The sequence below is a fragment of the Streptomyces sp. NPDC038200 genome, assembly GCF_055600785.1.
Map to the genome: position 1 here is coordinate 952,411 of NZ_JBVJYH010000001.1, position 56,414 is coordinate 1,008,824.

Sequence of the window (56,414 nt, forward strand, 5' to 3'; positions counted from 1 at the left end):
TCCGGCCCTTCGAGGAAGCCGTCGGCCGCGCGCCCGTGTCCGTGCCCGCGGCGTCCGTCCGGCTGCCGTGCCCGAGCCAGAACCCCGCGCCGACGCCTCCGGCGACGAGGAGGGCCGCCGCCGCCAGCATCGCCAGCGGCCTTCTCCGGCCGTCCCTGCCCGCGAGAGGCGCCGGCGCGGCGGGAGGCACGTGCGCCGTGGCGGGGGGCACCGCGGGCGGCACGAGCACCGGGGCGGGCGGCGGGGTGGGGTGTGGCCGGAAGCCGGGCAGCGCGGGCGGCCTCACCCCCTCCAGGGCGGCGTTGCGGACCAGGGCCAGCCCGCTGACGGTGTCCCCGCCCGTCTTGCGGGGGTTCTGCTCCAGGTGCCGCATGGACGCCAGGACCTGGCGGTACACCGCGTCCAGATCGAGGAGCTCGGGCGCCCCCGGGACCCCGGCGCGCAGCACCCTGATCAGATGACCGGTGAAGGCGGTGAAGCCCTGCCCGTCGGAGTCGAGGGAGACCTGGTTGGCCCGGCAGGAGGTGAGGACACAGGTGCCCTCGATCTCGGCCTCCTCGTCGGTCGCGACGGCCGGCGCCTCCGGTCGTTCGAGGAGTGCCGCGCCCGACATCGGGTTGGCCGCGCCGCTGTGGCAGCAGTCGAGGACCAGGATGCGGTTCTGCGCCGGGGAGTTCTTGACGCACTCCTCCAGCACCTTGTACCTGAGCCCGCTGAAGGCGATCTCGGTGGCGCCGGAACGGGACGCGTACGTCGTCAGGTACAGCTCGCCCTTGTCGTCGCGCTCGGCGTGGCCGGCGTAGTAGATCAGCAGCGTGTCCGTGGCCTCGGCGACGGCCCGCAGGATGGCTTCGTAGACCTGGTCCCCGGAGGCCGGGTTGGGGAGCACCTCGCAGTGCTCGCGCTGGAAGCCGCCCAGCACGGGGTCGCACAGGGCCTCGGCGAGGTGCACCAGGTTGTGCGGGACGTTCTTCAGCGGGGTGAAGCCGGAGGCCGGCCGGTAACTGCTGGTGCCGATGAGCAGCACCCGGGACTCGGCGGGCCTGGGCAGACGCCTCATCGGTCGGTCCGTGTCCCCTCGTGCTCTCCGCCGAGGGCACGCACCGCGTCCCTGAGCGACGCCTCGTCCGTGCCCGTGAGGGTGATCTTCGTGCCGTCCCGTTCGATGACGACCGTGCCGGGACGGCTGCGCGTCCGGCGCCAGGCGACGTACTGGCCGATCACCTGGCTCAGGGTGAGGCCCGTCTGGACCGCGAAGTAGAGGAAGTCGGCGTCGGCGCCCATCTGACCCGGGCGCGGCGGGGCGGACCTGAGCTGTGGCCGGGCCTCGCGCCGGATGTCGGGGTCTTCGAGCAACCAGGCGTGGAGAGAGCGCAGTTCGTCACCGGCACGTTCGCCGTCCATGCTCATCCGGAAGTCCATGCCGCCCCCGAGGCGTGATCAGGTGAGTAGGCGAGGCGGACATCATAGGGCCGGGCGCGGCGGTGCGTGGCCCCTATTCCGGCACCGTGAAGTACCGGGCGAACGCCGGGACGATCTCCGCCTCGGCGACCAGGCCGTCGCCGTCGGGGTCGAGGGCGGTCGCGGCGGCCAGGGCGATGTCCTCCGGCACGTGGAACACCCGCAGCACGCGCGCGGTGTCGGTGACGTCGAGCCTGCCGTCGGCGTCCGTGTCGGCCACCGCGAGGGCCGCGTGCAGGAAGGGGCGGGCGATCTCGGCGAAGCGCTCGGGGTTGTCGCGCAGCCGCTTCACCGCGCCGGAGACGAACTCCTCGCGGGTGATGCGCTGGTCGCCGTCCCGGTCCGCGATGCCGGCCATGCCCTGCCAGAACGCCTCCGCACCGGCGTACAGCGCCTGCCCCTTGTCGGAGCGTGCGGTCACGGCGAACTCGGTGAGCAGTGCCTTGGCCGCCGCGAGGAAGTCCTCGCGGTCGATCCAGCCGTTGCCGTCCTGGTCGAAGAGGGCGAACCGGGCGGCGATCCTGCGTTCGTACTCGGTGCTGACCATGTCTGTTCGGGCCGCCTTACGTGAGGGTGTCGCGTGAGGGTCGTCGTGAGGTCCTGCCCGTCCGGGGGCCGACCTGGCTGGGAGCGTACGACGCGGGTGGCCGCCGGGCGGCGAAAACCGACGATTGTGCCAAGACCGGGGGAATTCTGCGACAACAGTGTGGCTGTGCCGCACGGTCGGGACGGCCGCTCAGGCGGAGAGCGGTCCCGCCTCGTCCGTGGTCGCGGAGTCGAGGTCCGGACGGACGTCGAAGAGCCGGCGGACGCCGAGCGCGCCGAGGACGCGGTTGACGTGCGAGCCGTCGTCGGCGCCCTGGTCCGGCAGGATCAGCCGCAGCCGGCCCTGACAGGAACGGATCAGCCGGCGGGCGGCGATGAGGACGCCGACCCCGCTGGAGTCGCAGAAGAACACGTCGGAGAGGTCGACGACCAGGCTGTGGTGCCCCTCGGCGACGACGTCGTGCACCCGCTGGCGCAGCACCGGCGAGGTCATCAGGTCCAGTTCCCCGGACACCCGGAGCACGGCCCATTCGCCCTGCTCGACGCCGGTCACGTTGAATGCCACGGCCCTGCCCCTCCGCTCGCCGGATCTCCCGGAACCGCCCGGAAACGGAAGCAGTTCCTACGTTTCTCTTCGCGCGGCTGCCCAGCGGCCGTTCCCTGAAACGTGACGCGGCAAACGACAACTGATCGACAAGGGGCTTGTTTCGGTCACTATCGATCCGGTTCGATCAGGGACGCACGTGATTTGTGTGAAGTTTATGTGAAGAGGGCACTATCACCTGCGGCCCTTCCAGGGGCGCACATTGACACAAAGGGGCGTGCACTGTCGGACGTGCCGACTACATTCGAGGAGGCATGACCGACAGGCTGGACGCGCCGGACCGGGTGAGGGGAGGGGACCGCATGGCCAGGAAGGGCGCACCGCCCCGCTGGGACCGCAAGATGCAGCAGCGGCTCGCCCGCGGTGAGGCGGCCGCCCTCGGCGAGCTGTACGACCGGTTCGCCTCCCTCGTGCACAGCCTCGCCCACCGCGTCCTCGGCGACGAGGAGGCCGCCGACGCCGTCACCCGCGAGGTCTTCGCCCACGTCTGGGAACACCCCGAGTCCTACGACCCCAGGCAGGGCCCGCTGCGCTCCTGGGTCGCCGCGGTCACCCACCGGGTCGCCGTGCGACGGCTGCGCGACCGGGAGGAGCGGGAGCAGCCGCGGCGCGAGGAACTGGAGAGCACGGTCCGCCGCGCCTCGGTCGCCGCGCGCGCCGACTACATCGTCCATTCCATGCCCGCCCCGCTGCGCGCGGCCCTGGACCTGGCCTACTTCCAGCGCCGTGACTACCGCCAGACCGCTGCCGACCTCGGCGTCACCGAGGACGAGGCCCGCCGCCGGCTCCGCCTCGGCCTCCAGCTGCTGGCCACCGCCCACGACACCGGCACCGGCACCGGCACCGGCACCTCGCCGGGATACCGGGGTGCGGTGTGAGCGGGGCGGGCCGGTTCGAGGCACCCGACGAGCGGAACGACCGCGCCGGCCACGGCGGAGAAGCGAGCCGGGGCCACGAGGGCAGGGCGTCCGGGGAACGGCCGCACGCGGGCACCGGCTCCGGCGAGCGGGGCGGGCGAAGGCCCGGGGACGACGGCACGGCTGGAGGATCCGGCGGTGCCGGGGGAACCGGCGACGGTGCGTGGGGAGCCGCGCGCGGTGGGCCGGATCCGGTGCCGCGCATACCCACGCCCCGCGCCTCCGTGGAGGACAGCGGGCTTCCGCTGCCCGACCTCGCCGACCTGGGGGACCTCGCACCCGTGCCGCTCGACCTGTCGCACGACGTCCTGAAGTCGCTGCTCGGCGCCTGGGCGCTGGCCGCCTGCTCGGCCGCGGAGACGGCCGCCGTGGAGGAGCACCTGGGCGACTGCGGTGCCTGCGCCGACGAGGCCCGCCGACTGCGCGAGGCGGTCGGTCTGCTGCACCAGCCGGAGAGCCTGGACCTGGATCCGAGGCTGCGCACCCGGGTGCTGGAGGGCTGCCTGAACCGTCGGCCGCCGCGCATCCCGGTGCCCGGCTGGGCGGCGCCGTACGACGCCGAGACCGCGCGGCTGGACGCGCTGCTCCAGGACTTCGAGGACGCGGAGTGGCATGCGCCGGTGCGGCTGCGGTGGTTCGAGTCCGACACCCCGACGAGCCGCCGTACGACCGTCGCCGGGGTGATCGCGCACCTGCTGTCGGTGGACGGCATGATCGCCGCGGCGCTCGGTCTGGAGGACCCGCTCGCCGAGGCCGCGCGAGGGGGTGCCGCGGGCCCGGCCGGCCGCACGGAGGCGTTCTGGCGGGCCTCGCACTTCCCGCCCACCCGCTCGGTGCGCGGGCCCTGGCGGGAGCAGAGCCACAGCCTGGTGCGGACGGTGTCCTTCACCGGCGGCCACGCGGGCGGACTCCCCGTGTCCTACGGCGAGTTCACGCTGCCGCTGCACGACGCCATGCTGGACCGCGCCTTCGAGTGCTGGGTGCACGCCGAGGACATCGCGGACGCGGTGGACTACCCCTACGGCCCGCCCGCGCCACGGCACTTGCACAAGATGATCGACCTCGCGGTGCGCCTGCTCCCGACGGCACTCGCCGAACGCCGCCGCGCGGGCCTGTCCGGACCGGCCCGCCGGACCCCGCACCTGGTGCCGGCCGGTGCGCCCGGCCGCAGCCTGCGCCTGGAGATCGAGGGCGCGGCGGGCGGCGAGTGGCTGATTCCGCTGGACTCGCCGGCGGCCGTGGGCTCCGCGGACTTCGAGGTGGCCCATGTCGCCCTGGACGGCGTGGAGTTCTGCCGACTGGCCGCGGGGCATGTGCCGCCGGAGGAGGCCGCCGCGGGACAGGTCGGCGACCGTGACGCGATCAGGGACGTGCTGTTCGCCGTGGCGGGGCTCAGCAGGATGTGAGCGCACGGCGCCGCGCCGGAGCGGGGCTCCGCGCGGGGCGGCGGGCCAGGAAGCCCGGAGGGCCGGGGGTCAGGCGAACACGACCGTGCGGCGCCCGTTCAGCAGGATCCTGCGCTCCGCGTGCCACTTCACCGCCCGGGCCAGCGCCTGGCACTCCACGTCACGGCCGATGGCCACCAGCTGGTCCGGCGTGACGTCGTGTCCGACCCGCTCGACCTCCTGCTCGATGATCGGGCCCTCGTCCAGGTCCGCGGTGACGTAGTGCGCCGTCGCCCCGATCAGCTTCACGCCCCGCGCATGCGCCTGGTGGTACGGCTTCGCACCCTTGAAGCTCGGCAGGAACGAGTGGTGGATGTTGATGATCCGGCCGCTGAGCTGCTTGCACAGCTCGTCCGAGAGGACCTGCATGTAACGGGCGAGGACGACCAGTTCGACCTTCTCCTCGCGGACGATCTCCAGCACCTTCGCCTCGGCCTCGGACTTGGTGTCCTTCGTGACCGGGATGTGATGGAAGGGGATGTTGTAGGAGCCCACCAGCTCCTCGAAGTCGGTGTGGTTCGACACAACGCCCACGATCTCCACCGGCAGCGCGCCGATCCGTGCCCGGAACAGCAGGTCGTTCAGGCAGTGCCCGAACTTGCTGACCATCAGCAGGATGCGCGTCTTCTGGTCGGCCCGGTTGATCTGCCAGTCCATGTGGAAGGAGTCGCCGATCGCGGCGAAGCTCGCCCGGAGCTTGTCCACCGTCACCGGCGCCTCGGCCGAGAAGTGGACGCGCATGAAGAACAGGCCCGTGTCGTGGTCGCCGAACTGCTGGCTGTCCTCGATGTTGCAACCGGTCATGAACAGATAGCTGGACACCGCGTGCACGATGCCCTTCTTGTCCGGGCAGGAGAGCGTGAGGACGTACTGGTCGGCCGGTGCTGCGGCGGAAGAGGCGGACTGCTCAGTCATGCACTACAGGGTCCCACACCGGCCTCCTCCCGGGGACCGGCGTCCGCTACGCGGACCGCGTCAGGATCCGCAGCACTTCCAGGCTCTTCGGCGGGGTGTCCGGCTCCTCCCCGTCGCTCGCGGACATCCGCACGTGCGCGTCCCGCGCCGCCCGGACCGCGTCCGGCCAGCCCGCGTGGTCCAGGTAGGCGGCGACCGGCGCGTCCGGTCCGACCTGGTGCATGATCCGCAGCACCCGCAGCACGGCGGTGTCGACGAGCGCCGCCTCCTGCGAGTCCCGGAATATGGTGCCGACGTACTTCTCGGCCGACCAGTTGTCCAGCCAGGTGTCCTCGACCAGCCGGTACACGGCGTCCGTCACATCGCCGTAGCCGTCCACGCCGGCCAGCCAGACGTCCCGCTGGAACACGGGGTCGGAGAGCATGTGGAGCGCCGAGCGCACATGCGTGCGCCAGCGCCACCACGGCATGTCGTTGAGAGGCATGCCGCCCATGGTGGAGGAGCGACGGCCGCGACGGGAAGTGTTCTCCGAACCTTGCACGGTCATCGATCGTACGTTCCCCGCCTCGCGGGCCTCACCGGCCCCCGTAATTCACCTGGACGTCACCCTTCGTTGACCGAGGGTCACTCCCAGGTTAGCGGTGTGAGGGAATCGTGCGTGTGCATGACCGGCAGGCGACGCACGCGCACCACCTCCCTTCCCGCACCCTCCCGCCCCGTCGGAGCCACTGCCCTCGCGGCATGCGCGGTGGCTCTCTGCGCGTCGCTCACCGCCGCATGCGGGGTCATCCCCGGTGCCACGGGGGGCTCCGGGGATGACCCGGTCAAGGTGATGACCTGGGCGCCGCAGGACACCGACGCGACCAACAAGCCCGGCATGCCGGCGATGGCCCTCGCCTACGCGAAGTGGATCAACTCCCAGGGCGGCATCAACGGCCGCAAGCTTCAAGTGCTGACCTGCAACGACCACAACGACGGGGTCGGCGCCGCGAAGTGCGCCCGGCGCGCGGCGGCCGAGAACGTGGTCGCGGTGGTGGGCTCCTACAGCCAGTTCGGCGATTCCTACCTCGCCCCGCTGGAAGGCGCCGGCATCCCCTACATAGGCGGCTACGGCGTCACCAACGACGAGTTCACCGGCGCCATGTCCTACCCGGTCAACGGCGGCCAGCCCGCCCTCCTGGCCGGCCTCGGCAAGGCCCTGGCCGCCGGCTGCGGCAACGTCTCCCTGGTCCGCCCCGACAGCATCGCCGGCGACCAGCTGCCCGCGCTGCTCGACTCGGGCCTGAAGGCGGGCGGGCACGCGGACGCCGACGACCGGCTCGCCGCCGAGGACGCCACCGAGTACGGCACCCAGGCCGCGCAGGCGCTGCGCGAGGCGACCGAGGACGTGACCCGGAAGGGCTGTGTGGTGCCCGCGCTCGGGGACCGCACGGACACCTTCATGGACTCCTTCCGGCGGGCCCGCCAGGACTTCCCGGCCGTGCGCACGGCGACCGTGCTCGGCAGCGTCGACCAGACCGTGATCAACGCCACGGGCGGGGCGAGCAGCCCGTACGAGGGGGCGTTCATCACCAGCTGGTACCCGGTCTCCTCCGACCACCGCTGGGACGCGATGAAGAACGTGATCAACAAGGAGGCCTTCGGCGACAACCGCATCGATCCCGCGGACGCCGGAGTCCAGACCACGTGGATCGCCTACACCGTGCTCAAGGCCGTCCTGGACAGGATCGGCGACGGCGAGGTGAGCGCCGACAGCGTGCGGCGCACCCTCAACGACGGCCTGCGGGTCTCCACCGGCGGACTCACCCCGACCCTGCACTGGCCCTACGAGGGCAAGCTCGCCGCGGTCGGCTTCCCCCGGCTGGTCAACGCCGCCGTCACGCTCCAGGTGGTCGAGGGCGGCAGGCTGGTCGCGGCCCGCAAGGGCATCGGCGGCGCGGACAGGACCGCCGACATGACCTCCGTCCTGGTCCACGCCGACGTGCCGTGACGGGACCCGGGTCCGTGACGGGCCCCGGTGGCGGGGCCCGCGGGGGCCGGGCCCGCCGTCACAGCGGGGTGGGGCGGCCCGGTGCCGGGGCCGGCCGTCACAGCTGGGTGGGCTGGCGCTGGGTCAGGCCGTACTTCTTCGCGATCGCGTTCCACAGCGCCGCCGCCTTCGCCTTCTGCACGCTGGCGGTGCCGCTCTCCCGGTTGCCGGCCTGACTCTCGCCCGTGGTGCGGGCGTGCCCCTTGCGGCAGACCTTGTGGTCCTTGGCCTGGCCGGCCCAGGCCGCGTAGTGGTTGTCGGCCGCGGCGGACGCCTGCCAGGCCTTGGTCAGCGCGGCCGTCAGCTCGCCGTTGCCCGGCAGCTTGTCCACGGTCAGCTTGCCGAGCCGGGTGACCAGCCCGCTGCGCTGCCCGGCCGCGTCCCGCAGGTCGGCCGCGGCCTGGTCGAGGTTGTCGCACTGCCTGACGTTGCCCACCGCCTGGATCACCGAGGCCCGGCTGCTGCCGCTGTCCGCGAGCAGCTTGTCCAGCTCGACCGCCTGCTGCCGGGCGGGGTCGACGGTGGGCGAGGCGGACTCCTGGGTGGTGGGGGACGCGGCGGCGACCGTCTGGCCGTCACTGCCCTTGTCCTCGCCGCCCCCGCTGCTGAGCAGCGCGCCGGCGCCGACGCCGACCACGATGAGGCCGATGCCGACGGCGGCGATCAGCGGCACCCGCGACCGGCCGCCGCGCCGCCCGCCGTGGTCGTCCGGCCCGTCGTCGTACGACGGCTGCGCCGGGCTGTACGAGGACTGCGCGGGGCTGTACGAGGACTGCGCCGGGCCGGGGTAGGAGTCCGGCTGCTGGACGCGCGGAAGCTGCTGGGTGGACCCGGCCGGGGCGTCCTCGGCCGGCGTACCGCCGCGGAAGAGGTTGTCGAACTCGGCGGGCGGCTGCCGGTCCCCGCCCTGCCCCTGGCCCTGGCCCTGGCCGGTGTAGGGCGGGATGTACTGCGTGGCCTCCGCGTCGGAGTGCGCGGGCGCCGCCTGCCGGGGCACCTGGCCGAGGTACCGGGTCTCCTCGCCGCCCGACTCCGGCGGCAGCGCACCGGACGCCACCGGCGGGATGTACTGGGTGGCCGCCTCGTGCCCCGGGGCCGCGGGGACCGGCGGGAGGTACTGGGTGGCGCCGTCGGCGGGCGCGGCCTGCACGGGCGGCAGGTACTGGGTGGCGCCCTCGTCCGCAGGGGCGGCGGGCACCGGGGGTATGTACTGGGTCGCGCCGTCCGCCGCCGGGGGCAGCGGGGCGCCCGCGGCCGGGTACGCGTCCGGCAGCGGGGCGGCGGGACCGGCGGGACCGGCGGGCTGCGCCGGGTACTGCTGCTGCGGCTGGGGCTGCTGCTGGTACGGGTCCGGCGCGCCGTACGCGGGCTGCTGCACCGCGTCGTAGCCACCGGGGCCGCCGTACTGCGCGCTCCGGCCGTCGTGGCCCGCCGGCGTGCCGCCGCCGTAGCCGGGTGCCTGGCCGCCGTACGACGGGGCCTGGGCGCCCTCCGGGGGCAGCGGGCCGGGGCCCGCCGGGGCCTGCCGGCCGGGGGCGTCGGGCGTGCCCCACTGCGGGGCCGCCGCCGGGGGCCACCCCTGGTCCTGCTGGGGCGCCTGCTGCCCGGGGCCCCAGGAACCGTCCCAGGCCTGTCCGCCCGCCGGGGTGGCGGGCGCGGGCGCCGCGGTCATGCCCGGCAGCAGGGGCTCGCCTCCGTCGGAGGGCAGCACGATGCCTTCGCGCGCGGGCCGCGCCGAGGGCTCATCGCCCTGTCCACTCTGCGTCACCGGGACTCCTACCAATGGGGGACCTTGTGAATCGTCGGCTCACGCTACCGGGTCCCCCGAGCCACGTGCTACGCAGCTCAGGACGCAACCTCCCTCCCTGTGACGGCGGTAACAGCACCTCCCGTCGCTCCGCTGATCACGGCACCCGGCGCACACCCGGGTGCCGTTCGCCGCTCGTTCACGCGTTCACGAGGGCGGTGTTCACGCGGCCGGATGGAGATCGAGGCGCGCCCCGAACTCCCTCACCACCGCCTCGTCCCGGAACGGCTCCAGGCGCTGCTGGAGATCTTCGAGGTACTCGGCGCCCCGGTTGGAGCGGAGCGTCTCCAGCAGCTCCACCGCCTTCATGCCGGTGTGGCAGGCCAGTTCGATCTCGCGCTGCTGCACCTGGGCCGTGGCGAGCAGCACATAGCCGATGGCGCGGCGGCGGGCCCGGGACTCGGGGTGACCGGCCAGCGACTGCTCGGCGTACCGCGCCGCCTGCTCGGGCTGCCCGAGGTCGCGGTGGCAGTGGGCCAACTCGTCGGCCAGGTAGGCCTCGTCGAAGTGCGCGATCCACACCGGGTCGTCCCCGCCGGCACCGTCCGCCCGTTCCATCGCCTCCACCGACCGCCCGCCGGCCGCCTGCGCCGCGCGTACGTCCCCGAGCAGGGCGTGCCCGCGCGCTTCCGCGGCGTGGAACATCGCCTCCACCCGGGGGGTCACCTGCCCGCGCGCGCCCTCCTGCGCGGCCCGCGCCAACTGGGCGATCTCGCGCGGGTTCCCGAGCTGCGCGGCGAGATGGCTCATGGAGGCGGCGAGGACGTAACCGCCGTACCCGCGGTCCCCGGCGGCCTGCGCGAGCCGCAGCGACTGGATGTAGTACCGCTGGGCGAGGCCCGGTTGGCCGGTGTCGACGGCCATGTACCCGGCCAGCTCGGTCAACCGGGCGACGGCGGAGAAGAGTTCCCGGCCGACCGCCTCCCGGTAGGAGCCGGCGAGCAGCCCGGAGACGACGCTGTTGAGGTAGTGCACGACGACCGGGCGCACATGCCCGCTGCCGTACTGGTGGTCGAGGTCCGTCAGCGCCTGGGTCATGGACCGTACGGCGGCCACGTCGGCCTGGCCCACCCGCGGGCCCGCCTGCCGGGCCACCTGGGCGTCCGGCGCCGAGATCAGCCAGTCGCGGCTGGGCTCGACCAGCGCGGAGGCGGCGACGGAGGAGCCGGACAGGAAGTCCCGGCGCCCCACGTCGCTGCGCCACAGCTCGCAGACCTGCTCGATGGCCCCCAGTACCGTCGGCGAGAACTGGAGACCGACCCCCGAGGCGAGGTTCTTGCCGTTGGCCATGCCGATCTCGTCGATCGTGACCGTACGACCGAGCTTGCGCCCGAGCGCCTCCGCGATGATCGCGGGTGCCCGGCCCCGCGGCTGCTGACCGCGCAGCCAGCGGGCCACGGACGTCTTGTCGTAGCGCAGATCGAGCCCGTGCTCGGCGCCGCACATGTTCACCCGCCGGGCCAGCCCGGCGTTGGAGCACCCCGCTTCCTGGATGAGTGCCTGCAGCCGTTCGTTCGGCTGCCTCGCCACGAGAGGCCTTGCGGCCATGTGCTACCCCCTGCGTTGCGATCCCCTGGAGCGTGAAGTTCCGGCCGGGAAGATCACTGCCCAGCTGACATACCGTCAATGCACGACATGTGCGGTTTGCCGGGGTACAGACGCATGCCACCCCCACTCCTGGCTACCCATCCCCCGCCCCGGTTCCTCCCGCGCGCCCCTCGCTGTGCCCCCATGCGCCCCGACTGCGGAATCGATGCTCCTCCCCCGCGCGCGCTACAGCCGTAACTCCAGGTGAGTGCGGGAGTTGAGAGGAGCGTGGAAGAGACGATCGCGGGCGCCCGAGACACGAAGATTGCCGGTCACATTCCGCAGCAGCGCGGGGAATCGCTGCTGGAGACGGCCGTACGGTATGCCGAGGAACGGCACTGGGACGTGTTCCCGGGCACCTGGCTGGAAGCCGTCGCCGGGATGCAGCGCTGCTCGTGCGGGGACGCCTCCTGCCCTGCGCCGGGTGCGCACCCCGCGCGCCCCGACTGGGTGAGCCTGGCGACGGGCAGCGCGACCGTCGCGCGCCGCATGTGGCAGAAGCAGCCGACGTCGTCGATCCTGCTGCCGACGGGCCGGACGTTCGACGCGCTGTCCGTCCCGGAGAGCGCGGGGTTCCTCGCTCTGGCCCGTATGGAGCGGATGGAGCTGACGCTCGGTCCGGTCACGCTGACCCCCGACCGGCGGATGCAGTTCTTCGTGCTGCCGGGGGCGTCCGCGAAGGTGCCGGAGCTGGTGCGCAAGCTCGGGTGGTCGCTGTCGTCGCTGAATCTGGTGGCGCTGGGCGAGGGCGCGTACGTGGCGGCGCCCCCCACGCGCTTCGGGTCGCGTGGAGCCGTGCAGTGGGCCTGCCGGCCCACGCCGGCGAACCGGTGGCTGCCGGACGCGGAGGAGCTGATCTCGCCGCTCGCCTATGCGTGCGGACGGGATCGGTAGCCGGTCCGCCCGGGACCGGCGCTCAGTCCCCGCGCAGCGAGTCGAGGAACGGCGAGACGGCGGCCCGCCAGGCCACCGGCACGGCGTAGTGCGCGAGATGGCCCGCCTCGGGGACTTCCGCGTAGACGCCGTGGGGCAGCACCCGCACCATCTCCTGTGCCTCGGCGCGCCCCAGCTCACCGTCCACGCCACGCACCACCAGCGTCGGGCACCGCACCTGGGCCAGTTCCTCCCAGTGGGCGTCGTAGACCCAGGTCTCGCGGGAGCTGAGCATCTGCTCGGGGTCGAAGACGGGCCGCCAGCCGTCCGCCGCCTCGTGCATCACCTCGGCGTAGAACGCCCCGCGTGCCGGATCGGGCCGCTCCACCCAGGGGTCGTCCTCGCCGAACCACTTGCGGACGTCGTCCAGGCCGGCGAAGGGCACGGGCCAGGCGCGGAACCACTCGGCCCACGCGCGCTGCGAGGCCGCGCCGAGCGCCGAGGCCCGCATGTCGCAGATGATCAGGCCGCGCACCAGGTCGGGACGCTTGGCGGCGAGCTGCCAGGCGGTCAGCGCCCCCATGGCGTGACCGATGAGGAGAGCGGGAGCGAGGCCGAGCTGTTCCAGGGCCGCCTCGGCGTCGTCGACATAGGCCTCGCGGGTGTACGCGGCCTTCGGGGGCTTGTCGCTCCGGCCGTGGCCGCGCTGGTCGAGCGCCACGGCACGGTGGCGCCCGGCGAGCCAGCGGGCGGTGGCCGCCCAGTGCGAGGCGCGGCCCATCAGGCCATGCAGTAACAGCACCCCCGGAGCGCCGGGTTCCCCTTCCGCTTCGACATCGGGCCGGACTTCCGGAAGACCCGACTCCGCCTCCGTTTCCGGAGGGTCGGTGAACTCCCAGGCGGCCAGGCGCACCCCGCCCGCCCCCATCACATCGACACGCCGCGCCATCGGCCTGGCACCCCCCAGTTCCGCCTGCCTCGTCGTCCAGCCGCTTCAGGTTATCGAATACCTATTCGAAAATTCCGGTTCCGCGGACAACACCCCTCATTCGAGTGACACCTCTCAAGGAATGATCGCCGCAGCCAAGGGGATCTTTCTGGCGGGAGGCGGACCGCTCGGGGAAAAACGGTCCGAAGGGGACGACCCTGAGAGCTCGGGGCTCCGGGTCAGCACAGGGGAGGACAGGCCCCGGCGCCACACGGCGCCGGGGCCCTCTCCGTCTCAGCGCTTGGCGACGAACACATGGGAGGCGACGTCCGCCTCCAGCTCGGCCGCCTCACCGCCGCTGCCCACCAGCACTCCGCCCGGCGACTCCGTCACGCTCACCACCGAACCGGGCTGCACACCCGCCCGCCGCAGCGTGTACATCAGCTGCGCGTCCGTCTGGATGGGCTCGCCGATCCGGCGGACGACGACCGTCTTGCCGTCCGTCCCCGGGTCCAGGTCGGCCAGCGAGACCATGCCCTCGTCCAGGAACGGGTCCGCCCCGTCCTTCTCGCCCAGCTCCTCCAGGCCCGGGATGGGGTTGCCGTACGGCGACTCGGTGGGATGCCGCAGCAGCTCCAGCACGCGCCGCTCCACGGCCTCGCTCATCACGTGCTCCCAGCGGCACGCCTCCGCGTGCACCTGCTCCCACTCCAGGCCGATCACGTCCACGAGCAGGCATTCGGCCAGACGGTGCTTGCGCATCACGCGCGTCGCCAGCCGGCGCCCCTCGTCCGTCAGCTCCAGATGCCGGTCGCTGGCCACGGACACCAGACCGTCGCGCTCCATCCGCGCCACCGTCTGGCTGACCGTCGGCCCGCTCTGGTCCAGCCGCTCCGCGATGCGGGCGCGCATGGGGACGACGCCTTCCTCTTCCAGTTCGAGGATGGTGCGGAGATACATCTCCGTGGTGTCGATCAGTCCGGACATACGTGCCCCTCGATTACCTCTGCCGGCAGCCCGGCGGCGTGCGCTGGCCCTGACTCAATTCTGCCGGATCCCACTGACAAGCGGGGGCCTCCGGGCAAACGGGCACCCCGGGCGCCCGCGACCGGTACGGCAGCAGGCGGCGGGCCGGGCACGGATCACCGGCGGCCGACGCCCCCCACGCGGCCGAGCCGCAGGCCGGCCCGGCTCCGCGCCCCCGAGCCCGCACCCGTGCCGCCCCGCGCCCCGCCCGCCGTATTGACACCGCACTGGTCCAGACCGCACGGTGATCCGCGACACAGACGCTGCGAAGGGGCACCGCATGAGCGACGGCACGCCTGCCGACCTGTTCTTCGACGCCGCCATCGGCCTGCTGCAACGGGTCCGCGACGAGGAGGCCGCGGCGATCACCGCGGCCGGCACCCTGCTCGCCGACACCGTCGCGGCCGGCGGCCGCCTGTTCGCCTTCGGCGCCGGGCACTCCTCGCTGGCCGCCCAGGACGTCGTCTACCGCGCGGGCGGTCTGGCCCTGATGAACCTGCTCGCCGTCCCCGGCGTCGTCGGCGTCGACGTCACCCCCGCCACCCTCGGCTCCGCCCTCGAACGCGTCGACGGTCTCGCGAGCGCCGTCCTGGACACCTCCCCGGTCCGCGCCGGCGACGCCCTCGTGATCATCTCCCTCTCCGGCCGCAACGCCCTGCCCGTCGAGATGGCCCTCGGCGCCCGCGCCCGCGGGGTGAAGGTCATCGGCGTGACCTCGGTGGCCTACGCCACCGAGACGAAGTCCCGGCACGCCTCCGGGACCTTCCTCAAGGACCACTGCGACATCGTCCTCGACTCCAAGATCGCCGTCGGTGACGCCGAACTCACCCTCGACACCATCCCGGCGCCCTTCGCCCCCGCCTCCACCGTGGTCACCACCGCCCTGCTCCAGGCCGTCATGGCGACCACCGCCGCGGACCTCGCCGACCGCGGCATCGAACCCCCGCTGCTGCGCTCCGGCAACGTCGACGGCGGACACGAGTGGAACGGCCGGGTGATGACGGAGTACGGCGACCGGATCTTCTACCGCCACTGACGGCACCCGACGACGCCTGACGGCACCTGGCGACAAGTGACGGCACCTGGCGGCACCCACCGACGCCACCGGTGACCCGCCGGCCGGCCCCCGCAGCACGGCCGGCGGCGACCGCTGGACCGCCGGCCTAGCGGACCTGTTCGTCCGCCTCGCCGCGGACCGTCCCCGCCAGGTCCAGGGACACCGCGATCCGTACCGCCACGTCCTCCGCGTAGGCCGTGTCGGACCGCTCGAAACGGCTGCGGCCGGCATCGCGCAGAAAGGTCACCACACCCAGCGTCCGCCCCCGGCTGCGCAGGACCGCGCACAGCGCGTGCACCGCGTCGCCGGGCCACTGCCGTTCCAGCGCCCACTCCCGTGCCCGCTCCGCCGGCACCGACCCGGCGTCCGCGCGCACCGTCCCGGCCCGCTCCACGCACTGCAGCGCCGGGTGCCCCTCCCCGTAGCGCAGGGGCAGCCCGGCCGCACCCGTGAGCACGCTCGGTCCCGGCGCCCCGGCGGGCGTGGCGGCCAGCCGCACCAGCCGGACCGGATCCTGCGCCCCGTCGGCGCGCGGGCCGCCCGACACCCGGTCGACGAGCGCGTGGTCGGCGAAACCGGCGAGCGCGAAGTCCAGGTGGACGACGGCCGCCTCCGCCGGGTCCTCGCACTCCGCGGCGGCCCGCGCCGCACGGTGCAGCTGGTTCGTCCGGAACCGCAGCAGGGACGCCTCCTGCTCGCCCTGCTTGGCCTCCGTGACGTCCACGAACAGCCAGCCCACGCCGAGCGGCACCGGCTCCTCCGCGAGCGGCGAGGCCAGCCGCAGGAACCCGCTGCGCCAGCAGCGCCGCTTCTCACCCTCCGCGGTGCGCAGGGCCACCCACATCTCGGCGGGGGCGGGCGGCGCACCCTCGGCCAGCACATGCGTCAGCGCGGCCTCCAGTTCCTCCACGCCCTGCGCGAGCAGCTCACCCAGCGGCCGGCCCAGTACGGAGGTGCGCCCCACACCCAGCGCCCGCGCCGCGTGCGCGTTCACGACGGCGGGCCGCAGATCGGCGTCCACGACCACGACGCCCCAGGCCGCGTCCTCGAACAGCGCCTCGCTCAACGCGATCGACCGCTCCAGATCGATCTGCGCGTGCACCTCGCTGAACGCGCAGTACACCCCCGCGGGCTTGCCGTCCGGTCCGCGCACGGCGGCGGACTGCGTCCGTACGAGCACCCGCCCGCCGTCCTTGGTGACCAGCGCGAACTCGTGCACCTGCCGGCCCGGCGCGTGCATCGCCGACATCAGCCGGGCGTGCACCTCCTCGGCGTCGGCGCGGCGCACCGCCCACCCGGCGAACCCGTGCCGGCCGACGGCCTCGGCGGCCGTCCACCCGAGGATCCGCTCGGCCTCCCGGTTCCAGTGGGTCACCACCCCGTCGGCGTCGAGGGCGCACAGCGCCGCGTCCATGCCGTCGAGCAGCGCGGCGAGCAGATCGGAACCGCCGGGATCGCCGGACTCACCGGGCTCGTCCGGCCCCAGCTCGTCCGTGGTCCCACTCCGCCGCGAAGCACTCACCTGGACCCCCTGGAGGCTGCGTCTGCGCACGTACGTACGGCGCGCGGTTCGCTCACTGGTCCTCATTCAACTGGAACGTGACGCACCCCACATACTGTTCCCGCAAGATTGCGGGGATCAATGCCCGCTGCCGTCCGGCGGGAGCCGCAGGTCCACCCATTCGTCGCGCTCCCCGTCCAGGACATACCGGTCGACCTCGGCGAATCCCCGGCGCCCGGCGAACCGCAGCCCGTCCTCGTTCGCCGCGAGCACACACGTCTCGATAACCCGCGCGCCCAGCACGCGCGCGTGGGCCAGCGCGTCGTCGTAGACCGCGGTCCCGAACCCCCGCCCCCGGAACTCGGGCAGCACGCGCGCGATGACGGTCGCCGTCCGCTCCTCCCCCACCGGCGGCCGCACGGTGGAGCACCCGACGAGCACCTCTCCCGCGTAGGCGTTCGCCAGCCGGTACCGCCCCTGCCGCACCCGGGCGTCCGTGGAGGACATGGCGGCGGGCGGCACGACCACGTTGTGCACATGCCGCCACTGTTCGAGCATGTCGTCGCCCTCGACGGCGGTGATCCGCAGTTCTGTCATGTGCCGGACGGTAGCTCAGGGTGTGCGGGGAGGCGCCGGAAAAGAGGTGCCGAAAAAAACAGTTGAGCACCTCCCGGAGGCTTCCTAGGGTGTGGGTTACACGAGAAGGGAGGTGGTTCGGCAGATGTATGGAAACCGGACGCGTGAGGTGGCTGCGGGCTAGCGGCCCGTCACCACACCGAGTGCGGTGCCGGACCAGTGCGCGATTCTGGCGTGCGGCCGGCCCCATCCCAAGCAGTCACCCGACCCGCGGGCTGCCGGTACGTCCGGCCGGCTCCTCTCCGAGGAACCCAGCCCGCGGGTCGTCTGCGTTCCCGGACGACGCCGTCACGGGCTGAGGCGTTCGACCCTCCAGGTGCCGTTCGGCCGGGCGGTGTAGCGCAGACGGTCGTGGAGGCGGTTGACGCGGCCCTGCCAGAACTCGATCGTCTCGGGGGCGACGCGGAAGCCGCCCCAGTGCGGCGGGACCGGGACCTGTTCGTCCTCGGGATAGCGGGCCTCGAGTTCCGCGTAGGCCGTGTCGAGTTCGGTACGGGAGGCGACCACCGTGGACTGGGCGCTGGCCCAGGCTCCCAGCTGGGAACCGTGCGGGCGGGTGCGGAAGTAGGCGGCGGTCTCGTCACGGCCGGTGCGCCGGGCGGTGCCGGTGACGATGACCTGGCGGGCCAGCGGGTGCCAGGGGAAGAGCAGCGAGACGTGCGGGTTCTCCCCGAGGTCGCGGGCCTTGCGGGAGCCGTAGTTGGTGTAGAAGACGAAGCCGTCGGTGTCGTACTGCTTCATCAGGACCGTGCGGGAGGTGGGGCGGCCCGTCGCGTCCGCCGTGGAGACGATCATCGCGTTGGGTTCGTAGAGCGTGCCGTGCAGTGCCGCCCGGGCGGCATCCTCGAACCAGCGGGCGAACTGGTCCATGGGATGCGTGGCGAGGTTCTTTTCGGCGAGGCCCTCGGCGCGGTACTGCTTGCGCATGGCGGCGGGATCGAGGACGGGATCCGGGAGCGGGTCGCGGTCGGTCACCCGGTCATCTTGCCGTATCGAACGGGTATGGCACTCAGTGTCGCGAGGTCTCCCCAACCGTGGCACCGGGGGTTATCGTGCTGCTCCCTCTACGGTCGGGTTCCACGGTCGGATCGACCACGGGTGACCACCGGCGGATCGGGGCATCACCGGGATGACCGCCGCCCACACATCACGAGGAGCCGCCTGATGTCCGACTTCGTACCCGGGCTCGAAGGAGTCGTCGCGTTCGAGACGGAGATCGCCGAACCGGACAAGGAGGGCGGTGCCCTGCGCTACCGGGGCGTCGACATCGAGGACCTGGTCGGTCATGTCTCGTTCGGGAACGTGTGGGGGCTGCTGGTCGACGGCGCCTTCAACCCGGGTCTGCCGCCCGCCGAACCGTTCCCCATCCCGGTGCACTCGGGTGACATCCGGGTGGACGTGCAGTCGGCGCTCGCCATGCTCGCTCCCGTGTGGGGGCTGCGTCCGCTGCTCGACATCGACGAGCGGCAGGCACGGGACGATCTGGCGCGGGCCGCCGTCATGGCGCTGTCGTACGTCGCCCAGTCCGCGCGCGGGCAGGGGCTGCCGATGGTGCCGCAACAGGAGATCGACAAGGCGAACTCCGTGGTGGAGCGGTTCATGATCCGGTGGCGCGGTGAACCGGACCCCCGGCATGTGGCGGCCGTGGACGCCTACTGGACCTCGGCCGCCGAGCACGGCATGAACGCGTCTACCTTCACGGCTCGGGTCATCGCCTCCACCGGCGCGGACGTCGCCGCCGCGCTGTCCGGGGCGGTGGGTGCGATGTCCGGGCCGCTGCACGGCGGTGCGCCGTCGCGGGTGCTCGGGATGATCGAGGAGATCGAGCGCACGGGGGACGCCGGGGCCTACGTCCGGGGGGCGCTGGACCGGGGTGAGCGGCTGATGGGCTTCGGGCACCGGGTGTACCGGGCCGAGGACCCGCGGGCGCGGGTGCTGCGGCGAACGGCGCGGGAGCTGGGGGCGCCGCGGTTCGAGGTGGCCGAGGCGCTGGAGAAGGCCGCGCTGGAGGAGCTGCACAACCGTCGGCCGGATCGGGTGCTCGCCACGAACGTGGAGTTCTGGGCGGCGATCATGCTGGACTTCGCCGAGGTGCCGGCGCACATGTTCACCTCGATGTTCACGTGCGCCAGGACCGCCGGCTGGTCGGCGCACATTCTGGAGCAGAAGCGGACGGGACGCCTCGTACGGCCGTCCGCCCGGTACGTGGGGCCCGGTGCCCGGCGGCCCGAGGACATCGAGGGGTACGCGGACATCGCCCGCTGAGCGAACGGGGTGTGCGGACATCGCCCGCCGAAGGGGCGGGTGAGGAGCGCGGGCGACCGCGGGCCGGTCGTGGCCGGGCCCGTGCTCTCCCGCGCTCCTGGGAGACGGCCCCCGCGGGACCTGTCTCTCATGCCGGCGTCAGCAACTCCGCATGGTGCCGCTCCGCCACCAGCGGGTGGGCCCTCAGCTTGCCCTTGAGCTCGTTGTAGCCGTACTCGGCGAACAGGGGGTTCGACGGGTCGGTGGTGATGCCCGGCGCGTGGGAGGCGTGCGGGAACGGCAGGGGCTCCACGCGGGCGTCCAGGCGCGGGTTGTAGAAGAACGGGACGGAGAAGCGTTCGGTGGCGCCGGGCGGGCTGACCACCCGGTGGTTCGTGGCCAGCAGGTAGCCGTTGGTCGCGACCTCCAGCAGTTCGCCGAGGTTGACGACGAAGGCGCCCTCGATGGGCGGTACGTCGTGGAAGCGGCCGTCCTCGCGCTGGACCTGGAGGCCGCCGACCGTGTCCTGCAGGAGCAGGGTCAGGAAGCCGTAGTCCTTGTGGGCGCCGACGCCCTGGTCGGTGCCGTCGGCCGCGCTGCCCGGGTAGCGGACGAGTTTGAGGTGCGGGTGGGCCCGGGCACCGAAGATCGGGTCGTAGAAGTCGGCCGGGGCTCCGATGGCGGTCAGCAGTTCGTGCAGAAGGCGCTGGGCGACCGCGCTGAGCTTGTCGATCCAGGCCAGGGCGGCCGTGCGCAGCTCGGGCAGGGCGGCCGGCCACTGGTTGGGGCCTTGGAGCCACCAGTAGGGGGGTTCGCCGGGGGCGGGGACGCGGGCGGGGCGTTCGGCGCCGATGTCGAGCTGGTCGCGCCAGTCGCGGGCGCCGCCGGTGCGCTCGTCGCCGGTGCGGGTGTAGCCGCGGAAGTGCGGGGAGCCGACGTTGTCCAGGGCGAGCCGGTCGGCCTCGGGGAGGGCGAAGAAGGCGCGCATGGCGGTGAGGAGGGCGTCGGTCTCGGCAGGGGTCACGCCGTGTCCGACGAGTTGGAAGAAGCCGACGTCGTGGGCGGCGCCGTGCAACCGGGTGTGGAACCGGGCCCGGGCCTCGGGGCCGGCGTCGGCTGCCGACAGGTCGATGATCGGGAGCTGCTCGTACGGCGTCGCTGTGTGCGTGGTCATGGTGCGTCCGCGGGGTGTACGGGGCACGGGTGGCCGCCGAGGGGTGGGAGCGGCCCCCGGGTGCCGGAAAAGGGAAGAAGCAGAGAAGGGGGCTGGGTCAGGCGGAGAGGCGCCGACAGCCCATGCTCGTGACGCGCACGTAGTCCACGTGGCGGCGTCGGACGAGCATCGGAAGCATGGGCCAAGGGTAACGCGCCCGCGCAAGGGCTCCCGTGACGGCTTCGTCACAGAACCTGCCCCCCCCGGGGGCCCGCGTCGCGACGGCTCCGCGCCGGGTTCGTCGGACCGCTTCGTCGGACCGGTTCGTCGGACCGGTTCGTCGGACCGGTTCGTCGGACCGGTTCGTCGGACCGGTTCGTCGGACCGGTTCGGGACCGGTTCTCAGACCGCTTTGTCAGACGGCTTCGTCAGACCGGTTCGTCAGACCGGTTCCTCGGGCCGGTTCCTCGGGCCGGTTCACAAGTCCGGTTCCCCGGACCGGTCTCGGCCCAGTGCGTGTTCCAGCAGGGCCGCCCACTGGGTGACGACCCGTTCGCGGCGGGCGGTGTCGTCGGTGAGGAGGTTGGCGAGGCCCAGGCCGCGGGCCATGTCCAGGAAGCCCTGGACGGTTTCGCGGACGCCGGGACGGGACTCGTCGGCGCCGAGGAGGTCGACGGCGATGCGGTGGGTCTCGCGGCCGACGCGGGCCTCCAGCTCGGTCACGCGGGGGCGGAGTTGGTCCTCGTTGGAGGCGGCGACCCACAGGTGCAGGGCGGCGCGGAAGAGGGGGCCGGTGTAGAGGTCGACGAGGGCGACGACGACGGCCCGGCGGTCGGCGGCGCCGTCCGGGAACAGGGCGCGCAGGGCGAGGGAGCGTTCCTCGGAGACGTACTCGACGGCGGCGGTGAAGAGGTCTTCCCGGGTGGGGAAGTGGTGCTGGGCGGCCCCCCGGGAGACGCCGGCGCGTTCGGCGACGGCGGCGACCGTGGAGCCCGCCCAGCCGTGCTCGGCGAGGCAGGCCACGGCGGCTTCCAGGAGCCGCTGCCGGGTGGCCCGGCTGCGGTCCTGTTTGGGGCTGCGGTCCGGCTTGGCGCCGTGGTCCCGCCGGGGCGCGGGCTCGCGCTCCGCCGTCGTGCTCATGTGGTCACACCACCCATGCCGCGTCCCGTCTTTCCAGGAAGGCCGTCATCCCCTCCCGGGCCTGCGCGGAGGAGAACAGCCGGGCCGAGAGCGCGGTCAGCTCCGCCGCGTCCCGGTCGAATGTCTCCAGCACCCTAGTCGTGAGCAGCCGTTTCGTCTCGGTCAGGGCCTGTGGGGCGGAGCGGCGCAGGCCGTCGAGGACGGGGGCGAGGGCCTCGTCCACGTCGTCCGACGTCGTCGTCAGCAGGCCCAGGCGGACGGCCTCCGCCGGGCCGAAGCGTTCGCCGGTGAGGTAGTAGCGGGCCAGGGCGCGGGGGTCGGTGCGCGGGATCACCGGGAGGGAGATCACGGCGGGGGCGACGCCGATGCGTACTTCGGTGAAGGCGAAGGTGGCGGTGGCGGACGCGGCGGCGATGTCGCAGGCGGCGAGCAGGCCGAGGCCGCCGGCGCGGACGTGTCCGGTGATGCGGGCGACGACGGGTTTCGGCAGTTCCACGAGCTGCCGGAGCAGGGCCACCAGGGCGTCCGGGTCGGGCGGGTCGCGCAGGTCGGCGCCGGCGCAGAAGGTGGTGCCGCTGTGGGTGAGGACGACGGCGCGTACGTCGGGGTCCTTGCCGCAGTCGGTCAGGGCCGCGGCGAGGGCGGACACCAGGGCCGCGGAGAGGGCGTTGCGGGTGCCGGTGGCGTCCAGGCTGAGGGTGGTGACGGCACGCTCGTGCGTGCGTCCGATCGGTTCGCTCACGTGTGCTCCCTGAGCTGTCGGCGCAGGATCTTGCCGGAGGCGGCGCGGGGGACGGTGTCGACGAAGGTGATCCGGCGTATGCGTTTGTAGGGGGCGACGCGTTCGGCGACGTGGAGCAGGACGTCGTTCTCGGCGAGGTCGCCGGCGTCCGGGTGGCGGACGACGAAGGCGTGCGGTACCTCGTTGCCGTCGTCGTAGGTGCCGATGACGGCGGCGTCGGCGATGCCGGGGTGGGTGAGCAGGAGGGCCTCCAGTTCGGCGGGGGCCACCTGGAAGCCCTTGTACTTGATGAGTTCCTTGACCCGGTCGACGACGAAGAGCCAGCCGTCGGCGTCGACGTGCCCGACGTCCCCGGTGTGCAGCCAGCCGTCGGGGTCGATCATGGCGGCGGTGGCGTCGGGGCGGCCGAGGTAGCCCTTCATGACCTGGGGGCCGCGGATCAGGATCTCGCCCGGCTCGCCGGTGCCGAGGTCCTTGCCGGGGTCGTCCAGGGAGACGATCCGCATCTCGGTTCCGGCGATGAGCCTGCCGACGGTGCCGGCGGGGGCGTCGTGGAGGTGGGCGAGGGGGACGACGTGGGTGCCGGGGGACAGTTCCGTCATGCCGTACGCCTGGCCGATCGGGGGCAGTCCGAGGCGTTCGGAGCAGGCGCGGGCGAGCTGGGCGTCCAGGGGGGCGGCGGCGCTGATGACGTGTTCCAGCGAGGAGAGGTCGTAGTGGGTGACGGCCGGGTGCTTGGCGAGGGCGAGGACGATCGGCGGGGCGACGTACAGGCCGGTGATGCGGTGGTTCTCGATGGCGGCGAGGAAGGTCTCCAGGTCGAAGCGCGGGAGGACGACGACCGTGGCGCCGTTGCGCAGGGGCGCGTTCATCAGGGCGGTGAGGCCGTAGATGTGGAAGAACGGCAGGACGGCGAGGATGCGGTCGCCGGGGCCGGCCGGGACGGCGGGCTCCAGCTGGGCGAGGTTGGTGGCGATCTGCCGGTGGGTGAGCATGACGCCCTTGGGGGTGCCGGTGGTGCCGGAGGAGTACGGCAGTGCGGCGATGTCCTCGGCCGGGTCGAAGTCGATCAGCGGTTCGGGGCCGGTGAAGGCGAGCAGTTCGATCAGCGAGCGGTGGCCGGGCGCGCTGTCGCAGACGAAGATCTCCCGGATACCGCCCGCGCGTTCGGCGGCCCGGCGGGCGGTCTCCAGCAGGGGCGAGACGGTGACGATCCAGCGGGCCGCGCTGTCGCCGAGCTGCTTGGCGAACTCCTCGGCGGTGGCGAGCGGGTGCACGGTGGTGACGGTGGCACCCGCGCGCGTGGCCGCGTAGAAGGCGGTCGGGAAGGCGATCGTGTTGGGGCTGTGCAGGGCGAGGACGTCACCCTTGCGGACGCCCGCGTCGGCGAGGGCGGCGGCGAGCCGCCGGTGGAACCGGTCCACCTGGTCGTACGTGAGAGTGGTGCCGTCCGTGCCGTCGATCAGGGCCGGCCGGTCGCCGAAGGCGGCGGCCCGGCCCAGTACGGCCTCGTGGATGGGGAGTTCTACGGGCGGAACGTCTGCGTACTCGCTGCGGAACACGGTTCCTCCAAGACGGGCGCCTAGTACGACTTGGGCAGTCCCAGGGTCTGGTGGGAGACGTAGTTGAGAATCATCTCCCGGCTCACCGGGGCAATACGAGCCACGCGCGCGGCCGTTATCAACGAGGCGAGTCCGAATTCGCGGGTGAGTCCGTTGCCGCCGAGGGTGTGCACGGCCTGGTCGACGGCCTTCACGCAGGCCTCACCGGCCGCGTACTTGGCCATGTTGGCGGCCTCTCCCGCGCCGATGTCGTCGCCGGAGTCGTAGAGACGGGCCGCCTTCTGCATCATCAGCCGGGCCAGCTCCAGTTCGATGTGCGCCTGCGCCAGGGGGTGCGCGATGGCCTGGTGGGCGCCGATGGGGGCCTTCCAGACGGTGCGGTCGCGGGCGTACTCGACGGCCTTGGCGAGCGCGTAGCGGCCCATGCCGATGGCGAAGGCCGCCGTCATGACCCGCTCGGGGTTCAGCCCGGCGAACAGTTGCAGCAGGCCGGCGTCCTCGTCGCCGACGAGCGCGTCGGCGGGCAGCCGAACGTCGTCCAGGACCAGCTCGAACTGCTTCTCCGCGGCGTTCAGCTCCATGTCGATGGGCCGCTTCTGGAGGCCCTCGGCGTCCGTCGGGACGATGAAGAGGCAGGGCTTGAGGTTGCCCGTGCGGGCGTCCTCGGTGCGGCCGACGATGAGGACGGCGTCGGCGATGTCGACACCGGAGATGAACACCTTGCGGCCGGTGAGGAGCCAGTCGGCGCCGTCCCGCCGGGCCGTGGTGGTGATGCGGTGGGAGTTGGAGCCGGCGTCGGGTTCGGTGATGCCGAAGGCCATCAGGCGGGTGCCGTCGGCGAGCCCGGGGAGCCACTGCCGCTTCTGCTCCTCGGTGCCGAACCGGGAGATCACCGTGCCGCAGATCGCGGGGGACACGACGAGCATGAGGAGAGGTGAGCCCGCCGCGCCCAGCTCTTCGAGGACGATGGAGAGCTCGGAGATGCCTCCGCCTCCGCCGCCGTACTCCTCCGGGAGATTGACGCCGAGGTAGCCGAGTTTTCCCGCCTCGCTCCAGAGTTCGGCGGGGGGCCTGCCCTCGGCGACGGTGCGGACGAGGTAGTCGCGGCCGTAGCGCTTGCCGAGGGCGGCCACTGCGGATCGGAGGGCCTTGTGTTCTTCGGATTCGATGTGCGTGGTCATCGGACTCCTTCGGGCTGCGGGTGATCCGTGGCTGGGCGCGCGGTTCCCCGCGCCCCTAGGGGGTCTGCACCACCGCCAGCAACATGCCGGGCTCGACCTGCCGGCCCGGCTCGATGTGCAGGGCGGTGAGGATTCCGGCGGCCGGCGCCGAGATCTGGTGCTGCATCTTCATCGCCTCCAGCCATATGAGGCCCTGCCCCGCCTGAACCGTTGCCCCTTCCGTCAGTCCGTCGGCGATCTTGACCACCGTGCCCGGCATCGGGGCCACCAGCGAACCCGGTGCGAGCTGGGACGTCGGGTCGGGGAAGCGGGGCAGGGCGGTGAGGCGGACGGTGCCGACGTGGACCTGGTCTCCGTACCGGGACACCGCGAACTTCCGGCGCACCCCGTCCACTTCGAGCACCACCAGACCCGCGTCGGCGTGCACGACCCGGACCCCGTCGGCGGCCAGGCCCTCCCTCGTGTGCCGGTAGCGGACCTCGTGCTCCTCCCCCGCCATCTCGTACCGCTTCACCTGCGGCTGTGAGGCAACGTTGCGCCAGCCGCCGAAGCGGGAGCGGCCGTGGGCGTCGGCGAGGGCGGCGGCCAGGGGGGCGTACGGGTCGGGGGCGGGCTCGGTCAGCCGGTCGAGGTGCCGGTCGTAGAAGCCGGTGTCCATGCGGGCGGCGGTGAACTCCTCGTGGCGCAGGGAGCGCACGAGCAGGTCCCGGTTGGTGACCGGGCCGTGCAGTACGGCGGACTCCAGCGCGCCGGCGAGTCTACGGACGGCTTCCGCGCGCGTGGGGGCGTGGGCGACGACCTTGGCGAGCATCGGGTCGTAGTGGACGCCGATGGTGTCGCCGTCGGTGTAGCCGGTGTCCAGGCGGACGCCGGCCGGTACGGCGAGGCGGTGCAGGGTGCCGGTCTGGGGGGCCCAGCCGCGGGCGGGGTCCTCGGCGTACAGGCGGGCCTCGATCGCGTGCCCGCGCGCGGGCGGGGGGTTGTTGTCGAGGGCGTGGCCCTCGGCGATCCGGATCTGTTCCGCGACCAGGTCGAGCCCGAACACCGCCTCGGTGACGGGGTGTTCGACCTGGAGCCGGGTGTTCATCTCCAGGAAGTGCGCGCGGCCGTCGGCGACCAGGAACTCGACCGTGCCGGCGCCGACGTAGGAGACGGCGCGGGCGGCGCGCACGGACAGCGTCCGCAGCTCTTCCGCGAGCCGCTCGGTGAGTCCGGGCGCCGGGGCCTCCTCGACGACCTTCTGGTGGCGGCGCTGGAGGGAGCAGTCACGGGTGCCGAGCGGCCAGACGGTGCCGTGCGTGTCGGCGAGGATCTGCACCTCCACATGGCGGCCGTGTTCGAGGTACGGCTCCACGAAGACCTCGCCGTCGCCGAAGGCGCTCGCGGCCTCGGCGCGGGCACCCTCCAGCGCGGCCGGGAGTTCGTCCAGGCGGCGCACGATCCGCATGCCACGGCCCCCGCCGCCGGCCGCCGCCTTCACCAGGACCGGCAGGTCGGCCTCGGTGACCTCGGCCGCGTCCAGGGGCGCGAGGCCCATCAGCCGTTTGGCGCGGGTCTTGGACGCCATGGCCTCGATGGCCTCCGGGGGCGGGCCGATCCAGATCAGGCCCGCGTCCGCGACGGCGCGGGCGAAGCCGGCGTTCTCGGAGAGGAAGCCGTAGCCCGGGTGCACGGCGTCGGCGCCGGCGGCCAGGGCCGCCTGCACGATCAGGTCGGCGCGCAGATACGTCTCGGCGGCTGCCGCGCCCGGCAGTCGGACCGCCGTGTCGGCCACGCGCGTGTGGAGCGCGTCCGCGTCGGCGTCCGAGTGGACGGCGACCGTACGGATCCCCCCCTCGCGGCAGGTGCGGAAGATGCGGCAGGCGATCTCGCCGCGGTTGGCGACGAGCACACTCGTGATCACGTGATCCCTCACATCCGGAAGACGCCGAAGCCGCCGCGCGCGCCCTCGTAGGGCGCGGTGTGCAGGGCGGAGAGGCACAGGCCGAGGACGGTGCGGGTGTCGCGCGGGTCGATGACACCGTCGTCGTACAGCCGCCCGGACAGGAACATGGGCAGCGACTCGGACTCGATCTGCTGCTCCACCATCGCGCGCAGGGCGGCGTCCGCGTCCTCGTCGTAGGGCTGTCCCTTCGCCGCCGCGGACTGCCGGGCGACGATCGACAGCACACCGGCGAGCTGCTGCGGTCCCATGACGGCGGACTTGGCGCTGGGCCAGGCGAACAGGAAGCGCGGGTCGTAGGCCCGGCCGCACATGCCGTAGTGCCCGGCGCCGTACGACGCTCCCATGAGGACCGACAGGTGCGGGACCCTGCTGTTGCTCACCGCGTTGATCATCATCGCGCCGTGTTTGATGATCCCGCCCTGTTCGTACTCCTTGCCGACCATGTAGCCCGTGGTGTTGTGCAGGAAGAGCAGCGGGATGTCGCGCTGGTTGGCGAGCTGGATGAACTGGGCGGCCTTCTGGGACTCGGCGCTGAAGAGCACGCCCTGGGCGTTGGCCAGCACGCCCACCGGGTAACCGTGCAGGGCCGCCCAGCCGGTGACCAGACTGGTGCCGTACAGCGGCTTGAACTCGTCGAAGTCGGAGCCGTCCACGATCCGGGCGATGACCTCGCGCGGATCGAACGGGATCTTCAGGTCGCCGGGGACGATGCCCAGCAGCTCCTCCGGGTCGTACGCGGGCGGCGCGGCCGGACCGGGGTCCGGGTACGCCTTGCGGTGGTGGAGGCGGGCGACCACCCGGCGGGCCTGGCGCAGCGCGTCCGGCTCGTCCACGGCGAAGTAGTCGGCGAGGCCGGACACGCGCGCGTGCATCTCGGCGCCGCCCAGGGACTCGTCGTCGCTCTCCTCGCCGGTCGCCATCTTCACCAGGGGCGGCCCGCCGAGGAACACCTTGGCCCGCTCCTTGACCATGATCACGTGGTCGGACATGCCGGGGATGTAGGCGCCGCCCGCGGTGGAGTTGCCGAAGACGACGGCGATCGTCGGGATGCCGGCGGCCGACAGCCTCGTCAGGTCGCGGAAGATGGCACCGCCGGGGATGAAGATCTCCTTCTGCGAGGGCAGGTCGGCGCCGCCGGACTCGACCAGGCTGATGCAGGGCAGCCGGTTGGCGAGGGCGATGTCGTTCGCGCGCAGGGCCTTCTTCAGGCTCCAGGGGTTGCTGGCGCCGCCGCGCACGGTCGGGTCGTTGGCGGTGATCAGGCACTCCACGCCCTCGACCACGCCGATGCCGGTGACGAGGGAGGCGCCGACGGGATGGTCGCTGCCCCAGGCGGCCAGCGGGGACAGCTCCAGGAACGGGGTGTCGGGGTCCAGCAGCAGCTCGATGCGTTCGCGGGCGAGCAGCTTGCCGCGCCCCCGGTGCCGGGCGACGTATTTCTCGCCGCCGCCCGCGAGTGCCTTGGCGTGTTCGGTCTCCAGGTCGGCGAGCTTGGCGAGCATGGCCTCGCGGTGGGCCTGGTAGTCGGGGCCGGTGGGGTCGAGAGCGGTCTGCAGAACCGTCACAGCAGGGTCTCCGGGATGTCCAGGTGGCGGGAGCGCAGCCATTCGCCGAGGGCCTTGGCCTGCGGGTCGAAGCGGGCTTGCGCGGCGACGCCGGCGCCGAGGACGCCCTCGACGACGAAGTTCACGGCGCGCAGGTTCGGCAGCAGGTGCCGGCTGACGGGCAGGTCCCGGGTCTCCGGCAGCAGCTCCCGGAACCTCTCGGCGGTCAGTGTGTGCGCGAGCCACCGCCAGGCCTCGTCCGTCCGCGCCCACACCCCGACGTTGGCGTTCCCGCCCTTGTCGCCGCTGCGCGCCCCGGCGACCAGGCCGAGGGGCGCCCGGCGGGTGGGGCCGGACGGCAGGGGGTCGGGGAGGGGCGGGGCCGGCACGGCCTCCAGGGGCCGCGTCTCGTGAGGCGACGGCACGGGGACACGGCGTCCGTCGTGGAGGACGGCCGTGTGGTCGACCTCCCCCTGGGGCACGTACACATCCTCGAACACCCCATATGGAGCGCCCTTTCCCGGTGGGGACAGCACATGGAAGCCCGGGTAGCTGGCCAGTGCCAGTTCCACGGCGGCACCGGTCAGCGCCCGCCCCACCCTCTGCTGGTCCGGGTCCCGTACGACGAGCCGCAGCAGCGCGCTGGCGGTCTCCTCGGTGTCGGCGTCGGCCCGGTCGGTCCGCACCAGGTCCCAGCGGACCTCCCGCGGCGGCGACTTGGCGAGCGCGCCGGTGAGCTGCTCGCGCACCAGGGCCGCCTTGGCCTCGATGTCCAGCCCGGTGAGGACGAAGACGACCTCGTTGCGGAAGCCGCCGAGCCGGTTGAGGCCGACCTTGAGGTCCGGCGGCGGCGCCTCCCCGCGCACCCCCTCGATCCGCACCCGGTCCGGGCCGTCCTGGCTCAGCCGTGCGGTGTCCAGCCGGGCGGTGACGTCGGGTCCGGCGTACCGGGCGCCGCCGGTCTCGTACAGCAGCTGCGCGGTGACCGTGCCCACGTCCACGAAGCCGCCGGTGCCGGGGTGCTTGGTGACGACGCTGCCGCCGTCGGCGTGGATCTCGGCGAGCGGGAAACCGGGCCGCCGTACGTCCCCTTCCCCGAAGAACGCGTAGTTCCCGCCGGTCGCCTGCGTCCCGCACTCCAGTACGTGCCCGGCGACGACGGCACCCGCGAGGCGGTCGTACACCCCCGCCTCCCCCGGCCGCCAGCCGAAGTGGGCGGCGGCCGGCCCGGTGACGAGGGCCGCGTCGGTCACCCGGCCGGTGATCACCACGTCGGCGCCGGCCCGCAGGCACTCGGCGATGCCGAAGCCGCCGAGGTAGGCGTGGGCCGCGAGGGTGCCCGGGTGAGCGGCGGCGAGGTCGTCGCCCTCGACGTGCGCGACCCGGACGGGGAGCCCGAGCCGGTCCGCCAGTTCCCGTACCGCCCGCGCGAGTCCGGCCGGGTGGAGACCGCCCGCGTTGGTGACGATCCTGACCCCCCGCTCGTGGGCGAGGCCGAGGCAGTCCTCCAGCTGGCGCAGGAAGGTGCGGGCGTATCCGGCGTCCGGGTCCTTCAGCCGGTCGCGGCCGAGGATGAGCATGGTGAGTTCGGCGAGGTAGTCGCCGGTGAGGACGTCGACCTCGCCGCCGGTGAGCATCTCGCGCAGGGCGTCGGAGCGATCGCCGTAGAAGCCGGAGAAGTTGCCGATGCGCAGCGGGTTCACCGGGTGGCCTCCTTCGGCGGACGGCCGGTGCCGGGCGGGCCCGCGAAGGCCTGGGCGAGGGTGAGCCAGCGGTCCGCGTCCGGACCCACGGCCGCCAGGGCGAGGTCGCCCCGGTGGGCGCGCTGGGTGACCAGAAGACAGAAGTCGAGGGCGGGGCCGGTGACGCGCTGGGCGGCGTGCTCGGGCCCGTACGTCCACGACGCGCCGGACGGCGCGGTCAGTTCCACGCGGAACTCGTCGGCGGGCGGGGTGAGTCCGTGCACTCCGAAGGCGAAGTCACGGGTCCGCACCCCGAGCCGCGCCACATGCCGGAGCCGGTCGGTGGGGGGTCGCACCACACCGAGGGCGTCAGCGACATCCAGGGCGTGGGCCCAGGTCTCCATGAGCCGGGCCGTGGCCATGGAGGCAGCCGACATGGGTGGGCCGTACCAGGGGAAACGGGCGCCGGGCGGGGCGTCGCGCAGGGCCTCGGCGAGGGCGGTACGCCCGGTGCGCCAGGTCGCCAGCAGCTCGGCGGGCGGGAGTGCGGCGCCTTCCTCCGCTCCCTCGTCCACGAACGAGTCGGGGGCGGCGAGCGCCTTCTCGACCAGCGCCCGGAAGCCGTCGCCGTCGGTGACGGCCAGCAGCGCCGAGCGGTCGGTCCAGGCGAGGTGCGCGATCTGGTGGGCGACGGTCCAGCCGGGCGCCGGGGTGGGCAGGGTCCATCGCTCCGGGCTCAACTCGGCCACGAGCAGGTCGAGTTCATCGCTCTCGGCACGCAGGTCGTCGATGACGGGCGTCGGGTCGGCCATGGGGGGAGCATGGCAGCGGGAGCAGAAACAATCAAGCGTGCTTGCATGAATTTGATCCCGCCGCCGCGCCCGGCTCGACGGGGTGCTGGGCGCCTCGGGCGGGGCAAGCAGCCGTCGGCGCGGGGGCGGGGCGCGGGCGCGGGGCGCCGGGGCGGGGCGCGACGACTGGGGTGGGGTGCGAGGGGGGGCGTTGGGGCCGGGGCGGGGGGCGACGATCTGAGGCGGGGCGGGGCCCGACGGGGGGCGTTGGGACGGGGCAGGGCGGGGTCTGGGGGCGGCGCGACGATCTGGGGCGGGGCGGGGTCCGACGGGGGGCGTTGGGCCGGGGCGGGGGGCGACGATCCGGGGCGGGGCGGGGGCTCAGGACGGGTCGATCGGTGGGTAGACCGGCTGCCAGCGGGCCGCCCGGACCGCCGCCTCGATGTCGTCCGGGACGGTTCGGGCGACGCCCTCGTCCACCGCCGCACGGGCAACGGCCACGGCCACCGCTTCCGAGGTGGCGCGCAGGTCGCGGATCGGCGGGAGGACCGGCGCGTCGGAGCGGGCGACCTCCGTGTCCCCGGTCCGGCGGGCCACCGCGTCGGCCGCCGCGCGGAGCATGCGGTCGCTGATGCGGGACGCGCGGGCGACGATGACGCCGAGACCGAGGCCGGGGAAGACCAGCGCGTTGTTGGCCTGGCCGATCTCGTACGTCGTACCGTCCCGCTCGACCGGGGCGAAGGGACTGCCGGTCGCCACCAGCGCCTTGCCGCCGGTCCAGTCGAGCAGATCGGCCGGGGTGGCCTCGGCCAGGTCGGTCGGGTTGGACATGGGCAGGATGATCGGCCGCCCGGTGTGCGCGGCCATGGCCCGCACGATCTCCTCGGTGAAGGCGCCGCCCTGCCCGGAGGTGCCGATCAGGATGGTCGGGCGGGCCCGGCGGACCACCTCGTCGAGCGGGATGCCGGACAGGCTCTCGTCCCGGCGCCAGTCCGCGACCTCGTCGGCGGGGCGGGCGTACCTCCTCTGGACGTCGCGCAGCCGGTCGCCCTGGTCGGTGGTGAGCAGGCCGTACCGGTCCACGCACCAGAAGCGGGCGGTGGCCTGCCCGGCGGACAGCCCCTCGGCGATCAGGGCGTCGCGGAGCTGGTCGGCGACGCCGATGCCGGCCGTGCCCGCGCCGAAGACGACGATCCGGTGTTCGGGCAGGGGCACGCCGGTGGCGCGGACCCCGGACAGGACCGCGGCGAGGTTGACGGCGCCGGTGCCCTGGATGTCGTCGTTGAAGGTGCACACCCGGTCGCGGTAGCGGTCGAGGATGCGGTGGGCGTTGGCGGTACCGAAGTCCTCCCAGTGCAGCAGGGCGTCCGGGAAGAGGCGGGTGGCCGTGGTGACGTAGGCGTCGATGAAGGCGTCGTAGGTGTCGCGGTCGACCCGGGGGTGCTGGTTGCCGAGGTAGAGGGGGTTGTCGAGGAGTTCCTGGCGGTTGGTGCCGACGTCGAGCATGACGGGCAGGGTGCGGCGCGGGTCGATGCCGGCGGCGGCCGTGTAGACGGCGAGCTTGCCGACGGCGATGTCGATGCCGCCGACGCCCCAGTCGCCGATGCCGAGGATGCCCTCGCCGTCGGTGGCCACGACGAGATCGACGTCCCCGGCGCCCAGGCCGCTCGCCCGCAGGGAGCGTTCGATGTCGTCGGTGGCGTCCACGGACAGGTAGACGCCGCGCGGACGGCGGAACTCCGTGCTGTAACGGCGGATCGCCGTGCCGACCGTGGGGGTGTAGACGATGGGCAGCATCTCTTCGAGGTGGTCGCCGACGAGCCGGTAGAACAGCACCTCGTTGCGGTCGTGCAGGGCGGTCAGGTAGACGCTCTTGGCCAGGTCGCCGGCCTGGTCCCGGAACTGCCCGTAGGCGCGCTCCGCCTGCTCGTCCTGGGTGAGCACACGGGGCGGGATCAGCCCGACGAGGTCGAGCGCGCGGCGCTCCGCCTCGGTGAACGCCGTGCCGCGATTGATCCGGGGATCGGCGAGCACGGCTCGCCCGCGGGCGGTGACCTTCATGGGATCCACTTTTCCACACGACCGACTCCCGCGCGCGGTCGGGCGGCTACCTCTGGTGACGAGAGGCGGGAGGAGTGCGAAGTCGTGCGGGCCGTGGGCTCACTGGCCGTCGACCGGGAGCGGCGGCACCTTTTGCCGGCCCACCTGCGTCCGCACCGCGCCGACGCTCGCCGCGACGACCAGGGCGATCGCGGCGGCCTCGGCGGCGGACAGGGCCTGGCCGAGGACGAGGAAGCCCGCCGTGGCCGCGATGGCCGGTTCCAGGCTCATGAGGACGGCGAAGGTGGAGGCCGGCAGCCGGCGCAGCGCCAGGAGTTCGAGGGTGTAGGGCAGGACCGAGGAGAGCAGCGCCACCGCCGAGCCGAGGGCGATGGTGGTGGGGTCCAGCAGCCGGGTGCCGGCGTCGGCGATGCCGATGGGGAGGAAGAGGAGAGCCGCGATCGCCATGGCCAGGGCCAGGCCGTCGGCCTGCGGGAAGCGGCGGCCCGTGCGGGCACTGAAGACGATATAGGCGGCCCACATGGCGCCGGCGCCCAAGGCGAACGCGACACCCGTGGGGTCCAGATCGCTGAAGCCTCCGCCGCCGAGCAGGAACACACCCGCGAGAGCGAGGCCCGCCCAGACCGCGTTGATCGCCCGGCGGGAGGCGAGGACGGACAGAGCCAGCGGACCGAGGACTTCGAGGGTCACCGCCGGGCCGAGGGGGATGCGGGCGACCGCTTCGTAGAACAGGCCGTTCATCGCGCCCATGGCGACGCCGAAGGCGATCACCGTGCCCCAGTCGGCGCGGGAGTGGCCGCGCAGCCTGGGGCGGCACACGAGCAGGAGCACCACGGCCGCCGCGAGCAGCCGCAGGGTCACCACGCCCAGCGCGCCCGCCCTGGGCATCAGGGTCACGGCCAGGGCGCCGCCGAACTGCACGGAGACGCAGCCGGCCAGCACCAGTCCGACGGGGCCGAGCGAATCGACGCGCCGGGGCCCTCCGGCAGGCGGGACCCGGGTCGGCTTGGCGGTGCTGGAGGTGGCGGTCACGGGCGGTCCTGGTGCTCGATCGAGTTCGTTCATCGCGGTGTACTGCGAAGTCCAGAGTAATGGACTTCGTCAGGTGCGTGAACCCTTCAAGCAACTGTCCCGCATGCTGGGATCAGATGCCAGGCCGGCCCTCCTCGTCACGGAACAGCGGACGGCCGTCGGGCAGAGCGGCCGGGACGGGCAGGACGGGCGGGACCGTCGCTGTCGGGCCGGAGGGCTCGTACACCGCTTGGGGCCAGACCGCCTGGGCGGGATGCGCGTCATAGGCGGCGCGGCCGGCCTGGGCGTACACGGCGTGACCGGCCTGGGCGGCGTACGCGGCGTGACCGGCCTGGGCGGCGTGGGGCTCGTATCCGTACGGCTGCTGCCGCTCGTACGCCGGTGCCTGCGGCTGCTCCTCCTGCCACAGCGGCATGCGCAGCTCGCCGGTGTCCAGGACCGCGTTGTTCTGCGAACGGTGCAGCCGGGCGTAGGCCCCGCCGCGGGCGAGGAGTTCGTCGTGGCGGCCGGTCTCCACGACGCGACCGCGGTCCACGACGAGGATGCGGTCGGCGTCGGGGGCGAGGTTGAGATCGTGCGTGATCATGATCGTCGTGCGGCCGGCCATCAGGCGGCGCAGGGGCTGGACGACCCGACGGGCGGCCATCGCGTCCAGGCCGGTGGTCGGCTCGTCCAGGACCAGGACGGGCGCGTCGCGCAGGATGGCGCGGGCGATGGCCAGGCGCTGGAGCTGGCCGCCGGACAGCCGGGCCGAGTGGGGGTCGACCCGGGTGTCGTAGCCGTCGGGCAGCCGGAGGATGAAGTCGTGGGCGTCGGCCGCCCGCGCGGCGTCCTCGATCGCCTGGCCGCTGGCGCCGGGCCGCCCGCAGGCGATGTTGGCGCGCACGGTGTCGTGCAGCACCAGCGTCTCCTGGGGGAGCAGGGTGACGTACTCGCGCAGCCGGGCCAGCGGGAAGTCCCGCAAGGGGACGCCGTCCAGCAGGACGTCTCCGGAATCCGGGTCGTAGAAGCGCAGCAGCAGCTTGGAGACCGTGGACTTGCCGGCGCCGCTCGGGCCGGTGATGATCACCAGCTCGCCGGGGCCGGCCGCGAAGGAGAGAGCGTCGAGCGCGGTCCCGTCGGCACCGGGGTAACGGAAGGAGACGTCCCGGACCACGACCGTGCCGTCCGGGCGGCCGGTGCCGGAGGGGCGCCGGGGGTCGGCGACCGAGGGCCGGACGTCGAGGATCTCGATGAGCCGTTCGGCACCCGCGGTGGCCGCGGTGACCGTGAGGCCGAGCTGGGCGAGCCCGCGGACGGGCGGGTAGAGATAGCCGAGGAAGGCGGCGAAGGCGAGGAGCTGACCGAGGGTCATCCGGCCGGTGGAGATCTCCCAGGCGCCGATGCCGATCACGGCGAGCACGCAGACCGTCTCGATGACCTGGACCAGTTGCTCGTAGGCCTCGTTCAACCGGGTGGAGCGGACCGAGGCGCGGAACCAGGCGTTCGCCTCCGCGTGCAGCCGGCGGCGCTCGGCGTCCCGGCGGTCGTAGGCCTGGGTGAGCACGATGTTCCCCAGCGACTCCTCCACCACCGAGGTGATCGCGCCGTCGGCGACCCGGCCCTCGCGGGAGACGTCCTTGATGGAGCCGGAGAAGCGGCGGGCGGCCAGCCAGAACAGGGGGGCGAGGACGAAGGTGGCGGCGGCCAGGTCCCAGCGCAGCCAGAACGCGGCGACGGCGTAGAAGAGGGCGGAGAAGACCGCGGAGGCGGCGCCGACCAGGCCCGAGACGACCATCGTCTCGATCGCCTCGACGTCGCTGGTCAGCCGCGAGAGCAGGTCGCCCTGGCGGTGGCGCTGGAAGAAGTGCGGGGGCAGCTGCTGGACGTGGTCGAAGACGTGCTCGCGCAGCCGCATCACGAACCGCTCGGTGATCCACGCGGCCAGCGAGTTGCCCGCGTACGCGACGAGCGCGCCGACCACCGCGATCCCCAGCCACTGCACGGCCGGACTCCAGAACGCGGCCAACGAGCCCTGCTGCAGGGCGTGGTCGGTGAGATCGCCGAACAGCAGGACCGCCTCGGTCTCGGCGAGCGCGGCGAGCACCGTGCACAGCCAGACCAGCAACAGCCAGCGGCGCAGTCCTCTGGTCAGCGGCCAGAAACGGCGGAATGCGGTGCGGGCCGGAATGGTCGGGACGTCCGCGCATTCGGATCCCTCGGTCTCATCGATATCCATGCACACACCCTTCGACATTCCCTGCGCTTCCTTTCACCGGCTCCCGCGAATTCGACAGGAAGGGAAAAGGGGGTCGACGGTGCACCGTCGACCCCCTTTTCCGCTCAGCGTCGGATCAGCGATCCTGGCCGGGCAGCGGCTTGGGCAGCGGCTTCGGCGCGTGCTTCTTGGGCTTCGGCTTCGGCGGCGGCGGGAGCTGCTTGTTCTTGGGCTTGGGGGGCAGCGGGGCAAGCTTCTTGAAGCTCATTCCGACTCCTAATGTCGCGCTGTTCTTGTGGTGCTGAATTCCGCGTCCGGAACCCGACATCCAAGAATTTACACGTCCGCCACCGCCCCGAACGGCAAAAATGGCAAAGGAGCGCTGTGAATCCCCTGGGAAAAGCTGGGTATGGGGCGAACAACCTGAGAACGCGCTCAGCGCCGGGCCGTGCGGACGCCGAGCGCCGTGTGCCGCGGCCGGTTCAGCCCTTGTGCGGCAGCCCGTCGAGGGGGGGCGCCGTGGAGATCGCGGTCCGCCTCGTCCTACGAAGCGCTCCGCCCGTCCTTCGGCCCCCACGCCTCCAGCACCTCGGTGTCCGTCGCACGGGCGTACAGGAAGTAATCGGCCCACTCGGCGATGTCCGGGTAGGCGCACTCCCGGATCAGGCGCGCCACCGCCGCCGGTATGTCGTACCGCGTGACGCGCAGGTCGGTGCCGGGGCCGAGGAGGCACCAGTGGGCGCCGGGGCGGCCGTAGGGCATGCCGACGCTGCCGGGGTTGACCACCAGGCGGCCGTGGGCCAGGCGGACGTAGGGCATATGGGTGTGGCCGCAGACGACGGTGCCGATGTCGGGCGGCAGGCCGGTGAAGACCTCCGCCCAGCGGGCCGGGCGGGAGTCGACCAGGACCAGTTCCTCGTCGTCGCGCGGGGTGGCGTGGCAGAACAGCACCTTGCCGAGGCCGCGCACGCGCAGGGTGCGGGTGCCGGGGAGGGCCGCCAGGAAGTCGATCTGGTCCGGGCGGAGCGCCTCGGCGGCGTAGGGGCCGATGGGGTCGGGGATCTCCGTGCGCTCGCCCCGGCGGTACTCCACCAGCTCCCGGTCCGCGTTCCCGCCGACCCACAGCACCCGGTCGCCCTGCGCCCGCAGCAGGTCCAGCACCTCGGCCGGCTGCGGGCCCGCCGTGATGTCGCCGGTGAGGACGATCCGTTCGGCGGCGGCCACCTCGGGCTCCGCCAGGACCGCCTCCAGGGCGGGCAGTACGCCGTGGATGTCGGAGAGGACGGCCACGCGCGCGTGTTCCTCGGTCACCTGGTGTCTCCCTCCGGCGCGTCCAGGGCCTGCGCCAGCACCTCCGCCAGATGCCGGCCGCGGACCCCGGCCAGCTGCTCCAGCTGGGTGCGGCAGGAGAAGCCGTCCGCCAACACCACCGTATCCTCGGGTGCTTGCCGCACCGACGGCAGGAGCTGCTCCTCCGCGCAGGCCCGGGAGACGTCGAAGTGGCCCTTCTCGAAGCCGAAGTTGCCCGCCAGACCGCAGCAGCCTCCGCTCAGCTCGCCGGTGAGGCCCGCGGCGGCGCGCAGCCGGCGGTCGGCGGCGTCACCGAGCACCGCGTGCTGATGGCAGTGGGTCTGGCCGGCGACCGGGCGGGCGAGGACGGGCGGGGCCCAGTCGGGGGCGTGCCGCTCCAAGGTCTCGGCGAAGGTGAGGACCGAGGAGGACAGCCGGGCCGCTCGGGGGTCGTCGGGCAGGAGTTCCGGGAGGTCGGTGCGGAGGGCCGCGGCGCAGCTCGGCTCCAGCACGACGACCGGGAGCCCCGCCCGCAGCACCGGTTCCATCAGGTCCAGGGTGCGGCGCAGGACCGTGCGGGCGCGGTCCAGCTGGCCGGTGGAGACATAGGTCAGGCCGCAGCAGACCCGGGCCCGGCGGGCCGTGAGCAGCGCGGTCGCCGCCTTCGTCCGGCCGTCGGCGAGGGCTCCGCGGCCCGGCAGCAGCGTGGGCGGGAGGGCCACCCGCAGTCCGGCCGCCTCCAGCACACGGACGGCGGCCCGGCCGACGGACGGGGACAGATGCTCGGTGAAGGTGTCCGGCCAGAGGACGACCAGCTCGCCGCCGCCCGCACCCGCCCGGCCGTCACCGCCCTGAACCGGCCGCCCCTCACCCGCCCGCCCCGACCGTCCCTCGCTCGCCCGGCCCGACCGCCCCTCAGCCGCCCGCCCCGACCGGTCCTCGGCCGCCCGCCCCGACCGGTCCTCCCTGCCCGGCACAGGCCGGTCCTCGACAGTCCGGCCCGACACGTCCTCCCTGCCCGGCACAGGCCGGTCCTCGCCGCTCCGCGCCGGCGCGCCTCCGGTCGGCCGTCCGGGTTTCCTCCCGCGCCACCATGCCGTGAACGTCTGTGTCGCCAGGCGCGGGATCTCCCGTTCCGGTGTGATGCCGGCCCACCGTTTGCCGATCCGGGCCAACGGGCCCGCCGACGCCAGCGCGTTGAGCACGGGGGCCGTGCGGGTGCGGGCGGCCCGGTCGAGCCATTCCGGCAGCCGGCCCATGCTGAGGTGGGCGGCGGGACGGCGGCGGCCGGCGTAGTGGTGGTGCAGGAACTCCGCCTTGTAGGTGGCCATGTCGACGCCGACCGGGCAGTCCGACCGGCAGCCCTTGCAGGACAGGCACAGATCGAGGGCGTCCCGGACCTCCGTCGAGCGCCAGCCGTCGGTGATCAGCTCGCCCGCCAGCATCTCGTGCAGCAGCCGGGCCCGGCCGCGGGTGGAGTGCGCCTCCTCGCCGGTCGCCCGGAAGGAGGGGCACATCACGGCGGGCCCGGGCGCCGTGGCCGTACGGCACTTGGCGACGCCGACGCAGCGGCGGACGGACGCGGCGAAGTCACCGCCGTCCGCCGGATAGCCGAAGGCCACGTCGACGGGGCGGCGGGGCAGCACCGCGAAGCGCAGGTTCTCGTCCAGCCGCGCCGGGCGGACCAGCATGCCGGGGTTGAGCAGGTCGTCCGGGTCCCAGACCGCCTTGGCCCGCTCGAACAGCGCCACCGTGTGCGCGCCGTACATGCGGGGCAGCAGCTCCGCGCGGGCCTGGCCGTCGCCGTGCTCCCCGGACAGGGAACCGCCGTGGGCCACCACCAGATCGGCCAGCTCCTCGGAGAACCGCCGGAAGCGGCCGATGCCGGCCCCGGTGAGCAGGTCGAAGTCGATGCGGACGTGGATGCAGCCGTCGCCGAAGTGGCCGTAGGGCGTGCCGCGCAGGCCGTGGGACGCCAGCAGGGCGCGGAAGTCGCGCAGATAGGCGCCGAGCCGGGCCGGCGGCACGGCGCAGTCCTCCCAGCCGGGCCAGGCCTCCGTGCCGTCCGGCATCCGGGTGGCCCGGCCGCTCGCGTCCTCCCGGATCCGCCACAGCGCGCGCTGGGCCGCCGCGTCGGTCACCACCAGCGCGTCCACGACATCGGCCGCGCGCACGACGTCCCGCGCACGCGCCCGTGCCTCCGCCGCCGTCTCCCCGCCGGTCTCCACGAACAGCCAGGCGCCTCCTGCGGGCAGCCCCGCCCCGGCCGGCACCAGGTCGGCGGCCATGCCCTCCACTGTCAGCGGACGCAGCGGCAGCAGGCCCGCGGCGGCCTCGGCGGCGGCGCTCTCGTCGGGGTACGCGAGCACGGCCAGGGCACGCGCCGGCGGCGCCTCGACCAGGCGGACCACGGCCTCGGTGAGGATGCCGAGGGTGCCCTCGGAGCCGCAGAAGGAGCGGGCGACGTCCGCGCCCTTCTCGGGCAGCAGCGCGTCCAGTGCGTAGCCGGAGATACGGCGGGGCAGGTCCGGGAAGCCCGTGCGCAGCCGGGCCAGTTCGCCCTCGGCCAGCTCCCGCAGCCCGTCCGGGGCGCCCGCCCAGCCGGGTCCGAGCCGCAGCCGCTGCCCGCGCGCGGTGACGACGGACAGCTCCCGCACGCTGTCCGCGGTCGTGCCCCAGGCCACCGAGTGGGAGCCGCAGGAGTTGTTGCCGATCATCCCGCCGAGCGTGCACCTGCCGTGCGTGGACGGATCGGGGCCGAAGCGGAGTCCGTGCGGGGCGGCGGCCTCCTGGAGGCGGTCGAGGACGAGCCCCGGCTGCACGACGGCCGTCCTGCTGCCCGGGTCCAGCTCCAGCAGGCCGGTCATGTGCCGCGTGAAGTCCAGGACGACGCCGGTGCCGGTCGCCTGCCCGGCGATCGACGTGCCCCCGCCGCGCGCCACGACCGGCACCCCGCGCGCCCGGCACACCTCCAGCACGGCGGCCACGTCGTCGGCGTCTCTCGGAGCCACGACCCCCAGCGGGACCCGCCGGTAGTTGGAGGCGTCCATGGTGACCAGCGCCCGGGAGGTGGCGTCGAAGCCGACCTCGCCCCGGACGGCCCTGGCCAGGGCCCCCGCGAGATCCGCGACCTCCGCGGCATCCGTGACTTCCGCACGATCCGTCATGCGTCCAGGATGCATCCGATCACGGACAGTCACCGCATGTTTTCCACAGCCGCACGCGTATCGTCGTACGACATTACAAGTCCCCGTCCCGGTGATCTCGTCTCATCGAACGGACACGTCTCCGCCTCGCTTTCCGTCACCGGCTAACCTCCTCCCGTGGCCGACATCCAGATTCCCGCTGACATCAAGCCCGCCGACGGACGTTTCGGCGCTGGCCCCTCCAAGGTGCGCACCGAGGCGCTGGACGCCCTCGCCGCCACCGGTACGTCCCTGCTGGGCACCTCTCACCGGCAGGCGCCGGTCAAGAACCTGGTCGGCAAGGTCCGCGAGGGCATCTCCGAGCTGTTCTCGCTCCCCGAGGGCTACGAGGTCGTCCTGGGCAACGGCGGCTCCACCGCGTTCTGGGACGTCGCCACGCACGGCCTGATCGAGAACAAGTCGCAGCACCTCAGCTTCGGCGAGTTCTCCTCCAAGTTCGCCAAGGCGGCCAAGCTTGCCCCCTGGCTGGCCGAGCCGACCGTCGTCGCCGCCGACCCCGGCACCCACCCCGAGGCGCGGGCGGAGGCGGGCGTCGACGTCTACGCCTTCACCCACAACGAGACCTCCACCGGTGTCGCCATGCCGATCCAGCGCGTGGCCGGCGCCGACGAGGGTGCCCTCGTGCTGGTGGACGCCACCTCCGGCGCGGGCGGCCTGCCGGTCGACATCGCCGAGACCGACGTCTACTACTTCGCCCCGCAGAAGTCCTTCGCCTCCGACGGCGGCCTGTGGATCGGCGTCTTCTCGCCCGCCGCGATCGAGCGCGCCGAGCGGATCCACGCCTCCGGCCGCCACGTGCCGGAGTTCTTCAGCCTCCCCACGGCGATCGACAACTCCCGCAAGAACCAGACGTACAACACCCCGGCCCTCGCCACGCTCTTCCTGCTCAACGAGCAGCTGGAGTGGCTCAACGGCCAGGGCGGCCTCGCCTGGTCCACGGCCCGCACCAAGGACTCCTCGACCCGCCTGTACGGCTGGGCGGAGGAGGCCAAGTACGCCACCCCGTTCGTCGCCGACCCGGCCAAGCGTTCGCAGGTCATCGGCACGATCGACTTCTCCGACGAGGTCGACGCCGCCGCCGTCGCCAAGGTGCTGCGCGCCAACGGCATCGTGGACACCGAGCCGTACCGCAAGCTCGGCCGCAACCAGCTGCGCATCGCGATGTTCCCGGCGATCGACCCGGCGGACGTCGAGGCGCTGACGAAGTGCGTCGACTACGTGATCGAGAAGCTCTAGCCGCTTCGCTGAAGCCGCGACTGCTTCACTGAAGCCGCAACCGCTTCATTGAAGTTGCAACCGCTTCATCGAAGCGAAGCCGCAACCGCTTCGATCGCGCCGACGAAAGGGCGCCCGGTGTCCACCGGGCGCCCTTCGCGTGTCTCCCCGCCCCTGCGGCCACGGGTCCCCGGCCTCGCCGACGGAGATCGACATACCGGTTCTCGTCGATATCTCGTGACAATGGAGGAATGGGTAGATTCAAGCGAGTTCCCGTGAGCCCTTCCGCGCCCACCGCGTTCGCACGCCACCGCCGCACCCTCCTGACGGCCTCGGCGCTCCTGACCGCCCTCGGCACCCCCGCCGTCCTGCCGGTGGCGACCGCCGCCGCGGCCCCCGCCGCCAGGACCACTACCGAGGCCGCCACCGAGGCCGCCACGGAAGCCACCACCGACCCGGGCGCCCGCTACGCGGGCAAGGCCGTCGCCATCGGCCAGGACCTGGTGGCCGTCCTGCGCAACGACCCCGGGGCGGGCGGCCCCGAGGCGTGGATCCGTGCCGTGCCGCCGCACTGGCGGCCGGGTGACGCCTACATGTACCGCGTCCTGGCCAAGCTCGACCGCAAGCACACCGCGTCCACCCAGCGCGGTCTCTCCCTGCGCCTGGCGGGTCCCGACGGCTCGGCCCCCGCGCTCCGGGTGACCGGCGCCAAGAGCGGCACGCACACCTTCCCGCTCCCCCGGGCCGGCACCCCGGACGCCCGGGGCTGCACGATCGTCGAGGAGAACTTCATCGGCGCCGGGGCCGTCGCCGTGCTGAGCAACGGCCCCAAGGGACCGGAGGCGTTCTTCAAGGACGCCGGTGGCGGCACGCGCTTCGGCGGGGTCGTCAACCGCGCCCATCCCGCGCTGCCGCGGAGCGCCGGGTTCGTCGCCCGCATCGTGGACCCCGACGGGGCGGCCCCCAAGCTGCTCACCACCATGGAGGGCGGCGGCCACCCCGCGGACACGACCCCCTTTCCGGCGCCCGGCTGCGTGAAGTGACGCTCCGGCAGGACCCGCGGGCCTGAGGACGGACGGCCCGAGGACGGACGCCCGACGAACAGCGACCCGACGACGGACGGCCCGAGGACGGACGCCCGACGAACAGCGACCCGACGACGGACGGCCCGAGGAGAGCGACCTACGGACAGCGACCCGACGACGGACGGCCCGAGGAGAGCGACCTACGGACAGCGACCCGAGGACGGGCTGGAGCGAGACCCGCTCACGCGGCCGTGGCCCCGCTCGCCCTCCGCCTCACCTCCGCCGCAGCCGGCGCAGCCCGAACACCGCCGCCACCCCGACCGCGACGATCACGGCGCCCACCTTCAGGCTCGCGCCGCCGCCCTCGCCCTCCTCGCCGCCCGAACCCCCGCTCGCCGAAGGCGACTTCGCGGCGGGCCGGTCCGGGGCGTCCACCGCCTTCACGGCACTGTCCGCGCCCTCGCTGCCGTACATCAGCTTCGTGCCGTCGGCGGAGTACGACACCGACTCGCCCTGCCCCTGCAAGGGCACGTCCAGGCGCCCCTCGCGCTTGATCCGGCCGCCGTTCCAGTCGTAGAAGACACCGCCGAAGTAGCCGCGTACGGCGAGCTGTTCGCCGTCCGGGGAGAAAGCGGCGTCGGTGGCCCAGAGGTCGACGGCGGTGACCCGCCTGAAGACGTTCGCGCCGGAGGCGGAGAGAGTGGCCGGGCCCTCGTACAAGTGCCCGCCGTCCTCCTTCTTGTCAATGATGTAGACGCGCCCGGTCTTCGGGTGGACCAGCAGCGACTCGGCGTCCCGGGGTCCGTCCGCGTACTTCACGACGTACTGCGTGGCGGTGACCGTCTGGTCCCGCAACTGCTTCGGCTCGGGCAGCCGGTAGATCCACACGTACGGCCACCTGCCGCCGAAGTTGTCGCCGATGTCGCCGACGTAGATCTCGTTGTGCGGCCCGATGGAGATGGCCTCCACATCGCGCGGGGAGCCGATGCCGCGCAGGGTGATCCGGGCGACGGTCTTGCCGGACGCGCCGTCCACCGCGTACAGGTACGGCCCGTCGTCGCTGTCGTTGTGCGTCCAGTAGACACCGGGGTGCAGCCGGGACGCGGCGAGCCCGCTGGACTCCGTGATCCGCGGATCCTTGAGGGTGAACCCCTGGTCGCCGGTTCCCCCGGCGGCGGAGGCGGGCAGCGCGCAGGCGCCGGCGAGCAGGACCCCGGCGAGAACGGCGAACGATCGACGCATGCCCCAAGCCTGCCATCTCCGGCCGGGGTTCAGGAGACGTGATCACACCGGCCGGGCGGACGTGGTCCGCCTCACAGCCACCACGGATCCCACCGGTCCCGGCGATCGTCCATCATGACCGGATGCTTAGGTTCATGCCCGTGGGCGACTCCATGACGATCGGGAGCGCGGGCGAACACACGTGGCGTTACCGGCTGTGGCGGCATCTGTGCGCGGCGCACGGCGGCCCCTTCACCTTCGTCGGCCCGCGCGAGACGCTGTACGACAAGCAGGCCGACGCCCCGACGTCCCTCGCCTACGCCGAACCCGGCTTCCCGCGCGCGCACCTGGCGGGGTGGGGCGAGGGCTGGCTGCACATGGCACCGCTCATCGGCGACGCGGTGCGCGCACACCGCCCGGACGTGCTGCTGGTCTCCCTGGGCCTGATCGACCTCGGTTTCTACACGAACGCCGAGCAGACCGCGGAGAACGTACGGGCCTTCGTCGCCGCGGCCCGGGAAGCCGGCCCGCGCGTCCGCATGGTGCTGCTGCCGGTGATCCCGAACATCCGGGCCGAGGCGGACGCGTCCTTCGCCGAACAGGTGGACCACTTCAACGTCCTGCTGGCGAAGACGGCCGCCGACCTGGACGAGCCCCGCTCGCCGATCCTGCTGGCGTCCCCGCCGGAGTCGTACGACATCCACACCGACACCTACGACGGCACGCATCCCAACGCCCGTGGCGAGCACCTGATCGCGGAGGCGTTCGCCGGGGCGATGCGGGAGGCGTGGGGGATCGGACACGCGTACGCGGCTGGAACGGATTGACCTGATTCCGGTGCCGCCGGATCACCGTGCGTGTCGTTGAACCGCGCGACCGCACTCGCCGGTGGGGGCCGGGGAGGAGCGGATCGAGACCACGGTCCCCTTCGGCAGCGACCTGGACCTCGCCAACACGGTGGTCGGTCTCACCCTGCGGACCGGCGAATTCCCCCGCGACTAGGCCCCGTCGTCACCTGGACAGCACGGTCTCCCGGCGCACCCGCGACAGCTTCTCCGGGTTGCGCACGGCGTACAGGCCGGTGACGCGGCCGTCGTCGATGCGGACCGCCACCACCGTGTCGATCTCCCCGTCGCGCCGCAGGATCAGCGCCGGGTAGCCGTTGACCTCGGCCGGTTCCAGTGCGCCCGCGGCGCCGAACCGGGTCAGTCCGGCGGACAGCGAGGCCACCCGCGCCGCCCCCACGATGGGCTCCAGCGCGGCCTGGGCGACCCCTCCCCCGTCCCCCAGGAACACCACGTCCGGCGCCAGGATGTCGAGCAGGCGTTGCAGGTCGCCCGTCTCGACCGCCCGGCGGAACGCCTCCAGCGCGGCGCGGGTCTCGGCCGGGGACGCGTTGCCCCGCGGCCGGCGCGCGGCGACATGGGACCGCGCCCGGTGGGCGATCTGACGGACCGCGGCCGGGGTCCTGTCGACGGCCCGCGCGATCTCGTCGTAGGCGAGGTCGAACACCTCGCGCAGGACGAACACCGCCCGCTCCGTCGGCGTGAGCGTCTCCAGCACCAGCAGCATCGCCATCGAGACGCTGTCCGCCAGCTCGACGTCCTCGGCCACGTCCGGCGCGGTCAGCAGCGGCTCGGGCAGCCACGGGCCGACGTAGGACTCCCTGCGCCGGGCGAGCGTGCGCAGCCGGGACAGCGCCTGACGCGTGGCGATCCGGACCAGATACGCGCGCTGCTCGCGCACGGTACCGAGATCGACGCCCGACCAGCGCAGCCAGGTCTCCTGAAGGACGTCCTCCGCGTCGGCGGCCGAGCCGAGCATCTCGTAGGCGACGGTGAACAGCAGATTGCGGTGGGCCACGAACGCCTCGGTGGCGGGGTCCGTGCGACCGCCCGCGCCCCGCGGCTTCGCCGGGCCCCCCGCCGTGCCGCGTGTCCGCTCGCCGCGCTCGCTCGTCATCGTCCCCCGCCCGTCCGCCCCTCGACTGCTCACCGTCGGCCCCCGCCCGTCCGTTCTCGACCGTCCCTCACCCACACAAGACTCCGCTCACCGCCGCCGTGTGACACCCCTTCCGAGTGACCCACGCCACACGAGCGTTGTTGTCACACCGGCGGACCGGCCGGCATCTCGTGGTCGTCATCGCCGCGCCGACGACCGGCGCGGCCTCCGGCTCCACGAACGAGGACCACGACATGGAACCCCGTATCAACCTGATGAACGGCGAACTCGGCACCAGGCTCGGCAAGCGGTTCGGCAACGTCAGCCTGGCGATCACGCAGTCGACCCTGCCCAGGACCACCCAGGAACTGGTGATGCTGCGCGCCAGCCAGATCAACGGCTGCGGCTTCTGCGCGGACCTCCACACCAAGGAGGCCGCGGCGGCCGGCGAGACCACGGTCCGCCTCCACCTGGTGGCCGCCTGGCGCCATTCCACGGTGTTCAGCGAGGCCGAGCGGGCCGCGCTGGCGCTCGCCGAGGAGGGGACCCGGCTCGCCGACGCCCACCAGGGCGTGTCCGACGAGACCTGGGAGCAGGTGCGCAAGCACTACGACGACGACCAGACCACGGCGCTGGTCTACCTGGTCGCCCTGATCAACGCGGCCAACCGGCTCGGCGTGATCGCACGCAACCAGGGCGGCGCCTACGAGCCCGGCATGTTCGGCGACCTGTCGAACTGACCGCCGGCACCCGTGCGCCCGGCCGCACGGGTGCCGCACCCGGCCGGTACCGGGCGCACGCCCCAACGGCCCTTGCCTTGAGCGCACTCGAAGCCGTTGGCTGGTGGACCATGAAGTACACGCAGCTCGGACGCACGGGACTCAAGGTCGGCCGACTCGTCCTCGGGACGATGAACTTCGGCCCGCAGACCGACGAAGCCGACAGCCACGCGATCATGGACGCGGCGCTGGACGCGGGCATCAACTTCTTCGACACCGCCAATGTGTACGGCTGGGGCGACAACAAGGGCCGCACCGAGTCGATCATCGGCAACTGGTTCGCCAAGGGCGGCCGGCGCGACAAGGTCGTCATCGCCACCAAGGTGTACGGCAACATGGCCGCCGACGGCGAGGCCGCCTGGCCCAACCACGACAAGCTCTCCGCGCTGAACATCCGGCGCGCCGTGGACGCCAGCCTGAAGCGGCTGCAGACGGACCACATCGACCTCTACCAGTTCCACCACATCGACCGGAACACGCCGTTCGAGGAGATCTGGCAGGCGATCGACGTCCTCGTCCAGCAGGGCAAGATCCTCTACGCGGGTTCCAGCAACTTCCCCGGCTACAAGATCGCCCAGGCCAACGAGACCGCCGCCCGCCGCGGCGGCACCATCGGCCTGGTCAGCGAGCAGTGCCTGTACAACCTGGCCGAGCGCCGCGCCGAGATGGAGGTCATCCCGGCCGCGCAGGAGTACGGCCTCGGTGTCATCCCGTGGTCGCCGCTGCACGGCGGTCTGCTGGGCGGGATCATCAGGAAGCAGGTCCAGGGCGGTCGCCGCGCCTCCGGCCGGGCCGCGGACACCCTCGGCAACGACCCGGCGGTCCGCGCCCAGGTCCAGGCCTACGAGGACCTGCTCGACAAGCACGGCCTGGAGCCCGGCGAGGTGGCGCTGGCCTGGCTGCTGACCCGCCCCGGGGTGACCGGCCCGATCGTCGGTCCGCGCACCGCCGAACAGCTGGAGTCGGCGCTCAGGGCGGTGGAGCTGGAACTGAGCGAGGAACTGCTGACCGGCCTGGACGAGATCTTCCCGGGCCCGGGGCCGTCCCCGGAGGCCTTCGCCTGGTAAGCGCCCCCGACGAGGCGCGGGGAACCGCGCGACCGGCCACGGACGGCCCCCGTCCGAAGGGCGGCCGCGGTTACCCGGCGCTCCTAACGCATCGCCGAAGCCACGGCCACCACCACGAACATCAACACAAGCGCACCGGCCATGATCCGGTTCCGGGTTTTCGGGTCCACGCCTTCGAGCCTAACCGCCCCCACCCAGTGCCCAGCGGTCGACCACCTCGTACCGGGGCTGCTCCCCCGGCACCCCGCTCCGCGGCAGACGGCTGCGCACGAGCGCCACGTCGGCGACGGTCCAGCTCCGCCCGGTGAACTCGCGGAGCAGCTCCACGTACGGCCGCACGTCCACCGCGTCCCGGCTGCGGGCCACCGTCAGATGGGCCTTGTAGCGCCGGTGCTCCCCCATCGGGATCCCCGCCTTGCGCGCCGCCGCCTCCGCGCGGTCGGCCAGCAGCCGCAGCTCCTCCACGTCGCCCCGGGCGCCCGCCCACAGCGCGCGGCCCTGCCCGAACTGGCCACCGCCCGCGACCGCGAGCGGGAAGGGCGCCGCACGGCCGGCCGCGCGGGCCAGGCGGTCCGACAGGGCGGGGACGAGGTCGTCGGCGACCTCGCCGTAGAAGGCGAGGGTGAAGTGCCAGCCGGGGCGGCCGGTCCAGCGCAGCCGGTCGGCGCCCGGCAGCCGCCGCAAGCGGGCCACCTCGGCGGCGAGTTCGTCCGCGACGTCCTCCGGGGGCAGCACGGCGGCGAAGATTCTCATGGCTCTCACGATCCCAGACCCCGGCGGGCATGATGGGGCGATGGCGATCACCATTCGAGAAGGCGGCCCGGACGACCTCCCCGCGATACTCGGCATGCTCGACAGCAGCGTGGAGTGGCTGGTCTCACAGGGACGCGTCCGCCAGTGGGGCACCGAGCCGCTGTCGCGGCACGAGAGGACGGTGGCGGCGGTCGGACGTGCCATGGACGAGGGCACCACGTACATCGCCGAGATCGACGGGGTGCCGGCCGCCACCCTCACCCTCACCGACGGACCCGGCGCCTACCTGTCCCACCTTCCGCCGCCCGGTGAGCCCGAGCGGTACATCCACTGGCTCGCCTCCGACCGCCGCTTCAAGGGACAGGGCGCGGGCAGCGCCCTGCTGGCGCACGCCGCCGAGGTGACCCGGCAGGCGGGCCTGGGCCTGCTCCGCGTGGACTGCTACGCGGGCGACGACCGGGGGCTCGTCGCCTTCTACGAGGCCAACGGCTTCACGCCGACGCACAGCTACACCCACGGCCCGGACGACTGGCCGGGGCAGGTGCTGGCCCGGAGGGTCGACCGGGACTAGAACCCTCCGGGACGCTCCCGGGACTCGCCTGGACGCCCCGGGCTCCTCCGGGAGGCTCCCGAGGTCCTCCGGGAGGCTCCGGGCTCCTCCGGGAGGCTCCCGAGGCCCTCCGGGAGGCCCGAGGTCCTCCGGGGCCGGCCGGGACGCTCAGGCGGCCGTCGCCAGCTGCTCCCGGTCGCGCGGGACGAAACGGACCCGGGGGTGGCCGTGGTACCAGCCCACCGACAGCCGCAGGCCGCCGATGCGCGCCAGGACCAGGCCGATCGCGCCGGCCGCCACGGCCGACACCACGCCGCCGGCCGCGAAACCGATCCGGGCGCCGTAGGTGTCGGTGATCCAGCCGACCACCGGCGCGCCCAGCGGCGTACCGCCCATGAACACCATCATGAACAGGGCCATCACCCGGCCGCGCATGGCCGGGTCGGTGCCCATCTGGACGGCGGTGTTCGCGGTGACGTTCACCGTCAGACCGAAGATCCCGATCGGCACCATGAGCAGCGCGAACAGCCAGTACGACGGGGCCACCGCGGCGACGGTCTCCAGCGTGCCGAAGGCCAGCGCGGCGGCGGTCAGGACCCGCAGCCGGGCCGTGCCGCGCCGGGCGGCCAGCAGGGCGCCGACCAGCGAGCCCACGGCCATCAGCGTGTTGAAGAGGCTGTAGGCGCCGGCGCCGGCGTCGAACACGTCGTCCGCGTAGGCGGACAGCCACACCGGGAAGTTGAAGCCGAAGGTGCCGATGAAACCGACCAGGACGATCGGCCAGATCAGCTCCGGCCGCTTCGCCACATAGCTGAGGCCCTCCCGCAGCTGTCCCTTGCCGCGCGGGGCGCGCTCGACCACGTGCAGCTCGCGGGCGCGCATCAGCAGCAGCCCGGCGATCGGCGCGGCGAAGGACAGGCCGTTGGCGAGGAACGCCCAGCCGGTGCCCACCCCGGTGATCATCAGCCCGGCGACGGCGGGGCCGACCAGCCGGGCGGACTGGAAGTTCGCCGAGTTCAGACTGACCGCGTTCTGCAGCTGGTCGGGGCCGACCATCTCGGAGACGAAGGACTGGCGGGCCGGGTTGTCGACCACCGTGGCCAGGCCGACGGCGAAGGCGGCGACGTAGACGTGCCAGACCTGCACCTGGCCGGTGAGGGTCAGCGCGGCGAGCGCGAGACCGGTGACGGCCATCGAGGACTGGGTGACCAGCAGGGCGGGCCGCTTGGGCAGGCGGTCCACGAGGACACCGCCGTACAGACCGAACAGCAGCATCGGCAGGAACTGCAGGGCCGTCGTGATGCCGACGGCCGCGGAGGAGCCGGTGAGGCTGAGGACCAGCCAGTCCTGGGCGATGCGCTGCATCCAGGTGCCGGTGTTGGAGACAACCTGGCCCATGAAGAAGAGGCGGTAGTTCCGGATCTTCAGCGAGCTGAACATCGAGGACTTACGGGATGCGGGGGTGGTGCTCGGTGCGGGGGCGGAAGGTGTTCCGGATCCCGTACTCAAAAGGGTTCGCCTCCTCTGTGGGCGTGCTTACAGGTGTGCGAGCTTCTCCAGGACGGGGGCGGCCGCACGCAGGGCGGCCCACTCGTCCTCGTCGAGACCTTCGACCAGACCGGCCAGGAACGCGTTGCGCCTGCGGCGGCTCTCCTCGAGCATCGCCTCGGCCTGCTCGGTCTGGGTGACGACCTTCTGGCGCCGGTCCTCGGGGTGCGGCTCCAGCCGGACCAGCCCCTTGCCTTCGAGCAGCGCGACGATGCGGGTCATCGACGGGGGCTGGACGTGCTCCTTGCGGGCCAGTTCGCCCGGGGTGGCGGAGCCGCAGCGGAAGAGGGTGCCGAGCACCGACATCTCGGTGGGGCTCAGCGACTCGTCGACCCGCTGGTGCTTGAGCCGACGGGACAGCCGCATCACGGCTGAGCGAAGGGCGTTCACGGCGGCAGCGTCGTCGCCATGGGTAAGGTCCGGCATGTTCTTTAGAGTAACTCATTACCCTGACTAAGGACCACCGGGAAACGCCCGCCCTGCCCGTGACGCCCGCCACTGAACCCCTGGATCACCCATATGAGTGAGCGAAGTCCGGAAAGTGACGCATCGGGCGGCCGGGTGTGGCGACCCTCGTACGCATGGGGACCAGTGTGCTCAGCCTGCGGATAGACGGGGAGCTGCTCGAAAGGCTCCGGCACCACGCGGCGAAAAGAGGAATGAGCGTCCAGGACTATGTCGTCCGGACGCTCATTCGGGATGACTTCGACGAGCGGTTCCAGACCGCCGTCGAGGAGACGGAGAGGTTCTACGGGGTCACGTGACCGCTCCCGCGCGGGCTCAGGTGAGGCCCAGGGCCGGCATCAGGTAGTAGAAGGCGAAGACGGCCGAGACCACGTACATCGGCACCGGGATCTCCCGGGCCCGTCCCGCGGCCAGGCGCAGCACCGTGAAGGTGATGAAGCCCATGCCGATACCGTTCGTGATCGAGTAGGTGAACGGCATCATCAGCATCGTCACGAAGGCCGGGATCGCGATGGTGTAGTCCGCCCAGTCGATCTCCTTGACGGAGTTCGACAGGATCAGGAAGCCGACCGCGATCAGCGCCGGGGTGGCCGCCTGGGAGGGGACCATCGTGGCGATCGGGGTGAGGAACAGCGCCACGGCGAAGAGCCCGCCCGTGACGACGTTCGCGAGACCGGTGCGGGCGCCCTCGCCGACGCCGGCCGTGGACTCCACGAAGGCGGTGGTGGCCGAGGAGGAGGAGGCACCGCCCGCGGCGACGGCGAGGCCGTCGACGAGGAGGACCTTGTTGATGCCCGGCATGTAGCCCTGGGCGTCGGTCAGCTTGGCCTCGTCGCTGATGCCCATGATCGTGCCCATCGCGTCGAAGAAGCACGACAGCAGGACCGTGAAGACGAAGAGGATGCCGGTCAGCACGCCGACCTTGGAGAAGCCGCCGAACAGGCTGACCTGGCCGACCAGGCCGAAGTCGGGGGTGGCCACCGGGTTGCCCGGCCACTTCGGGACCGTCAGGCCCCAGGACGGGATCGTGGCGACGGCGTTGATGATCACCGCGAGGACGGTCATGCCGACGATGGAGATGAGGATCGCGCCCGGCACCTTGCGGACGATCAGCGCGAAGGTGAGCAGCGCGCCCAGGATGAAGACCAGCACCGGCCAGCCGGTGAGGTGACCGCCGGTGCCCAGCTGGAGGGGGACGGTGGTCTGGGCGATGTCCGGCATCCGGGTGACGAAGCCGGAGTCGACCAGGCCGATCAGCATGATGAACAGGCCGATACCGATCGAGATCGCCTTGCGCAGCCCGAACGGCACAGCGTTCATCACGCGCTCGCGCAGACCCGTGGCGACCAGCAGCATGACCACGAAACCGGCCAGCACGACCATGCCCATGGCGTCCGGCCAGGACATGCGGGGCGCCAGCTGGAGGGCGACGACCGAGTTCACGCCGAGGCCGGCGGCGAGCGCGATCGGCACGTTGCCGATGACACCCATCAGCAGCGTGGCGAACGCCGCCGTCAGCGCGGTCGCCGTCACCAGCTGGCCGTTGTCCAGGTGGTGCCCGTACATGTCCTTCGCGCTGCCGAGGATGATCGGGTTCAGCACGATGATGTACGCCATCGCGAAGAAGGTGGCGAAACCGCCACGGACCTCGCGGGCGAGGGAGCTGCCGCGCTCGGAGATCTTGAAGTAGCGGTCGAGGGCGCCGTAGGCGGGCGCACCGCCCGGCTTTTCGGGGGTGGGGACCTTGGCGGGTGCCGAGGTGGACATGCGAGACCTCATCACCAGCGGGGTTCCCCCGAGCCCCGTTGGAGTTTCGTACGAGCGGAAGTGGTCAAAGACAAACGGTTTCAGTATGAACGTATGAGGGGGAGATCGCTATCTCCGCGCGTAGACCTGATCGCCCGGCAACCGGCCCCCCGTCGGCCCATAAGCTGTCCCCATGGCCAAGTGGACCCCCAAGCACGAGGCGCCCGAGCCCCTGGAGGGCCCCGTGGTCGCCACCATCACCGGCGGCACGATCGTGTGGTTCGTGCTCTTCCTCGTCCAGCTGCCCTTCTACGGCTGGTTCGACGATCACGGCCATCTGTGGTGGCTGTGGGCCTGCCTGGCGGGCGGCGGGCTGGGCCTGATCGGCGTCTGGTACGTGCGCAGGCGGGACGCCGCGATCAAGCGGGACGCGGCGATGAAGGCGGCCGACGCGACGTAGCCGTACGACCTGCGCAGGACTCCGGTCCGGCTCCGGTCCTCCCCAGGTCGGACATCGGCTCCGTTCGGCAGGTGAACGCGCAAATCCGCACGTACCGTCGAATGCATGAGCCATATAGACGCGGGCGCCGCACTCGACCCCGTCCACCCCGTGGCCCCGCCCAGGGGCCGCCCCACGGGGCTGACCGGCGACGAAGTGGCGGAACGGCGCTCGCGCGGGCAGGTCAACGACGTCCCGGTGCGCAGCAGCCGGTCGCTCGGGGAGATCGTCCGGGCGAACGTCTTCACCCGGTTCAACGCGATCATCGGCGTGCTCTGGCTGATCATGCTGTTCGTCGCGCCGATCCAGGACAGCCTCTTCGGGTTCGTGATCCTCGCCAACACCGGCATCGGCATCGTCCAGGAGTGGCGGGCCAAACAGACTCTGGACTCGCTCGCGGTGATCGGGGAGGCCCGGCCCACGGTACGGCGGGACGGGGTGGCGACCGAGGTGGCCACCGACGAGATCGTCCTGGACGACCTCATCGAGATCGGGCCCGGCGACAAGATCGTGGTCGACGGGGTGTGCGCCGAGGCGGACGGGCTGGAGATCGACGAGTCGCTGCTCACCGGCGAGGCCGATCCCGTCGTCAAGCGCCCCGGCGACCCGGTCATGTCCGGCAGCTTCGTGGTCGCGGGCGGCGGCGCCTTCCAGGCCACCAAGGTCGGCCGCGAGGCCTACGCCGCCCAGCTCGCCGAGGAGGCCTCCCGCTTCACGCTCGTCCACTCCGAGCTGCGCTCCGGCATCTCCACCATCCTCAAGTACGTCACCTGGATGATGGTCCCGGCCGCCGCGGGACTCGTCGTCACCCAGCTCGTCGTCAAGAACGACGACTTCAAGGACGCCGTGGCCCGCACGGTCGGCGGGATCGTGCCGATGGTCCCCGAGGGGCTGGTGCTGCTCACCTCCGTGGCCTTCGCGATCGGGGTCATCCGGCTGGGCCGCAAACAGTGCCTGGTGCAGGAGCTGCCGGCCATCGAGGGCCTGGCCCGCGTCGACACCGTCTGCCTGGACAAGACCGGCACGCTCACCGAGGGCGGCATGGACGTCACCGAGCTGCGGGCGCTGGACGGGGCGGACGAGACGTACATCCGCAAGGTGCTCGGCGCGCTCGGCGAGTCCGACCCGCGCCCGAACGCCTCCCTCCAGGCGATCATCGACGCCTACCCGGACAGCGTGGACTGGCGCTGCGTGGAGTCGCTCCCCTTCTCCTCCGCCCGCAAGTACAGCGGGGCCGCGTTCAGCGAGGGCGACGGCGAGACCAGCACCTGGCTGCTGGGCGCCCCGGACGTGCTCCTCGCCCCGGGGGACCCGGCCCTGGCCGAGACCGAGCGGCTCAACGAGCAGGGGCTGCGGGTGCTGCTGCTGGCCCGCGCGCGCCGCGATCTGGACGACACCGAGCCGGCCCGGGGCGCCCGTCCCACCGCCCTCGTCGTGCTGGAACAGCGACTGCGGCCCGACGCGTCCGACACCCTGCGCTACTTCGCGGAGCAGGACGTCCGCGCCAAGGTCATCTCCGGGGACAACGCGGTGTCGGTCGGCGCGGTCGCCGCGAAGCTGGGTCTGGACGGCGAGGCGGTGGACGCCCGGCGGCTGCCCGCCGAGGGACCGGCCATGGCGGAGGCGCTCGACTCGGCCACCGTCTTCGGGCGGGTCACCCCGCGGCAGAAGCGGGACATGGTGGGCGCGCTCCAGTCGAACGGCCACACGGTCGCGATGACCGGGGACGGCGTGAACGACGTGCTGGCGCTGAAGGACGCCGACATCGGGGTCGCCATGGGTTCCGGTTCGGAGGCGACCCGGGCGGTGGCCCAGATCGTGCTGCTGGACAACAGCTTCGCGAGCCTGCCCTCGGTGGTCGGCGAGGGCCGCCGGGTGATCGGCAACATCACGCGCGTGGCGACGCTGTTCCTGGTGAAGACGGTCTACTCGGTGCTGCTGGCGGTGCTGGTGGTGTGCTGGGGGGTGGAGTACCCCTTCCTGCCCCGGCATCTGACCCTGCTGTCCACGCTCACCATCGGTGTCCCGGCCTTCTTCCTGGCCCTGGCGCCCAACAAGGAGCGGGCGAAACCGCACTTCGTGCGCCGGGTGATGCGCTACTCGGTCCCGGGGGGCGCGGTGGCCGGAGCGGCGACCTTCGTGACCTATCTGCTCGCCCGGCACCACTACGCCGGCCCCGGCGCCCTGGACGCCGAGACGAGTGCGGCCACCCTGACCCTGTTCCTGATCTCCATGTGGGTGCTGGCGATCATCGCCCGCCCCTACACCTGGTGGCGGGTGGGTCTGGTGGCCGCGATGGGCGTGGCCTTCCTGTTCGTCCTCGCCGTCCCGGTCCTGCAGCGGTTCTTCGCGCTGAAGCTGGTCGGCATGACGATGCCGTGGACGGCGGTCGGGGTCGCGGTGGTGGCGGCGGCCGCCCTGGAGTTCCTGTGGAAATGGGTCGACCGCCGCTTCCCCGACTAGGCGCTACCGCACGTCGACGTAGTCGCCCGTGGCGCTGACG

Annotated in this window: 50 protein-coding genes (2 of these 50 only partly in view); 15 read left to right on the plus strand and 35 right to left on the minus strand. The window is 72.9% G+C overall.

Annotated elements, in window-relative coordinates:
• From ACZ7KF_RS04015 to ACZ7KF_RS04030, 4 genes are all read right to left on the minus strand, one after another.
• A protein-coding gene (locus tag ACZ7KF_RS04015; protein ID WP_471069192.1) for a caspase family protein crosses the window boundary here: on the minus strand, window positions 1–1,060 show its 5' portion. 548 nt of this gene lie to the left of the window's left edge; only the first 1,060 of its 1,608 coding nucleotides appear in the window; the start codon lies at window positions 1,058–1,060; its stop codon lies beyond the left edge, outside the window.
• Entirely contained in the window at window positions 1,057–1,410 is a 354-nt protein-coding gene (locus ACZ7KF_RS04020; RefSeq protein ID WP_471069194.1) for an effector-associated constant component EACC1, read from the minus strand. Before ACZ7KF_RS04020 ends, ACZ7KF_RS04015 begins: the two co-directional genes overlap by 4 nt.
• An 85-nt stretch (window positions 1,411–1,495) precedes the next feature.
• Window positions 1,496–2,008, minus strand: a complete 513-nt coding sequence (locus tag ACZ7KF_RS04025) for an EF-hand domain-containing protein (RefSeq protein WP_471069196.1) — start codon at window positions 2,006–2,008, stop codon at window positions 1,496–1,498.
• A gap of 189 nt (window positions 2,009–2,197) precedes the next feature.
• The gene (locus ACZ7KF_RS04030; RefSeq protein WP_471069198.1) at window positions 2,198–2,572 is read right to left on the minus strand and encodes an STAS domain-containing protein; all 375 of its coding nucleotides are present in this window, start codon (window positions 2,570–2,572) and stop codon (window positions 2,198–2,200) included.
• A 341-nt stretch (window positions 2,573–2,913) separates the two neighbouring features.
• On the opposite strand from ACZ7KF_RS04030, the gene ACZ7KF_RS04035 reads away from it, so the two are divergent.
• The gene (locus ACZ7KF_RS04035; RefSeq protein ID WP_471069576.1) at window positions 2,914–3,489 is read left to right on the plus strand and encodes an RNA polymerase sigma factor; all 576 of its coding nucleotides are present in this window, start codon (window positions 2,914–2,916) and stop codon (window positions 3,487–3,489) included.
• On the plus strand, window positions 3,486–4,934 hold the full coding sequence (locus ACZ7KF_RS04040; protein WP_471069200.1) for a zf-HC2 domain-containing protein: 1,449 nt from the start codon (window positions 3,486–3,488) through the stop codon (window positions 4,932–4,934). Before ACZ7KF_RS04035 ends, ACZ7KF_RS04040 begins: the two co-directional genes overlap by 4 nt.
• Window positions 4,935–5,003: 69 nt before the next feature.
• Here the strand turns inward: ACZ7KF_RS04040 and purU are convergent, their stop codons facing one another.
• Together purU and ACZ7KF_RS04050 are read right to left on the minus strand one after the other, a co-directional pair.
• On the minus strand, window positions 5,004–5,888 hold the full coding sequence (gene purU / locus ACZ7KF_RS04045) for a formyltetrahydrofolate deformylase (protein WP_471069202.1): 885 nt from the start codon (window positions 5,886–5,888) through the stop codon (window positions 5,004–5,006).
• Window positions 5,889–5,934: 46 nt separating this feature from the next.
• Window positions 5,935–6,435, minus strand: coding sequence for an SCO4402 family protein (locus tag ACZ7KF_RS04050; protein WP_225824492.1), 501 nt, complete (start codon window positions 6,433–6,435; stop codon window positions 5,935–5,937).
• Between the two features lie 117 nt (window positions 6,436–6,552).
• Here ACZ7KF_RS04050 and ACZ7KF_RS04055 point away from each other — a divergent pair, with 117 nt between their 5' ends.
• Window positions 6,553–7,878 (plus strand): ABC transporter substrate-binding protein, encoded by a 1,326-nt coding sequence (locus ACZ7KF_RS04055; RefSeq protein WP_471069204.1) that lies wholly within the window; start codon window positions 6,553–6,555, stop codon window positions 7,876–7,878.
• 97 nt (window positions 7,879–7,975) lie between these two features.
• Here the strand turns inward: ACZ7KF_RS04055 and ACZ7KF_RS04060 are convergent, their stop codons facing one another.
• Both ACZ7KF_RS04060 and ACZ7KF_RS04065 read right to left on the minus strand, forming a co-directional pair.
• On the minus strand, window positions 7,976–9,685 hold the full coding sequence (locus tag ACZ7KF_RS04060; RefSeq protein WP_471069206.1) for a hypothetical protein: 1,710 nt from the start codon (window positions 9,683–9,685) through the stop codon (window positions 7,976–7,978).
• Window positions 9,686–9,886: 201 nt separating this feature from the next.
• The gene (locus ACZ7KF_RS04065) at window positions 9,887–11,272 is read right to left on the minus strand and encodes a transcriptional regulator (RefSeq protein ID WP_471069208.1); all 1,386 of its coding nucleotides are present in this window, start codon (window positions 11,270–11,272) and stop codon (window positions 9,887–9,889) included.
• A 267-nt stretch (window positions 11,273–11,539) separates the two neighbouring features.
• Between ACZ7KF_RS04065 and ACZ7KF_RS04070 the strand changes: the two genes are divergently transcribed.
• Entirely contained in the window at window positions 11,540–12,205 is a 666-nt protein-coding gene (locus ACZ7KF_RS04070) for a bifunctional DNA primase/polymerase (protein ID WP_471069210.1), read from the plus strand.
• Between the two features lie 22 nt (window positions 12,206–12,227).
• Here ACZ7KF_RS04070 and ACZ7KF_RS04075 read toward each other — a convergent pair whose 3' ends face one another.
• On the minus strand, window positions 12,228–13,133 hold the full coding sequence (locus tag ACZ7KF_RS04075) for an alpha/beta fold hydrolase (RefSeq protein WP_471069212.1): 906 nt from the start codon (window positions 13,131–13,133) through the stop codon (window positions 12,228–12,230).
• A 273-nt stretch (window positions 13,134–13,406) separates the two neighbouring features.
• On the minus strand, window positions 13,407–14,099 hold the full coding sequence (locus tag ACZ7KF_RS04080; protein ID WP_225824498.1) for a metal-dependent transcriptional regulator: 693 nt from the start codon (window positions 14,097–14,099) through the stop codon (window positions 13,407–13,409).
• Window positions 14,100–14,418: 319 nt separating this feature from the next.
• Between ACZ7KF_RS04080 and ACZ7KF_RS04085 the strand changes: the two genes are divergently transcribed.
• Entirely contained in the window at window positions 14,419–15,174 is a 756-nt protein-coding gene (locus ACZ7KF_RS04085) for an SIS domain-containing protein (RefSeq protein WP_471069214.1), read from the plus strand.
• A 127-nt stretch (window positions 15,175–15,301) separates the two neighbouring features.
• On the opposite strand, the gene ACZ7KF_RS04090 is transcribed toward ACZ7KF_RS04085, so the two are convergent.
• The 3 genes from ACZ7KF_RS04090 to pdxH form a co-directional block, all read right to left on the minus strand.
• Window positions 15,302–16,717, minus strand: a complete 1,416-nt coding sequence (locus ACZ7KF_RS04090; RefSeq protein ID WP_471069216.1) for a PAS domain-containing protein — start codon at window positions 16,715–16,717, stop codon at window positions 15,302–15,304.
• Between the two features lie 117 nt (window positions 16,718–16,834).
• Window positions 16,835–17,293 carry a GNAT family N-acetyltransferase gene (locus ACZ7KF_RS04095; RefSeq protein WP_471069218.1) on the minus strand — a complete coding sequence of 153 codons (459 nt, stop codon included), beginning with the start codon at window positions 17,291–17,293 and terminating at the stop codon, window positions 16,835–16,837.
• Between the two features lie 327 nt (window positions 17,294–17,620).
• Window positions 17,621–18,307 (minus strand): pyridoxamine 5'-phosphate oxidase, encoded by a 687-nt coding sequence (gene pdxH, locus ACZ7KF_RS04100; protein ID WP_471069221.1) that lies wholly within the window; start codon window positions 18,305–18,307, stop codon window positions 17,621–17,623.
• Window positions 18,308–18,496: 189 nt separating this feature from the next.
• On the opposite strand from pdxH, the gene ACZ7KF_RS04105 reads away from it, so the two are divergent.
• A complete protein-coding gene (locus ACZ7KF_RS04105; RefSeq protein WP_471069223.1) occupies window positions 18,497–19,597 on the plus strand; it encodes a citrate synthase 2 in 1,101 nt (366 codons plus the stop codon).
• Window positions 19,598–19,724: 127 nt separating this feature from the next.
• On the opposite strand, the gene ACZ7KF_RS04110 is transcribed toward ACZ7KF_RS04105, so the two are convergent.
• The 15 genes from ACZ7KF_RS04110 to ACZ7KF_RS04180 form a co-directional block, all read right to left on the minus strand.
• Entirely contained in the window at window positions 19,725–20,750 is a 1,026-nt protein-coding gene (locus tag ACZ7KF_RS04110; protein WP_471069225.1) for an isopenicillin N synthase family dioxygenase, read from the minus strand.
• Window positions 20,751–21,206: 456 nt separating this feature from the next.
• The gene (locus ACZ7KF_RS04115) at window positions 21,207–21,869 is read right to left on the minus strand and encodes a TetR/AcrR family transcriptional regulator (protein WP_471069227.1); all 663 of its coding nucleotides are present in this window, start codon (window positions 21,867–21,869) and stop codon (window positions 21,207–21,209) included.
• A gap of 4 nt (window positions 21,870–21,873) precedes the next feature.
• Window positions 21,874–22,611: an enoyl-CoA hydratase family protein gene (locus ACZ7KF_RS04120; protein WP_471069229.1), complete on the minus strand. Its 738-nt coding sequence runs from the start codon at window positions 22,609–22,611 to the stop codon at window positions 21,874–21,876.
• Entirely contained in the window at window positions 22,608–24,173 is a 1,566-nt protein-coding gene (locus tag ACZ7KF_RS04125; protein ID WP_471069231.1) for a 4-coumarate--CoA ligase family protein, read from the minus strand. Before ACZ7KF_RS04125 ends, ACZ7KF_RS04120 begins: the two co-directional genes overlap by 4 nt.
• Window positions 24,174–24,193: 20 nt before the next feature.
• Entirely contained in the window at window positions 24,194–25,354 is a 1,161-nt protein-coding gene (locus ACZ7KF_RS04130; protein WP_471069233.1) for an acyl-CoA dehydrogenase family protein, read from the minus strand.
• Window positions 25,355–25,409: 55 nt separating this feature from the next.
• Entirely contained in the window at window positions 25,410–27,257 is a 1,848-nt protein-coding gene (locus ACZ7KF_RS04135) for an acetyl/propionyl/methylcrotonyl-CoA carboxylase subunit alpha (protein WP_471069234.1), read from the minus strand.
• 8 nt (window positions 27,258–27,265) lie between these two features.
• Entirely contained in the window at window positions 27,266–28,864 is a 1,599-nt protein-coding gene (locus ACZ7KF_RS04140) for an acyl-CoA carboxylase subunit beta (protein WP_471069236.1), read from the minus strand.
• Complete coding sequence (locus ACZ7KF_RS04145) at window positions 28,861–30,546, minus strand: acyclic terpene utilization AtuA family protein (RefSeq protein WP_471069238.1); 1,686 nt, start codon at window positions 30,544–30,546, stop codon at window positions 28,861–28,863. The genes ACZ7KF_RS04140 and ACZ7KF_RS04145 overlap by 4 nt, the downstream gene beginning before the upstream one ends.
• Window positions 30,543–31,337 (minus strand): TIGR03084 family metal-binding protein, encoded by a 795-nt coding sequence (locus ACZ7KF_RS04150; protein WP_471069240.1) that lies wholly within the window; start codon window positions 31,335–31,337, stop codon window positions 30,543–30,545. Before ACZ7KF_RS04150 ends, ACZ7KF_RS04145 begins: the two co-directional genes overlap by 4 nt.
• Before the next feature lie 360 nt (window positions 31,338–31,697).
• Window positions 31,698–33,377, minus strand: a complete 1,680-nt coding sequence (locus ACZ7KF_RS04155; RefSeq protein ID WP_471069242.1) for an NAD-dependent malic enzyme — start codon at window positions 33,375–33,377, stop codon at window positions 31,698–31,700.
• Window positions 33,378–33,476: 99 nt separating this feature from the next.
• Window positions 33,477–34,442, minus strand: a complete 966-nt coding sequence (locus ACZ7KF_RS04160; RefSeq protein WP_471069244.1) for an EamA family transporter — start codon at window positions 34,440–34,442, stop codon at window positions 33,477–33,479.
• A gap of 79 nt (window positions 34,443–34,521) precedes the next feature.
• Window positions 34,522–36,627 (minus strand): ABC transporter ATP-binding protein, encoded by a 2,106-nt coding sequence (locus tag ACZ7KF_RS04165; RefSeq protein WP_471069246.1) that lies wholly within the window; start codon window positions 36,625–36,627, stop codon window positions 34,522–34,524.
• A 115-nt stretch (window positions 36,628–36,742) separates the two neighbouring features.
• Window positions 36,743–36,874, minus strand: coding sequence for a hypothetical protein (locus ACZ7KF_RS04170; RefSeq protein ID WP_263980913.1), 132 nt, complete (start codon window positions 36,872–36,874; stop codon window positions 36,743–36,745).
• A gap of 275 nt (window positions 36,875–37,149) precedes the next feature.
• Complete coding sequence (locus ACZ7KF_RS04175) at window positions 37,150–37,917, minus strand: metallophosphoesterase family protein (protein WP_471069248.1); 768 nt, start codon at window positions 37,915–37,917, stop codon at window positions 37,150–37,152.
• The gene (locus tag ACZ7KF_RS04180) at window positions 37,914–41,063 is read right to left on the minus strand and encodes an FAD-binding and (Fe-S)-binding domain-containing protein (RefSeq protein ID WP_471069250.1); all 3,150 of its coding nucleotides are present in this window, start codon (window positions 41,061–41,063) and stop codon (window positions 37,914–37,916) included. The genes ACZ7KF_RS04175 and ACZ7KF_RS04180 overlap by 4 nt, the downstream gene beginning before the upstream one ends.
• Before the next feature lie 156 nt (window positions 41,064–41,219).
• On the opposite strand from ACZ7KF_RS04180, the gene serC reads away from it, so the two are divergent.
• A complete protein-coding gene (serC, locus tag ACZ7KF_RS04185) occupies window positions 41,220–42,338 on the plus strand; it encodes a phosphoserine transaminase (protein WP_471069252.1) in 1,119 nt (372 codons plus the stop codon).
• Window positions 42,339–42,592: 254 nt separating this feature from the next.
• Window positions 42,593–43,360, plus strand: a complete 768-nt coding sequence (locus tag ACZ7KF_RS04190; RefSeq protein WP_471069254.1) for a hypothetical protein — start codon at window positions 42,593–42,595, stop codon at window positions 43,358–43,360.
• 255 nt (window positions 43,361–43,615) lie between these two features.
• On the opposite strand, the gene ACZ7KF_RS04195 is transcribed toward ACZ7KF_RS04190, so the two are convergent.
• On the minus strand, window positions 43,616–44,584 hold the full coding sequence (locus ACZ7KF_RS04195) for a TolB family protein (RefSeq protein WP_471069256.1): 969 nt from the start codon (window positions 44,582–44,584) through the stop codon (window positions 43,616–43,618).
• A 122-nt stretch (window positions 44,585–44,706) separates the two neighbouring features.
• Here ACZ7KF_RS04195 and ACZ7KF_RS04200 point away from each other — a divergent pair, with 122 nt between their 5' ends.
• Entirely contained in the window at window positions 44,707–45,390 is a 684-nt protein-coding gene (locus ACZ7KF_RS04200; protein WP_471069258.1) for a GDSL-type esterase/lipase family protein, read from the plus strand.
• A 184-nt stretch (window positions 45,391–45,574) separates the two neighbouring features.
• Here the strand turns inward: ACZ7KF_RS04200 and ACZ7KF_RS04205 are convergent, their stop codons facing one another.
• A complete protein-coding gene (locus tag ACZ7KF_RS04205) occupies window positions 45,575–46,525 on the minus strand; it encodes an RNA polymerase sigma-70 factor (RefSeq protein ID WP_471069260.1) in 951 nt (316 codons plus the stop codon).
• Between the two features lie 233 nt (window positions 46,526–46,758).
• Here ACZ7KF_RS04205 and ACZ7KF_RS04210 point away from each other — a divergent pair, with 233 nt between their 5' ends.
• Together ACZ7KF_RS04210 and ACZ7KF_RS04215 are read left to right on the plus strand one after the other, a co-directional pair.
• The gene (locus ACZ7KF_RS04210; protein WP_471069577.1) at window positions 46,759–47,244 is read left to right on the plus strand and encodes a carboxymuconolactone decarboxylase family protein; all 486 of its coding nucleotides are present in this window, start codon (window positions 46,759–46,761) and stop codon (window positions 47,242–47,244) included.
• 110 nt (window positions 47,245–47,354) lie between these two features.
• Complete coding sequence (locus ACZ7KF_RS04215; RefSeq protein WP_471069262.1) at window positions 47,355–48,350, plus strand: aldo/keto reductase; 996 nt, start codon at window positions 47,355–47,357, stop codon at window positions 48,348–48,350.
• A 180-nt stretch (window positions 48,351–48,530) separates the two neighbouring features.
• Here ACZ7KF_RS04215 and thpR read toward each other — a convergent pair whose 3' ends face one another.
• Window positions 48,531–49,103 (minus strand): RNA 2',3'-cyclic phosphodiesterase, encoded by a 573-nt coding sequence (thpR, locus tag ACZ7KF_RS04220; protein WP_471069264.1) that lies wholly within the window; start codon window positions 49,101–49,103, stop codon window positions 48,531–48,533.
• A gap of 40 nt (window positions 49,104–49,143) precedes the next feature.
• Here thpR and ACZ7KF_RS04225 point away from each other — a divergent pair, with 40 nt between their 5' ends.
• Complete coding sequence (locus ACZ7KF_RS04225) at window positions 49,144–49,674, plus strand: GNAT family N-acetyltransferase (RefSeq protein ID WP_471069266.1); 531 nt, start codon at window positions 49,144–49,146, stop codon at window positions 49,672–49,674.
• Between the two features lie 147 nt (window positions 49,675–49,821).
• Here ACZ7KF_RS04225 and ACZ7KF_RS04230 read toward each other — a convergent pair whose 3' ends face one another.
• Window positions 49,822–51,162, minus strand: a complete 1,341-nt coding sequence (locus ACZ7KF_RS04230) for an MFS transporter (RefSeq protein ID WP_471069268.1) — start codon at window positions 51,160–51,162, stop codon at window positions 49,822–49,824.
• 27 nt (window positions 51,163–51,189) lie between these two features.
• Window positions 51,190–51,627 (minus strand): MarR family winged helix-turn-helix transcriptional regulator, encoded by a 438-nt coding sequence (locus ACZ7KF_RS04235; RefSeq protein WP_471069270.1) that lies wholly within the window; start codon window positions 51,625–51,627, stop codon window positions 51,190–51,192.
• A gap of 155 nt (window positions 51,628–51,782) precedes the next feature.
• Here ACZ7KF_RS04235 and ACZ7KF_RS04240 point away from each other — a divergent pair, with 155 nt between their 5' ends.
• Complete coding sequence (locus tag ACZ7KF_RS04240) at window positions 51,783–51,965, plus strand: ribbon-helix-helix protein, CopG family (RefSeq protein ID WP_053658239.1); 183 nt, start codon at window positions 51,783–51,785, stop codon at window positions 51,963–51,965.
• A gap of 16 nt (window positions 51,966–51,981) precedes the next feature.
• Here ACZ7KF_RS04240 and ACZ7KF_RS04245 read toward each other — a convergent pair whose 3' ends face one another.
• A complete protein-coding gene (locus tag ACZ7KF_RS04245; protein ID WP_471069272.1) occupies window positions 51,982–53,433 on the minus strand; it encodes an NCS2 family permease in 1,452 nt (483 codons plus the stop codon).
• A 172-nt stretch (window positions 53,434–53,605) separates the two neighbouring features.
• Between ACZ7KF_RS04245 and ACZ7KF_RS04250 the strand changes: the two genes are divergently transcribed.
• Both ACZ7KF_RS04250 and ACZ7KF_RS04255 read left to right on the plus strand, forming a co-directional pair.
• Window positions 53,606–53,872: a DUF2530 domain-containing protein gene (locus ACZ7KF_RS04250; protein WP_471069274.1), complete on the plus strand. Its 267-nt coding sequence runs from the start codon at window positions 53,606–53,608 to the stop codon at window positions 53,870–53,872.
• Window positions 53,873–53,977: 105 nt separating this feature from the next.
• On the plus strand, window positions 53,978–56,374 hold the full coding sequence (locus ACZ7KF_RS04255; protein WP_471069276.1) for an HAD-IC family P-type ATPase: 2,397 nt from the start codon (window positions 53,978–53,980) through the stop codon (window positions 56,372–56,374).
• A gap of 3 nt (window positions 56,375–56,377) precedes the next feature.
• On the opposite strand, the gene ACZ7KF_RS04260 is transcribed toward ACZ7KF_RS04255, so the two are convergent.
• On the minus strand, window positions 56,378–56,414 hold the 3' end of the coding sequence (locus ACZ7KF_RS04260; RefSeq protein WP_471069278.1) for a hypothetical protein. 794 nt of this gene lie beyond the right edge of the window; the window shows 37 of its 831 coding nt (coding positions 795–831); its start codon lies off the right edge, out of view; the stop codon is at window positions 56,378–56,380.

Bases quoted from the DNA above. Each gene is read 5' to 3' on its own strand.
- ACZ7KF_RS04020 (WP_471069194.1), bottom strand. From the start codon at position 1,410: ATGAGCATGGACGGCGAACGTGCCGGTGACGAACTGCGCTCTCTCCAC.
- ACZ7KF_RS04025 (WP_471069196.1), bottom strand. From the start codon at position 2,008: ATGGTCAGCACCGAGTACGAACGCAGGATCGCCGCCCGGTTCGCCCTC.
- ACZ7KF_RS04035 (WP_471069576.1), top strand. From the start codon at position 2,914: ATGGCCAGGAAGGGCGCACCGCCCCGCTGGGACCGCAAGATGCAGCAG.
- purU (WP_471069202.1), bottom strand. From the start codon at position 5,888: ATGACTGAGCAGTCCGCCTCTTCCGCCGCAGCACCGGCCGACCAGTAC.
- ACZ7KF_RS04050 (WP_225824492.1), bottom strand. From the start codon at position 6,435: ATGACCGTGCAAGGTTCGGAGAACACTTCCCGTCGCGGCCGTCGCTCC.
- ACZ7KF_RS04055 (WP_471069204.1), top strand. From the start codon at position 6,553: ATGACCGGCAGGCGACGCACGCGCACCACCTCCCTTCCCGCACCCTCC.
- ACZ7KF_RS04065 (WP_471069208.1), bottom strand. From the start codon at position 11,272: ATGGCCGCAAGGCCTCTCGTGGCGAGGCAGCCGAACGAACGGCTGCAG.
- ACZ7KF_RS04075 (WP_471069212.1), bottom strand. From the start codon at position 13,133: ATGGCGCGGCGTGTCGATGTGATGGGGGCGGGCGGGGTGCGCCTGGCC.
- ACZ7KF_RS04080 (WP_225824498.1), bottom strand. From the start codon at position 14,099: ATGTCCGGACTGATCGACACCACGGAGATGTATCTCCGCACCATCCTC.
- ACZ7KF_RS04085 (WP_471069214.1), top strand. From the start codon at position 14,419: ATGAGCGACGGCACGCCTGCCGACCTGTTCTTCGACGCCGCCATCGGC.
- ACZ7KF_RS04095 (WP_471069218.1), bottom strand. From the start codon at position 17,293: ATGACAGAACTGCGGATCACCGCCGTCGAGGGCGACGACATGCTCGAA.
- ACZ7KF_RS04105 (WP_471069223.1), top strand. From the start codon at position 18,497: ATGTCCGACTTCGTACCCGGGCTCGAAGGAGTCGTCGCGTTCGAGACG.
- ACZ7KF_RS04110 (WP_471069225.1), bottom strand. From the start codon at position 20,750: ATGACCACGCACACAGCGACGCCGTACGAGCAGCTCCCGATCATCGAC.
- ACZ7KF_RS04115 (WP_471069227.1), bottom strand. From the start codon at position 21,869: ATGAGCACGACGGCGGAGCGCGAGCCCGCGCCCCGGCGGGACCACGGC.
- ACZ7KF_RS04130 (WP_471069233.1), bottom strand. From the start codon at position 25,354: ATGACCACGCACATCGAATCCGAAGAACACAAGGCCCTCCGATCCGCA.
- ACZ7KF_RS04150 (WP_471069240.1), bottom strand. From the start codon at position 31,337: ATGGCCGACCCGACGCCCGTCATCGACGACCTGCGTGCCGAGAGCGAT.
- ACZ7KF_RS04155 (WP_471069242.1), bottom strand. From the start codon at position 33,377: ATGAAGGTCACCGCCCGCGGGCGAGCCGTGCTCGCCGATCCCCGGATC.
- ACZ7KF_RS04160 (WP_471069244.1), bottom strand. From the start codon at position 34,442: ATGAACGAACTCGATCGAGCACCAGGACCGCCCGTGACCGCCACCTCC.
- ACZ7KF_RS04165 (WP_471069246.1), bottom strand. From the start codon at position 36,627: ATGGATATCGATGAGACCGAGGGATCCGAATGCGCGGACGTCCCGACC.
- ACZ7KF_RS04170 (WP_263980913.1), bottom strand. From the start codon at position 36,874: ATGAGCTTCAAGAAGCTTGCCCCGCTGCCCCCCAAGCCCAAGAACAAG.
- ACZ7KF_RS04180 (WP_471069250.1), bottom strand. From the start codon at position 41,063: ATGACGGATCGTGCGGAAGTCACGGATGCCGCGGAGGTCGCGGATCTC.
- ACZ7KF_RS04195 (WP_471069256.1), bottom strand. From the start codon at position 44,584: ATGCGTCGATCGTTCGCCGTTCTCGCCGGGGTCCTGCTCGCCGGCGCC.
- ACZ7KF_RS04200 (WP_471069258.1), top strand. From the start codon at position 44,707: ATGCTTAGGTTCATGCCCGTGGGCGACTCCATGACGATCGGGAGCGCG.
- ACZ7KF_RS04205 (WP_471069260.1), bottom strand. From the start codon at position 46,525: ATGACGAGCGAGCGCGGCGAGCGGACACGCGGCACGGCGGGGGGCCCG.
- ACZ7KF_RS04210 (WP_471069577.1), top strand. From the start codon at position 46,759: ATGGAACCCCGTATCAACCTGATGAACGGCGAACTCGGCACCAGGCTC.
- ACZ7KF_RS04215 (WP_471069262.1), top strand. From the start codon at position 47,355: ATGAAGTACACGCAGCTCGGACGCACGGGACTCAAGGTCGGCCGACTC.
- thpR (WP_471069264.1), bottom strand. From the start codon at position 49,103: ATGAGAATCTTCGCCGCCGTGCTGCCCCCGGAGGACGTCGCGGACGAA.
- ACZ7KF_RS04225 (WP_471069266.1), top strand. From the start codon at position 49,144: ATGGCGATCACCATTCGAGAAGGCGGCCCGGACGACCTCCCCGCGATA.
- ACZ7KF_RS04235 (WP_471069270.1), bottom strand. From the start codon at position 51,627: ATGCCGGACCTTACCCATGGCGACGACGCTGCCGCCGTGAACGCCCTT.
- ACZ7KF_RS04240 (WP_053658239.1), top strand. From the start codon at position 51,783: ATGGGGACCAGTGTGCTCAGCCTGCGGATAGACGGGGAGCTGCTCGAA.
- ACZ7KF_RS04245 (WP_471069272.1), bottom strand. From the start codon at position 53,433: ATGTCCACCTCGGCACCCGCCAAGGTCCCCACCCCCGAAAAGCCGGGC.
- ACZ7KF_RS04250 (WP_471069274.1), top strand. From the start codon at position 53,606: ATGGCCAAGTGGACCCCCAAGCACGAGGCGCCCGAGCCCCTGGAGGGC.
- ACZ7KF_RS04255 (WP_471069276.1), top strand. From the start codon at position 53,978: ATGAGCCATATAGACGCGGGCGCCGCACTCGACCCCGTCCACCCCGTG.